This window comes from Mojavia sp. (assembly GCF_059505145.1).
The window spans coordinates 173,015-230,685 of the sequence record NZ_JCACKA010000124.1 but is presented as its reverse complement, the minus strand read 5'-3'; the positions used below and the strand labels follow the sequence as shown (position 1 = coordinate 230,685).

The window sequence follows — 57,671 nt, the reverse complement described above, 5'->3', positions numbered from 1 at the left end:
ATCGCCCAGCCGATATCTAGGCATTTTTTGCGTAGTTTGCGATAGGCAAGTGACAAGGCATCAGAGGGAGTATGAATTTCATCTGTTAAATTGTAAGGAAGTATTTTGGGGCGTTGAGACTCGACTACTAACTTATCTTCCTGGTTGATCTTTAAACTATACTTTCGGAAAATGGCATCTGCCCAAGGTTGAGTTAAGAAACTACGAAATTGGATGAATTTAGAAATGGTAGTGTAATCGTCAACGGGCACATGGGCAACAAAGCTGATAAATCTCTCAAAATCACTATAAACAATATTAGGCATGTAAAAAGAACGTATTGTTTTGATTTGTGAGTGGTTTTTGCGGTGAGTGTATCTCCAGAAAATGCCTTTCGGTGTGTGCTGCTTCAGATTGATCAAGCTACTCCCGCCCCAATCTTCTAGATGAGTTTCATACTCTGGAAGCTGCGGTTGTTGGGCCATGCCACTACCAAAAGAATTAGCATGGACAAAAGCTGAGTGAGCTGGATCAATAGAATTTTCTACTAAGCGGGTATAGTGAGCATTCCATTTAAACTCAAATTGCAGAGGTCGCAAAGTCGGGTCTTTTACTTCGGGAAATGATGGCAAAGGGGGACATTCTTGAGCGGGATGGTCTCCCCAGAACAGCCAGACAAAACCGTATTTTTCCTGGACTGAGTAGGTCTTTAGACGCGCTTTCTTAGATATAGGCACACCAGGTTGATTAGCGGGAGTTTCAATACAAGTACCGTCATTTTGGAATTTCCACCCATGATAGGGGCAACGAATACAATCATTTTCTACCCAGCCACTGGATAAAGCAGCACCGCGATGGGGACACTGATCTAAAAAAGCCACTACCTCTTTTTGTGAGTTACGGTATAGGACAAATTGCTGGTTTAAAAGGGGAACTCGCTTGGGCTTGTTGGTAATAGCTGAACTGAACTCACACGCGTACCAGAAGTTTTTTAGCATACTTGCCTCCTGCTTTTGCACTAAAAAACGCAATCAAATCACGATAAAAATTGTTTATCGTTCAGTTTTTATCTGACATGTCGCCACTAACCACACAGCAACTACCAACCAGATGGCTCCCGTCCAGTAGGGCGCACCGATACCAACGTAGTCAAACACTGCACCTGCCCACACTGGGGCAACTACTTGTGTCAAACTAGCGATCGCTTGACTTGCTCCCAGAATCGTACCCTGTTCCTGAATAGCAACTTGTTTGGAAATCAACCCCATTAGCGTTGGTGTTACCAAACCACTACCCACTGGAATAAAGGTCAGTGCTGGATAAAGCATCCATATTGTTGGTACAAAGCTAATCAAACTAAATCCCACAGCCATCATCCCAAAGCCAACAACTGCTAGCTGCTCCTCTCTAAAGTGTTTTACCAAACGCCGAACAATCAGACCCTGCATTAGAGCTGCTAGCACTCCGATATAGCTAAAAATCGCGCCATTTGCTCCAGATCCCAAACCAAAGCGCACAAAGGTGAACAGCGCAAAGTTAGTTTGTAGTCCGCTGAAAGCGAAGTTTTTAGCAAAGTTTGCTAGCAGCAGTCCCCGTAGTACCGGACGTTGTAAGACATCACCTACCTGGGCAATGGGGTTAAGTTCTTTTAGCCGAATCGGTCTTTGCAGTCGCTTTTGCGGTGGTAACGATTCTGGCAATGCAAAAAATCCAAATATAGTAGTCGCCAATGATAGGATTCCCGCAGCAAAAGCAGGGGCTTGCAGACTAATTTGACCGAGTAAACCACCTAATGCAGGGCCAAAGATGAATCCTAAGCCAAATGCAGCCCCAATTAACCCAAAATTCTTAGCACGGTCTTGAGGAGGAGAGATATCGGCAATGTATGCCTGAGCAGTGGAAATGTTGCCGCCAGTAAAGCCATCTAGCAGTCGAGCGGCGAAAAGCAACCACAGGGCATTAGCGAATCCAAATATAAAGTATCCCAAGGTAGTTCCGAGCAGACTGATCAGTAAGACCGGACGACGACCGTAGCGATCGGACAGAACACCCAGGACTGGACTGGCAATAAACTGTGCAGCAGAGAATGAAACTGCCAGCAATCCAATCGTCAGTGCATCTTTGCTATACTCTCTGACCAAAAAGGGAATTACCGGAACCAGCAGTCCACTGCCCAACAGGTCTAGAAATAGGGTGATGAAGATAAAAATCAATGGATACAATCCAATGGTTGGTAAAGGTGAAATCAGTACACTATTAACTCTGTTGCTAGCAGAGCCAAGATAAATACAAAGTCAACTGCTGAACTAACTAAAGTACCAAAAATGCGTGTCGGCAAAGCATTGCCAGAGAACATCACCAATGTTCCCACCAACATCCATGGCCAATTGATTTCGCGCCAGATAAAGAATCCCATCACAGCTACCAGTGAGGCAGTCAAGATTGGCAGCATCGGCAACCCACAACTTTTAGGCTTGTAACGCAAGCTACCAGCAAAAGTTATCGGTATTAGTTCTAGACCAACAAAGTCGCTCACCAATCCAAACGTAATCAGTCCCAGAGCGATCACCCAGCATCCATAGTACACAGTTGGGTTGCTTGCCCATACTACACCAGCGTTGCTGGCTAGTTTGACAGCGACCACCACCAACAACGGTACAAATAAATTGTGGAAAAGAAAACGCAAGCGATTAAGTAATTCCAGCAAAGCACCTTGATCAATCAAACGACCGATGGAAATTATAAAATTGTCATAGGTCATTCCAGCTAACACCAACAGTAGCAATGTTGTATTAATGTTGTGTGGGTGTTTAAATAGGCTAAGGCTCCAAAGTGCTAACCCCACATTGGCCAATGTATAAGTTGGATACAAAAAAGCCGCCATATCTGCATTCTTCATATTTTCACAGAATGTCAATCGACCTATCTTGCTTCGTTGTAAATTTAGTTCATAGCGTCTCTTGCTAAAAGACATTAGCTGTTCCCTAACCTAGCAATCTCCTGAATCTGCTGATATAGGAAATCTGTCGATATCTGATCATCTGTATAATCTACTACGTTGACATCAGATTCCTCGCCCCAGCCCATATCTAGACATTTTTTGCGGAACTTACGATAGACTATTGACAAGTTGTCGGAGGGAACGTGAAGTTCGCCAGTCAAATGATTAGGCACAACTTTGGGAATTTGAGACTCGATAATTGGCTTATCTTCTAGCATGGTTTTTAAAGCCCGCTTTCGCGCATCCCTATCAGCAAAAGGTAAGGTGATAAAGTTGCGTAGAACAATCCACTTGCTCAATGTTGTATTAGCGTCAATCGGAATGTGAGCAATAAACAGGATTATTTTGAAATGACCAATAGGAAAGTCAAATTCCAACCGACTAATGCTGGGCATGTAAAAGGAGAGTGTTACTCTCAGAGGGCGTGACTCTTGCCTATTGAGTATAGTTTTCCAGAAGCCTCTAGTTTTATTGGACTGATTTGCTGTGACAGTAGCACTCGCACTCCACTCTCCTACACGCACATCGTACTCTTCAATACTTGGCTGATCTGCGATGCCGCTGCCAATAGAATTGCGATGAATAAAGGGCACATGAGAGATATCAATCGCGTTTTCTAATACGCGAGTATAGTGAGTGTTCCATTGCAATTCACCGTAAACAGCACGCCATCCAGGGGTATCAAATTCTGGAAGTAATGGAATTGGGGGACGTTCTTTTTCAGGGAGATCTCCCCAGAACAGCCAGATAAAACCATATTTTTCTTGAACTGGGTAAGTATTTAAACGTGCCTTCTTAGGAATAGGCACACCTGGCTGATTGGCAGGAATTTCAATACAACTACCGTCTGCTTGATATTTCCAACCATGATAGGGGCAGCGGATACAGCCGTCCTCGACCCAGCCATTAGATAGAGATGCGCCACGATGAGGACATCTATCGGACAAAGCAAACACCTGCCCTTGAGAGTTGCGGTACAGGACAAACTCTTGGTTGAGCATAGTTAAATGCTTGGGCTTGCTTGTAATAGCTGAACTGAGTTCACAAGCATACCAGAAGTTTTTTAACATGCCTTCGTTCTACTTTTAAATCAATAAATGCAATATCAACTAGAGAATTGAAAGCAACTCATATCACATCCGGTTAAAGACTTATCATTAAGGCAGCAGAGGAGCAACTGCCGTCGACGAGCAGAGGAGAAGGGTTTTGTTGCTCTTCTGCATAGATTCGGGAATTATAACTAATTAGCCGGACTTGATATCAGTTGTTGATTAATCAAAGGCATTTTTGACTAACTCGCTTTTTAAGTTTGTCAAAAACGCCTTTGCATACTGAAGCACCCGCGATACAGAAACAATAGCGGCATCAGTTATTTGCAGAATCAGTTTTAGGGATGCATTGTGAGTCTGAGTTTTCTGTAATTCCCGATTCCCGATTCTCTAGAACTTGATTGTGAGCTGGTTAGGCAAAAATAAAACCAGTACTAAAATCTGAAATCGAAACTCCTTGAACAATTGCAATCAAGTCCTTTTCAAAAGATATTGCTGTTCCTGACGGGAGATTAGTTGGAGAAGCACCTAAGCTAAAGGCAGAACGAGGCTGCGACGCTGTTAGTTCGATAAAGTCCTGATTAATATTGAAATCAGTAATTAAAGCAAAGTCACTATTGCCGTTACCGACATAGAAAACTTCAGAGCCTGCTGCGAGGACAAAGGTATCCTTTTGCGAACCGCCAGTTAAGGTATCACGTTCGCCGCGGCCAAATCCAAATCCTGGGGCAAAAGGTTCAACACCAATCAACCGATCATTTCCGTTACCACCTGATAGGGAGTCGTTGCCAGCTCCACCAATTAATAAATCTGCGCCATCTCCACCAGTGAGGGTATCATTCCCAACCCCAGTGCCACCAAAAACGCTGTCGTTACCAGCCCCACCTTCTACAAGATCATCTCCGGCATCACCGTTGAGTGCATCGTTACCGATACCGCCAAATATGTCATCATTCCTAGAACCCCCAAAGACGCGATCGTTCCCGGCATCGCCATAAATTATGTCTGCGCCATCCCCACCATTGATATTGTCAAGTCCTCCATTCCCATTAATCAAGTCATTTCCAGCATCACCAAAAATTCGGTCTCCACCATTACCTCCGGTGATGCGGTCATTGTTATCGCCCCCATTGATAACGTCAACGCCATCGCCGCCATTAATCACGTCATTCCCAGCATCACCAAAGATTTGATCGTTACCGCTCCCGCCTTCAATAACATCGTTGCCACTGCCGGCAACAATCAAATCCGCTCCGTTGTCACCAAAAATTTGGTCTTCACCGGATAAGGCTACGATAATATCATTGCCAGCTAGCCCAAAAATTTGATCGTTCCCAGGTGTACCTGCAAGGAAATCGTCCTCAGATGTACCAACAATTCGGCCAGCCCCAGGACGAGGCTCTGAATCTAAGATAGCTGTTTCCAATTGCCGCACTGTGCTAGTTGCAACGTTGCCAGATGTCAGCAGATCACTTTGCAAATTTTTAACTAACTTGACAGGGATGTTATTGGCCACGACATTAGCATTTAGACCGGGAAGTACATTTTTCTGAACTGATGGGGTTACAGCCATGTGTTTTTCCTGTTTACTCACAGAAATAATGTGAAAGGGTAAGAGTCAATCGAGACAATCTGGGAAGCCTCTCAGACTCAATTTTAGAACTGAACATAAGGGTGTCAGATTGTCTAGCTTGTTGAGAAGAGAGCCAATAAAATTAAGCTATAAGCTAACTTTATTGAAGCAAAAACATATATCTCAAACTTTCATTAACAGCATAGTTAAACTGATGCTTTAGCGAATGCTTGATAAATTTTTACTGTTTGCTTTACTTGCTGCTTCTATTCTGATCTCGTTTCAAAATTCAAAAATTATGCAGGAATCTTCAAATTATTACAAAACTTTATAATCGAGTTAGAAGAAGGCTAAGGATAATTATGGTTATTGCTGATGAGTGAGGAGAACTTGCGCGATCGCTTGCGAAATTTGTAAGCCAGGACAACGCTCTAGCCAAAAGAACTCCCCAACCGGGTTAACTTCTAAAAAAACATAGCGATTATCAGGAGTCAGAATAATATCAATCGCCCCATAGTTTAAACTGAAATGAGCCATCAGTTTTAACAACTTTTCTTCAACATCCTGAGGTAAATTATAGGCTTGCCAAGCGTCGATTAAAGCAATTCCCTGCTTGCGCCAATCGTAACGCGCCTGATCTAAAGCTTGAGAATCAACCGCAGCAGTAAATACACGCTTACCGACAATAGTTGTCCGCAATTCTAAAGCCTTTGGTACTTGCTCTTGAAATGTCATTGGACAAAAACGCAAGCCATCAAGGTTGTCTAAATCTTCAGATGAAACTGGATTACTAAACACAACCTTCTCGCGTCCTTGCTGATCATAAATAGCGAAGGAAGAAAGCATTTTTGTAATCATCCCCTGCTCACATTCTTGGGCAAATTGCTTGACTGCTTGGGGATTATTTGTCGTCAAAGTGCGTGGAGTATCCAAACCTAATTTTCTTGCTACTTGCAGTTGGAGTTGTTTATTTTCAGCGCGACGAATATTTGGTTGGGGGTCAAGGTGAAAACCTCTGATACTGGAAATCATCCCCTGAACAGTAACACGAGATTCTTGAATGGAAGCTTGTCGTAGTTGCTTGTCCATAGTATTAGGAATTTTTGACCCTATGGAAATCCGCCGATACCAAACTGCCCCTACTTCGCTTAAATCTAGCTTTTGGTCATCGGTGGTGAGAATGACTTGCTCACTATCGCCGTAGTAAACATCTAGCTGTACTTCAGTGGGAAATCGGTCTGTATCAAACCGAAATACTTTTTCTCCATAAGCTTCAATTGCTTGAGTAACCAGAGGAATACTTTCGTTATCTTGGCTGTGAGTGATAATTAAAACAGTCATATTAATAGTTATAATTTAATATTCCTTGCCAGTAGAGCATCGGCGATCGCATCGGAAATCGGATAATTTAAGTCTCGCTCCAGCATTCCCCACTCGCCTGTAGGGTTAACTTCTAAAAAAACATATTCTCCTGCTGGAGTCACGATAAAATCAAACGCTCCAAACTTTAGTCCGAACCGTTTCATAAAGTCATCAATACGACGAATAATTTCATCAGGTAATTGATAAGTTTGCCACGTACAAGCATCTTGTTTGGCACGTCGCCAATCTTGGGTGGATGCTGCATAACCAGACGCATCTAACGCCCCAACAAATAAATTGCCATCCACGTATACTGCCCGTAATTCTTGCTGCTTGGAGATTTGTTCTTGAAAAACCATCGGGCAATAACGCAGTGTTTCTGCATCAATTAAATCTTCTTCTTTGACTGCGCTAGTGTACATAAAAAAAGAGGAGCCTTCCATGCTGTATGAAAGCGGTCTGAGCAGTTTGGCAATCATTTTGCCCTCGACTTGCTGATAAAATTCTCTAGCTTGTTTGGGGTTGTTAGTGATCAGAGTCTGAGGGATAACAAGACCAACTTCCGCCGCCACTCTCAATTGGCATAACTTGTTTTCTGCCGCGTCAATTCTTTGTAAATCATCTACCCAACGAGCTGTTCTGAGACTATCCCAAAAGCCGTCTAAAACAGCCAGTGATTCTCTAGCACAGGCAGATCGAAATTTTGGAGCTAATTCTTGACTCAGATGAGGTTCCCAAATGCGCCGCATCCATACCGCTTGCACCTGCTGCGTGTCAAATGAGCGATCGCCATACTCCACTCTATGATGGCTTTCTGAATTGCTCAAATAAGCCTGGAGTTTAACTGTCATCGGAAATTTATCAGTATCAAGGCGAAATGGCTGTGCCCCTCGTTTTAATAGAGCTTCTGCTACTCTATCTATCGTGAAGTAATCACCGCTATGAGTAATTAATAAAACTACATTATGCTCATGTTGCATAAAACATAGTAATTAGTAAAAATACTAATCAATCAAGTACAAAATAGTAAACCAACCCTTTACAAGGTTGGCAAAGTAAATAAAATTCATCTGCTGAAAATATTTGTCAAAGTCAGAGATTGGGTGTACTCAAAAGCTAGGACTCATTTGAGGGAAAAAGCATCATCATCCCCATCAGAGGGGTACTTCTGAGTTACAGCGTAATCATCCCCATCAGACGGGTACTTCTTCGTTACAACAACAACATCTTCATTATCAGAAGGGTACTTTAGTGTTGTTACTACACCACCACCGCCCTCTTCATTATTAGAAGGGCAGTTTCTACTTTGAATTGTGAGTCCACCACTGACTGCTTCTGATTCTTCATCAGAAATTTCTTCAAAGTTTTGCCCTTCTAAGAACCGGGCGAAGAATGGAACTGTTTGTGAATTTGAATCTTCGGGTCTAGTTTCAGGCATAATTCCTCCTATAAAATAGGATGTAAAATTATACAGTCAACGATATTATTACATATTTTTTCTGTATACAAAATGTTTATTTTTTCTTAAAGTAAATTTAACTTTTAAGGGAAAATACGAATATAAAAATATTAGTCAGCTTATTTACAGTAGTGCTATTTCGCTAAAAAATTTACCAATGCAAGAATTATGAATCAAGTCTGTCCTTGAAATATCTTTTAAGAGTAATTCTCAGATATCTCATCAATTCCTGTCTAGTATTGATATTCTTAGCACAAAAGTAACTTTGTTTCTCAATAAAATCATCAGTGGTGTGTGTTTCCCCATTAGTCCCTCTGCGCGATGCGCTGCTGGAAGAGCACGACTAGAAGTAGGAAAGCACCGCGAAGCACGAGCTGCCACCAAGGAGTAATGGTTCCCTCAAGATTTAAAAGGTTGTACATCATTCCTAGCAAAAGTACACCAATAAGCGTCGGGAACACGCTTCCCTGACCGCCTGCGAGAAATGTTCCTCCCATGACGGTCGCGGCGATCGCATCCGTCTCCCAGCCAAAGGCAGCCACAGGCTGACCTGCCCCTAGACGACCCGCGAGAATAACACCAGCAAGTCCTGAAAGCAGACCGCTGAATGTGTAGACTACAAGCTTCACTTGGTTTGGGTTCACGCCCATGAGCCGGGAGGCCTCCTCGTTGTTGCCGATAGCGAATATGTGCAAACCTAATCGGCTCCTGCGCAGCATAAACCAAGCTGCAAAATATAAGAGCGCAACTATAAGCACGGGGACAGGAACCCAACCAATGAACCCCCTACCCAGCCAAACAAGTCCCGATGCTGCCGATGATACGGCAATTGACCTTTCCTGGGTGATGCTCAACGCCAGTCCCCGTGCAGCGCTGGCAGTGAATAACGTCACAACGAACGGCTGGAGCCGTGCACGCGACACGAGAAGACCATTGACCACACCGAGTAACGTGGTGCTGGCAATGCCGCCGGCGATCGCCACAAAGCTTCCTTGAGGAGCGAGCATTGCCGCGACGACACCGCCTAGAGCAACGAGGGAACCCACAGACAGATCGATTCCCCCACTTAGGATCACGACAGTCATGCCCAGCGCCACGATCGCGAGCATACTGTTCTGTCGCATGATATTCATGAGATTAACAGGTGTCAGGAAGGTTTCATAACGAAACGATGCGAAAACAGCCAAACTAAGGAGCATGAGCAAGACACCTTGGGAGGTGAGGAGCTTGGCTAGACGCTTGGAGAACCGCAAACCTGCAAGTGCCAGAGACCTTGTGGCAGCCATGATGCGTTAGACCTCCTTAGGACGCTGTAAAAAAATGGCGAAAAGAATGATTACGGACTTTAAAACCAGTGACCAGGTAAACGGAATCAGGAGCATATTGAAACTTGTAGAAATCACCTGCATGAGCAAAGCTCCTACAACAGTGCCGAGGACATTTGCACGACCACCGGAGAAGGGTGTACCGCCAACAACAACGGCCGCGATCGCATCAAATTCTGCGTTGACACCGACCTTACTGGGATCGCCCATGCCAAGCCTCGCTGTCTCGACGAGTCCGGCAAACCCGGCAAGCAGGGCGCTAATCAGATAGACTATATATTTCACGCGCTCCGCACGGATACCCGCAAGCCGTGCGGCCTCCTCGTTGCCGCCAACTGCAACGATATGACGCCCAAAAAGCGTAGATCGGATACAGAAAAAAGCTCCTGCAATCACGACTGCCGCAATCACAACCTGAATTGGTATAGAACCGAGATAGCCCTTTCCGAGCGCTTCAAATGTGGGATGAGTGAAGGGAACAAGCTTACCGTCCCCGACAACCTGAGCAATCCCACGCCATAAGATGAGAGCTGCCAAGGTAGTGATTAAGGCATCAAGTTTCAGACGTGAGATGAGAAAGCCATTGAGAAGACCAACCAACAAAGCAGCGCTCAAAGCGAACGGAATGGCAACAGTGATTCCATACTTAATCAGTAATGCCACAATGACTGAAACCAATGCCATAGTAGAGCCGACCGTGAGGTCGATGCCACGGGAGGCAATGACAAAGGTCATCCCAACGGCAACCAACATTGTTGTGGATACTTGGAGCAACATATTCAATGTGTTGCTGATTGTAGCGAAACGCGGAGTGAAGACGGCGTTTGCAACATAGAGAATTAGGAGTGCTGCAGGTGCGCCAAAGTTTGGGTTCCACAGGGTTCGCCAACCCAGATCAGGCTTCTTGCTCTTCATTATTTGTTCTGCTCTTCAAATTATCTATCGACGGCTTCCTGAAGATTTGCACCTTCCGCCATTACGTGCAGAATTGTCTTGATGTTTTTCTGCTCGCCACTGAGTTCCGCAATTGACCGCCCATCACGCAGGACGACGACACGTTGCGAGCCTTCAACTAGCTCTTCGACTTCCGATGAAATCATCAGAACTCCCAGCCCTTGCTTTGCTAGTTCGGCGATTAGCCTCTGGATCTCGCGCTTTGCACCAACGTCGATACCGCGAGTCGGCTCGTCGAGGAGAAGAAGTTTTGTATTCTTGCACAGCCATCGCGCCAGAAGCACCTTCTGCTGATTGCCGCCTGAGAGTTCGTGGATCTTCTGCTCGGCGCTGGCTGCCTTGATGTTAAGACGCTGCATGAAACGGTTGACAAGCTCGCCCTGTCGTTTCCTAGAAACGATACCCCATTGCGTAAGGTTCGGTAGTGCAGCGAGCGTGAGGTTTTCGCGCACCGAAAGCTCAGGGATGATGCCGTCCGCCTTGCGATCCTCTGAAAGGAAAGCCATCCCAGCGGCGATCGCATCATGAGGATCGTGCAGGGACAAAAGACTACCTTCGAGTTTTACGGTTCCACCGTCAAGTGGTTCGACCCCGAACAGAGCGCGTGCCGTTTCACTACGACCAGAGCCGAGCAAACCTGCAAGCCCGACGATTTCGCCATGCCGCACTTCAATTGAAACATCATTGAGCTGTTTCTTATATTTGAGAGCTTCCGCCTGGAGCAGCACTGGCCGACCTAGCGTGTTTTGCGATTGTCCTGCGAACGCCGTGACTCCTTTGCTTACCTCATCGGGCTGGCGGCCTAGCATATGGCAAACGAGTTCCAGACGATTGAGCGTGGCTAGCGATTGCGTCACGATGTTGCGCCCATCACGTAGTACCGTCACGCGATCGCACACGGCGTAAAGTTCTTCAAAACGGTGGCTGACGTAGACGATGGATGTCCCTTGCGACTTTAGCCGACGCATGACATCAAAAAGAACAGAGACTTCGGTTTCCGTAAGCGAGCTAGTGGGTTCATCAAGGATAAGCACACGCGCACCAAAAGATATAGCACGCGCGATCGCCACCATCTGACGATGGGCAATATTGAGCGAACCAACCATTGAACGTGGGTCGATATGCAACCCCAGGCGCTCCAGAATATCGGCTGCCCCAGTGTTCATCGCCCGTCTATCGATGATGCCGAAGCGATGCGGCTCCCTGCCAAGAAAAATATTCTCGGCAACGGTTCGCAAACCCACCAATTGGATCTCCTGGTAGACAGCTATGATGCCTGCCGCCTGCGCTTCGGTCGGGTTCTGAAATGCAACGCTTTTGTGGTCGTACTCTATAACACCTGAGTCTCGTCGATAAGCCCCTGTCATAATCTTGATGAGCGTCGATTTGCCAGCACCGTTCTCTCCGACCAGCGCATGAATCTCGCCTGCCTTCAGTTCAAAATCCACCCCCCACAGCGCTGGCACACCAGAAAAGCTTTTTTTTATGCCCGTCATGCACAGGACAGTTCGAGTCGCCTGATTCATCGGCTTTACCTAGTTTTTGTCTTCATTGCCGATAGTGGAGATCCTTCACTTCGCACGATAGTAATCTTTTTGTCTATCGTGGAGGCTCAGGATAGTTCCAGGTTATCGTTTTTCTATTTTAGGGTGAGAATTACTTAGTGGTCTGCCAACCCAAAATTGTCGGGTGAAGGCAGGCAGGGGAGCAAGGGAGAGATTTTCTTTATTTGGTAGGCGATCGCCTGTTGTGGAAGAGTAGTGTGATCGCCTTGCAGAAAACCTCAGAAATAAAGCGTAGACGCGTAGTGGCTTGTCGTTAGACATCGCCTGAAGCAACGTTAAACGGCCGCAATTACCCACAGATTTAACTTGATCAGGTATGCGTGGTCTAGTTATTTTTTATATATTATTCTAGGGAAAGAGCGATGCCTATCACAGCACAAGTGCTGAAATGTTTTCAGCTTTGCTGCGACCTTACCAGCAAGTACTGCTCTATCGACCTAGTGACTCTGGATAAGCGTACTGGGAACGTGATTATTCTGGCAAAAGAGGAAATTAATCTTGAGATTAAGCCTACTGGAGAATGGGAGTTTGTATGAGTGTCAAACCAGACTTTGCTACCATGACCACGATAGAACTTCGAGCCTATGTCCTAGAACACAGGGATGATGAGGAAGCCTTACATGCTTACCTCGACAAGCTTCATGCCGAAAAACCAAGTTCACGGGTATATAGACCTGAAGAAGACGTAGCTGAAGCGATCGCAGAATACCTGAAAGATAAAAGACGCAAGGAAATATAAGTTTCCGCAGAAGCGATCACTTTTGTGTAAGAGTAAGTGCGTAGGCGTAGCCCGTCGTAGACATCGCCTTGCAGAAAACCTCAAAAACAAAGCGTAGACGCGTAGCGGCTTGTCGTTAGACATTGCTTGTTGTGGAAGAGTAAGTGCGATCGCTTTATATACACATTCAATTCTCAATTTTACGAATCCGAATATTTGTTGGTGTAATGACAGTAAAAGCTCCCAGCAACTCGTTAGTATGTTGATTTATTGCACGAGTAACAATGTCTGCTTTGCTGATTATAGATAATCCTGATAGTCGAATTAGCACAACACCTGAAGCTATACGCCTAGACGGAAAACTAATTCACCAAAATCTTTATCCGATGTTAATAATAACGCTCCCTCTTGATTAGCTAAATCCAGCACTTCATCATCAGAAATTCCTGGTTCCATTTCAGGAATGTACCAAACGGTGTAACCATCTTGGCGCAAACGTTCAACTATTTGCCGATCTAGATTCTCGTCTGCTAGAAAGTTCAAGAAGCATTCTCAACAATTGGATAAATCACATCATATCGTAAAGCCTCAGCTGCAAATGCTAAAGCTGCTTGAATTGACTCGCGTGTGAGTCGTGGGTGAGATTCTAAAATTTGTTCTGGAGTTTCACCAGCAGCTAACTTTTCTAAAATTAACTCAACCGTGATGCGTGTCCCAACAACCACGGGTTTCCCCATCATTACCTTTGGATCGGATACCACCAGTTGTTTAAGCTGCTTTTGCATGGTTTTTGCTCTTTGCTTGCTTCTTCTATGATGACACTAGCAGAAAGCGTAGACGCGTAGTGGCTTGTCGTGAGACATCGCCTGTTGTGGAATAGTGAGCGATACCTGTCATAAACTCTGCTAACGCACTCCACAAAGCCAAAATTATAATTTCAAAGAGCGATCACACTTCCTATTCTCATCAATTTACCAGATGTCTTCAAGATTAAGCACAAATCCAGGCAGTACATCTTCTCCTGATAAAGTAGCAGGAGATTGCAGTATTTCAACATCTTGATCGTAACGATAAATTTCTACTTTTTGAGTTTCCAAATCAATTAACCAGCCCAATCTTGAACCGTTATATAGATCTCTCGCATTTTGTTCTGTAGCCTTTACTTGCGGTAAACTCTGCTAACCACTCCAGAAATCCAAAATTACACTATCAAAGAGCGATCGCACTGTGGAAAAAGTCAAATTTATTCTGTGTATATTAGACTTAGAACCAAAAAATTAGACGGGTAAATTTGATGCCTAACTATCAAGAAGTATTACAGCAAGCTCAAAGCCTCACTCCTGAAGAGCAAATACGCTTAATTGAAGACTTGTCAAGTTTAATTGGTCAACGGGTGACGATGACTCCTAAGCCAAAGCGGAGCATTCTAGAATTACGTGGATTGGGTAAAGAAATTTGGAATGGTGTTGATGCTCAAGAATACGTTAATCAGGAACGTGATTCATGGAATGGTTAGCCCAGCTACAGGGACAAATTGTGGGCTTGGATACTGCACCACTGATTTACTTGATTGAAGAAAATCCTAATTATTTAGAAGTAACAAATGCTTTTTTTGAAGCGATGTTTCGTGGTGAGTTTACTGTTGTCACATCAGTTATAACTATATCAGAAGTATTAGTCTATCCCTTACGGCAACGAAATATAGAATTAGCTCAACAATATCGTGATATTTTGTTCAATTCTCAAGGTTTGACGACTATCGAAGTTGTTCCAGATATCGCTGAAACCGCTGCACAATTAAGAGCAGATTACAACTTGAGAACCCCAGATGCTATTCAGATTGCTACTGCTATTCGTGGAGGTGCATCATTTTTCTTGACTAATGATGCACGTTTGCCATCGCTACCGGGGTTATCAGTTTTAGTATTAGCTCAATTGATAGCTTGAGTATTTATAATGCGATCACACTCCGCAAACTTCCCAAAGCGATCGCCGTTGTGGAAGAGTAAGCGATCGCCTGTTGTGGAAAAGCGATCGCCTTACAGAATACCTCAAAAATAAAGCGTAGACGCGTAGCGGCTTGTCGTTAGACATCGCCTGTATTAGAAGAATGAGCGATCGCCTTGCAGAAAACCTCAAAAACAAAGCGTAGACGCGTAGCGGCTTGTCGTTAGACATCGCATGTTGTGGAAGAGTTGAGCGATCGCACTTTATGATTATTACCAAATCGCTTCTAAATTCAAAACAAATCCTTGCAAAACATTCTCCCCTGACAGGGTAGCAGGAGAATCTAACACTTCAACTTCTTGACCTTGGCGATAAATCTCGACTTGCCGAGATTTGCGATTGATTAACCATCCCAAACGCACACCGTTATGTTGATATTCTCTCATCTTTGCCTGAGTTTCTTTCAAACTATCACTCGGCGAAAGTAACTCAATTACAAAATCGGGACAAAGTGGTAAAAATCTTGTTTGTTGTTCTTGAGTCAGTGCATTCCACCGTTCTAGTTTTACCCAAGAAGCATCGGGAGAACGATCCGCACCGTTGGGAAGCTTAAAACCAGCAGAGGAATCAAAGGCGATACCAGTTCCATCTGCGTCCGCCCAATTAAATAATTGCTGATTTAGCCTACCATTGCGGTTGCTTGTTTCTCCCCCCACGGGTGGCATAATAATTAATTCTCCGGTTGCAGTACGTTCAAACCTCAAGCCCCGATTTGCCTGACATAGCTGGAAAAACTGCTCATCTGTCAGTTCCAGCGCTGGTTTAAGGTTGACTGTTAGGGCGTTCATAAGCAGGATAGAGGATGAAGCCTAGAGGTTTCTTAATTTTATAATGCGATCGCCTGTTGTCAAAGAGTGAGCGATCGCACCCAAAACTCCCAAAATCTCCCAAAGAGCGATCGCTTATTGTGAAGGAGTAGCGCGATCGCCTTGCAGAAAACCTCAAAAACTAAGCGATCGCCTGTTGTGTAAGAGTGCGTGATCGCCTTGCAGTAAACCTCAAAAATAAAGCAATCACCTGTTGTGGAAGAAAGCGCGATCGCCTTGCAGAAAACCTCAAAAATAAAGCATAGATGCGTAGCGGCTTGTCGTTAGACATCGCCTGTTGTCAAAGAGTGAGCGATCGCCTTGTAGAAAACCTCAAAAACAAAGCGATCGCCTGTTGTCGAAGAGTGATCGCTTTATTTAGGCATTCAATTCTTAATTTGCTAAATACAAATATTTCTCTTTGCTCGTCGCTGGCTTTTTTTACAATGGCGCTAACAGAGAGCTTGCTCTCTGAAAAATAAAATATTGTAAGTATATTTACATTTGTCGAATATAAATTAATAGCTATAATTGCTTTGATTATGTAAAAGATATGAATTCAAATAACTTAGATAAGCGAGATCAAGAGCAATCTATTTGGAGCGAGGACGATTATATTTTTATCCAAAACCTCAGACACCCAAGACATGTGAGCGAATTCCTCAGAGCTTTACAGAATGTCTGTAGAAGTGGTTATAAAGATATTGCTATTGTTCTTAAAGAAGTCAAAGCTGTTTTTCCCAATGCTTGTGTTCCTATAGCCGCTATCATTCAGTATTACAGAAAGTCTGGTCTTAATATAGAAGTGTATGATCAACCTCGTATACTTGAAATTGCTCATTTTAACCAACCATTACTTGCAACTATTGATGCATTAACAAACGAGGTAGATCCTTTATCAAAAGTATGGCACTTTCAAGACGAGGTGATGGTATTTCAACTAGTATCGGCACTAGTTAAAGCTATCACCCAAAAGATAGAATGTAGCTCTGGAGTTGTGGAAGCCTTTGAGTGGTGTTTGACTGAAGTAATAGACAATGTTTTGCAGCATTCTAAAGCCTCCGAAGGATTCGCTATGGTTCAAGTCCATGCTGATTCTAAGCGATTAGCTGTCTGTATTGCTGATACTGGTATTGGAATCTATGGCTCTCTTGCTCAATCTGTTCATAAACCACGATCAGCTGTTGATGCTATAACTTTAGCTGTAAAAGAAGGTGTAACTAGAGACCCTCAAATAGGTCAGGGTAATGGACTGTGGGGTTTATTAGAAATTGTTAAAAATAATAGTGGTCTTCTTACTATTACTTCGGGTTCTGGTTCTTTATTAATACGTAAGAATGAATCCAAAGCATTTCCTAAGCTTCCATATTTAGACAAATATCATCAAGGGACAATTGTAGATTTTCAAATTGATACTAGTCAAGGTATTGATATAGCCAGCGCTCTCAGCGGTCATAAACCTGTAAATTTGATGCTTGAAAATTTAGAAACTGATACAGGCGAACATCGCATAATAATTAAAGAGCATACTAATGGTACTGGTACTAGGCGTGCTCTACACAGATCCGGAACGTTGTGCTTAATGTCATCAATGCAGGTGGATCAAAAGTTATACTTGATTTTTCAGGAGTTGCAGTTATTTCTTCTAGCTTTGCTGACGAATTTATCGGAAAACTTGTTGTCAAGTATGGTTTTTTTAATTTTCAAAGTATAATTACTCTACAAGGCATGAACCCAGTAATTCAAGGAATTTTGCACAGATCTGTTGCTCAGAGAATGATGAATAGTCTTCAAGAGAATTCCTAAAATAACTATTTTCAATTATTGAAAAATAATACTTCATAATTTCTTCTAAACCAATGTCATGACTTGCTCATATTCTTCTTTATGGCTTTGCAAAGCATCCCAAATATCAATTTTTTGCTGAAGATTGAGCCAAAGTCTAGGGCCATTTCCTAAAGCTTTACCAAGACGTATTGCTATATCTACTGTAATTGATCTTTGACCATTGATAATTTCCTGAATTGTTTGATGAGATACTCCTAAAATTTCTGCAAAATTTGCGGTATTAATATCTAAATCATCTAAAATATCTGCAATTACTTCGCCGGGATGTATTGGTCTTACTAATCTATCATCAGTAATATCTTGCCAATTATCCATAATTAATACTTTTTTCTTAATAATTTGGTTAACCTTATTTAGCATGGTCTAGCCAATTAACATCATGTTAACACAGGAGTTAATGATAATCTTCAAGATTGACATCATAAGCATTACCATCTTCAAAGTTAAAAGTTATACGCCAGTTTCCTGACACCTTAATTGACCAAGTTCCTTTTCTGTCTCCTTTTAATTCATGCAAATCATAACCTGGTAATTTAATATCTTCTACAATTAAGGCTGAGTCTATAACTTCAAGTCTGATTCTAATTTTCTTTTCTAAGTTTGCAGTAATTCCTTTATTAAAATTTTCTCTAAATAGATTTTCTAATGCTTTATTTTTAAATGTTTGAATCATCTATTTTTCAATTTTATCTCAGGCGGTTAAATCATTTATAGTGAGATCCTAGATTGAAAAATTAAGGCAGGCATAACGCCTGCCTATGTAATCTTACTCTATCCCTTCAATTCGGTCTTCAACTTCTTGGTACAACTCGCGCAGACGATTTAAATTCTCCTCGCTAGTCTCCCAATAACCGCGTCCATTCACTTCCAACAAAGTTGATACAACCTTGCGGAAAGAATGGGGATTAAGGTTCATTAACCGTTTCTGCATTTCTTCATCTTTGATGAAGGTTTCATTCGTATCTTCGTAAATCCAGTTATCCACAGCGCCGGCTGTTGCACTCCAACCCATTGTATTTACCAATCGCTTGGAGAGTTCGCGGACACCTTCGTAGCCGTGAGATAGCATTCCTTCGTACCATTTGGGATTTAATAACTTAGTACGGGCATCTAAGCGCACGGTTTCTGATAATGTCCGCACTTGGGCATTAGCCGTGGTGGTATCTGCAATGTAAGATGCTGGTGTTTTGCCATCACCCCGCAGACTTGCCACAAGTTTGGTGGGATCAGAGTCGAAGTAGTGGGAAACGTCCGTCAAGCTAATTTCGGAAGAATCGAGATTTTGGAAAGTTGCATCAGCAGTTTTCAAGGTGCTTTCAAATATCTGCCGGGATTCGTCCATCATACCGGGGTTATCGGAATTGAAGGCGAAGGATTTCCGCTTCAGGTACATTTCCTGTAACTCGGCTTCACTATCCCAAGTGCTGTTTTCTACCGCCAAGTTGATATTTGACGAGTAGGAACCGGAAGCATTGGAGAAAACGCGAGTTGCAGCTTGACGCAGATTAATTCCCATATCTTCGGCTTGTTGCAAAGCGTGTTTGCGGACAAAGTTCATTTCTAAAGGTTCGTCCGCCTCAGCCGCCATCTTCACGCCTTGATCTAACAGGTTCATTTGGTTGATGAACAAGTCGCGGAATACACCAGAACAGTTTATTACAACGTCAATTCTGGGGCGTCCCAACTCTTCTAAAGATATTAACTCCAACTTGTTGACTCTTCCCAAGGCATCGGGAACTGGGCGTACACCGACCATCCACATGATTTGTGCTAGGGATTCGCCGTAAGTTTTGATGTTATCGGTTCCCCAAAGCACACAGGCGATGGTTTCGGGCCATTGACCGCCGTTTTCGGCTTTGTTACGTGCCAATAACCGATCAACAACGATTTTGGCTGATTGCACAGCAGCAGCTGTGGGGATGGATTGGGGATCGAGGGCGTGGATATTCTTACCTGTGGGCAATACATCCGGGTTGCGGATGGGGTCGCCACCGGGGCCAGGTAGGATGTACTCGCCTTCTAAGCCTTGGAGTAATCCACCGAGTTCGTTATCTGCACAGACTTGCTGTAAGCAGAATTCCAAATACTCAAATAGTGGTTTTAGGGCGGTGGTATCAACTTTGGTATAGCCTGCTTTGTGCAAGGCTTCTACCCAAGGTTCTTTTTTGCCCATGTTGAAGAAGTTGAGCTTGGAAACGAGAGAAACTCGTCCTTCAGCGTCAGTTTGTTCTTTTACCAAGGCGCTAACTGCTGCACGGGTGGCTAAGGTGATGTCTTGCAGTAGCTGGACATCTTCTAAAATGCCTTTATCGTTATTGTGGTAAATATCGTCAATGTTACGCCCAATGCTGTTGGCGATAATTCGGGGTAAGCTGAGAATTTCTTCTTCTTGACGATCTAAACTGGCAATATTAACAAGAGTTGCGATCGCTTCTTCTGCTGTCGGTGGTTTACCAATAATGTGCAATCCACAAGGCAACAACCGTGACTCAATTTCCATCAACTTGCGGTAGACGTTGCCAACGATATTATCTCGCTCTTCAGCGTCCATATCCTTGGCGTCAGTTTCTGGCAAGTTGATATCTTTGTCCAGGTTCACCATCCGGCATTTGTCCATGATGGAGTTGACAATGGGGATACCTCTTCCTGTATCTTTCAGGGTTTGGTAAGAAGCAATCAATTCGCTGAGTTCTTTCAAACCCTTGTATAAACCAGCATTCTCAGCCGGAGGTGTCAGGTAGGAAATTGTCTCAGCATAACTGCGGCGCTTGGCAATTGTCGCCTCGCTGGGATTATTGGCTGCGTAGTAATACAGATTTGGAATTGTGCCAATTAGTTGGTCTGGATAACAATCACCAGACATCCCCATTTGCTTACCTGGCATGAATTCTAAGGAACCGTGAGTACCAAAGTGCAGTACAGCGTCAGCTTCCCAAACTTGCTCTAGGTAAGTGTAGTAAGCAGCAAAACCGTGGTGAGGGCTAGCAGAACGGGAGAACAGCAGCCGCATCGGGTCGCCTTCGTAACCAAAGGTAGGCTGAACACCGATAAACACATTGCCGAAATGTTTGCCGTAAATCAGCAGGTTTTGCCCATCGCTGTTGAGATGTCCGGGAGGTGGGCCCCAGTTTTCTTCTAGGCGTTGGGAGTAAGGTGTCAGTGCTTCATATTCTGGCACTGACATTTTATAGGCAATGTTAAGTTCTGGGCTAGCGTACTGTGCTTGAGCATCGTGGATGACTTCTTGCATCAACGCTTCGGCTGATTCCGGCAATTCTGGTAAGTCGTAGCCGTTATTTTTGAGTGCTCTCATCACCTCGTAAATGGAACCGAAGACATCTAAGTAAGCTGCTGTGCCTACGTTTCCTTTATCTGGTGGAAAGCTGAAAACGGTAATTGCAACTTTTTTATTAAGCTTGGGTTTGCGGCGGAGATTCGCCCACTTTAAGGCACGTTTTGCTACTGCTTCCACACGGTCTTGGAGAGCGATCGCTTTGCCTGTAGTACCATCTCTGCCTGATAAAATTATCGGCTCAATTGCCCCATCCAATTCCGGTATGGCAATTTGCAAAGCTACTTGAATTGGATGTAACCCCAAATCGCTATCCATCCACTCTTCTGTGGTTTGGAATACTAAGGGCAATGCCACCATATAAGGGCGATTTAACCGCTTGAGTGCGTCAATCGCCTTGGGATGATCTTGTCTTGCTGGGCCACCTACCAAGGCAAAGCCAGTCAGCGAGATCACCGCATCCACTAGCGGCATCTTATTAGTTGGTTCGTAGAAGTAAGCATCTACAGGTTTGGAAAAATCCAAACCACCAGCGAATACTGGTAGTACTCTAGCGCCTAGTGATTCCAACTCCTGCACTATGGCCACGTAGTGGGCGTCATCGCCTGTAACTAAGTGAGTGCGTTGCAATACTAACCCAATACAGGGAGCCAAGGGATCTTTAAGGTCGTTGGGGATATCTTTACGGGCTGTGTACCAATTGAGATATTCTCTGACATCCTCAAACATACTGGGAGCCAAGGGATGCCAAATCCCTAAATCGGGATACACCACTGGCGCTTGATATGTAGTAGATGCAAGATTTTGTTTTTCTACACCTTTTAATACATATTTATCAGTCAGCATCAGCAAGAAGTTTTCCAGGTTTTCTGGTGAACCCCCCAGCCAATACTGAAAACTAAGCATGAAATTTCGGGCATCCTGTGCTTTGTCCATTGGCAGAAACTTCAGCACTTGTGGCAGAGTCCGCAATAGTTTCAGCATTCCATCTTGGAAGCCTGCACCGGATTTTTCTTTGCGTTTCCGCATGAATTGAGCGATCGCACTCTTCGATTGACCCAACTGTGCCAGAGAAAAGCTGCCCATTTTGTTGAGGCGCATAACTTCTGGCATTGAGGGAAAGACTACCGCAACGTCTAAGCGATCGCGGTACGGTTCTACAGCCGTTACTACTTTCTGTGCTAAGTCTTCAATGAAAATCAGTGAGGCGATAAATATATTGGCACTCTCGATATCCCGTTTGAACTCCGCGTAGTTCTCTGGATCTCGGAGTTCCTCAATTAAGTACCCGCTGATTTCAATCGCAAGGTTGGGATGATTAGAGTTAATGGTGCGAACAGCTTGCGATAATGCACTCTGGTACTGAGACTCAAGCACGACATAGACCACCTTGATTAAATTACGTCCGCGTAAGTTATCAGGCGCAATATGTCTAATGGTGGACTTGACGTGGGTGAACATGCAGATAGGCTCCTTTGATGCGCGTTCTCTACTCGAAGTTCATCACGGCTGATGCGGCCGCTCGTAACTTCATGACTTTTATTTAGCTATATGAGTTTTTTATCAGAAAACGCTTACCCAATGGGCATTTTGTCGTTTATCTGACACAAATCGATAAATATAATGACATATTTCTTTGCGAATGTTGATTTTTAGTGTGAGTATTTGCTACACTAAATGTTAAAAAATATTAATAGTATTAATTATTACTTTTAATATCGTCGCTAATATGCTTTATCTCTAAGCATCAGGACATATTCTTATTATTCTAAGCAAGTTATTTTTAATACAAAGTATTTTTTTAGGGTGGTGCTGCTTAAAGTTAGCTCAAATCCTTATTTTTACGTTGTGGGCATTGCCTACCCTATGGTTGAATGTCAGTTATATTTAAATAGATATTTAAAAAATATTATCGCGCTTACAAAACAAAACCAACGAGGTTGTAAAGTTAGTATGCTTGGCAAAATGCGATCGCGGAATTCCTCGAATTTCTCAACTAACAATCATAATTTCCTGAGCTTTTTGTTCTAAACCCTGTTTAAGCCCTTCTTGCAAAATATCTTGATAAATCACAGATTCGCGCATAATATCACTCAGCTTGAGTCTCGTCGGTTTTAGCTTGCAACTGCTGAACTTGCTCGACAGTTAAACCAGTAACGCGGACAATTAATGCGATCGCAATTCCTTCATTAAGCATATTTCTGGCAATCTCCTGAGCTTTTTGTTCTAGACCCTGTTCTAGACCCTGTTCAAATCCTTCTTTCAGCCCTTCTTGCAAAATATCTTGATAAATGGCAGATTCGCGCATAATATCACTCCGCAAAATTCTGTTAATCACGTCTTTATTTAATACTAGCCCAGCTAACACTGCTGTTGACGCAGCAATATTACTTCGGATGCGGGTGTCATTGATGGCTTCAATAACTTCCGCAACTTCTTCCAAGGTTCGGCTTTGATCATCGGTTTGGCTTAAAGTTGCAAACGGTAGCAACCCTGGAGAATTTAAAAATAGTTCCGTTGGCTGTTCCCAAAGTCGAATTACGTCAAATCTGTGCCAGGTATTCTCTAAGACAAATTCCGTTTGGTAAACTAGTTCAGAATCGCTAGGTTGTAAATAAATTACCACCTGACGCATTCGCTTATTAGGAAATCTTCGGTACACCCGTAAGCGATAATCACACATCCGAAAGGGAATATTAGCATCTGGTCGAGTTTGGAATTCCAGATGAAGGACGATTTCGTCGGACTGCAACAAAATAAGTGCATCTGCGCGGATGGGTTCGAGGGATAATTCCGATGGACTCAGTTCTGTGAGTGTAATTGGCTCATTAAGTAGCCAAGTTGCAAAGTCCCTGGAAAATGATTCAGCAATAAATTTACAGACGTTATCAAACATAGCCTGCAATTATATCAGTAGTATCGTGCCTCTGTAACTTAGGAACGAATTAGGTAATATTTGCCTCTTGACTAATAGCTTTTAACTCTTCACCATTAACTCATGACTCCAGTAGATATTCTGATTCTCTCCAATGGCCCAGGGGAAGTTACAACCTGGGTACGTCCAGTTGTAAGAGCATTGCGGCAACAACTTGGGGATGAGCGTTCGGTTGTCAGAATTTCCGTAGTTTTATCACCTTGTCCAAATGCTAGCGGCAAAGAGGCTGCGATCGCTCTATCTTACGCAGAAGTAGACCGAGTTCAGGGAGCCGAGCATTTTTGGCAGTTTTTGCTGTGGGGAAAGACATTTGAGAATTGGGATTGGAGAAGTCGCGGAGTAGTTGTTTTCTTAGGTGGGGATCAATTTTTTCCCGTTGTCATCGGCAAAAAACTCGGTTATCGCACAGTAGTTTACGCTGAATGGGATGCTCGGTGGTATAGCTTGATAGACCGCTTTGGCGTGATGGCACCGAAAGTTGCTGAACGTGTTCCCCAGAAATATGCTCACAAATTTACTGTTGTGGGGGATTTGATGCTAGCGGCCAGTAGTCATTCGTCCCCGACACTGGACAAAACACAAACAACTGAACTAATTGGTATGCTACCTGGGTCAAAAGCAGCAAAACTAGCCCAAGGAGTACCATTAACATTAGCGATCGCTGAATACATCAACGCAAAAAGACACCAAACGAAGTTTGTGATTCCCGTAGCGCCGACTTTGGATTTACAAACCTTAGCTAGTTTTGCCGATCCTCAGAGAAATCCTTTTGCTCACACCTTTGGCTTCAGCGGTGCTGAATTAATTTTCCCAGAATACAACCAACAGAAGCCAGCGCTCAAAACTACTAACGGCGTCACTGTGGAACTTTGGCAAGAAACGCCAGCCTATGAATTGTTATCTCAATGTAGTATCTGTTTAACTACAGTCGGAGCAAACACGGCCGAACTCTGTGCTTTAGCCGTGCCGATGCTTGTTTTGCTACCAACGCAACAACTTGATGCCATGCGCTCTTGGGATGGTTTGCCAGGTTTGTTAGCTAATTTACCAGGGTTAGGTTCAGCCTTTGCCAAGCTGATTAACTGGCTGTTCATCAGACGGAAAGGTTTATTAGCCTGGCCGAATATCTGGGCACAAGAAGAAATAGTACCTGAATTGATGGGAAAACTCCAACCACAAGAAATTGGCGAAATGGTATTAGACCTTTTAGCTAATCCAGAAAAATTAGAGCAAATGCAACTCAAGCTACGTAGTGTTCGAGGCGAAGCAGGAGCAGCGCAGAAATTAGCAACTTTAGTAACAGAAGAGATTAGACTTCTTGCAAAAGTCGGGAAAAGGTGAAAAGGATAGAATTTTCCTTTACCTCTTGCAAAATATCTATTGATATCCCCTGTGAGAATGTCCTTAGAGGGGCTTTGTTTTTGGCTGCGCTAGATGCCCGTATTTTTACTATTACCCTATATAGTGATTTATTACCAAAATATAAATTATACAAATCATAAAAATACCCAAATTTTTGATAAGACTCAAATATATATGGAAACGCTAACAAAGCAAGTAAGTCAAACTCAAGAGATTTTATTACATCGCATTGCAAACCGTATCCGGCAATCTTTAGAACTGCAAGAAATTTTATCGGCGACGGTTGCAGAAGTCCGCTCGTTTCTAGACACCGATCGCATCAAAATTTATCAGTTTCAACCTGATGGTCATGGGTTAGTAATTGCCGAATCAATTCAGGAAGGTCGGTTACCACCGCTTTTGGGGTTAAATTTCCCCGCAGATGACATCCCACCCTATGCCCGTGAACTGTTTGTCCGAGCACGCCAGCGAAGTATTGTCGATTTGACAACACACGAAATTGGTATTAGTCCTCTCGATTGCTCAGAAACAGGCGAACCATTAGACCAGCCAGATATTCGCTATCGTCCCGTCGATCCTTGTCATGTAGAATATTTGACGGCAATGGGCGTAAAATCTTCAGTTGTAGTGCCGATTGTTTTAAAGAGCAAGGAAACAGGGAAAGATTCATTACCTTCTCTTTTGCAATCATCTCAATTGTGGGGACTATTGGTATCTCACCATTCAGAAACGCGAGTGGTGACAGAACAGGAATTACTATTAATTCAGTCGGTGGTCGATCAAGTGGCGATCGCCATATCGCAATCGATTTTGCTCAGTCAAGTGCGAGAGCAAGCCCGTCAAGAAGCAATTATTAATCAAGTTACCGAGCAACTGCATACTACGCCCATTGCCCAGCTGCAAGCTGCCCTTGAAGAAACAGTAGCTGCCTTTGCTGGCTCTGGAGGACGGCTCTACTTACTGCCAGACGGCGAACAAACAGCAAAAATCTATACCTGTGGGGTGCAGCCTAGTCAACTCGACCTCGGACAAGGTGAGACAACGAGCAATTCAAAGGAGGGCTTTTCTTGGCAGGTGAGCGTGAACGCGAAGGGTAGACCAATTGAGGAACATCGATTGTGGCAGAAATATCTCTTTGCCACTGTCTCACCCCCTGAGCATCCAGAAAAGCCTAGCACCAAATCATGGTCAGTAAATTGGATGAGAGCCGTTTACGCTTTGACTCCTCCACCTAACGAACTCAGTTGTGACTCGAATTTGTGGGCGGTCGCCGATCTTTATAAAGAACCCTTATTGCGATCGCTCGGCCCCAGCTTCCAAGCAACCCAAATCCGGGGCTTGTTGATTGTACCGCTACAGCATGGTGCCACCGTCGTTGGCTGTTTAACCATCTTCCGAGATGAGGTGGATATTGAAACTATTTGGGCAGGTTGTGTTGATACCGATTCTCGCCAACTGATGCCGCGTCAGTCCTTTGCAGCATGGCGCGAACTGAAAACCGGGCAAGCACAGCAGTGGTCAGAATCGGAAGTTAAACTAGCGCAAGCATTAGGTGAACGCTTTGCAACAGCAGTAAAGCAGTATCGACTTTACGAACAAGTGCAGGCCCTGAATACAAACCTAGAGCAACAAGTGCGCGATCGCACTGCCGAACTGCAACAGACAAACACCAATTTGCAACGCTCGACTATTGAGCTAGAGCGCTCGGTGGAACGGCAGCAAGCCTTGGCTCGGATCATTGCTAATATGCGACAGTCGCTGGACGTTATCACTATTTTCCGAACCACAACTGAGGAGGTTTGTCAATTACTTAAGAGCGATCGCTTAACAGTCTATCGTTTTAATGCCGACTGGGGAGGTGAATTTGTCAGTGATTATGAATCTGCAAATCCCGAATGGCAGAGAAATGTCAAGCTTGGAGTCGGTATGGTGTGGGATGACACCTACTTACAGGAAACGAAAGGTGGACGCTACCGCAATAATGAAACTTTTGTAGTTGATGATATCTATAGCGTCGGATTTGCTCAGTGCCACCTTGATATACTTGAACAATTTCATGTCAAAGCCTTCATGATTGCGCCGATTTTTATCGGGCAAGAACTCTGGGGCTTATTGGGAGCCTATCAACACTCAAGCAGTCGGCATTGGGAAGCTTTAGAAGTTGAGTTTTTCACGCAAATAGCAACTCAGTTGGGAGTGGCATTGCAACAAGCTGAGTACCTAGAACAAGTGCGATCGCAAACCAGACAATTGGCGCTTGTAGCAGAGCAACAGCAAACTTTAGCAAGTGTGATCACCAAAGTTCGGGAATCACTGAACTTGAATGCAATTTTTGAAACAACCACCCAGGAACTCCGCCGAGTACTCAATGCGGATCGTGTTGTGGTCTTTCGCTTCTATTCCGAATCTAACTATGACGGCGGCGAAGTCATTGCAGAAGATGTTGCGTCGCATTTCCCATCGACCTTAAGGGCGAAGGTGTACGATCGCTGCTTGGGCGAGCAGAATATTGAGAAATTCTGCCAAGGCTACATTCATGCAGTCACTGATATTTATAACAGCGAGTTAGACGATTGTTATGTTTCGATGCTGTCTCGCTTCCAAGTGAGGGCGAACTTAGTAATTCCCATGATCAAGCAAGGGCAGCTATGGGGTTTACTGTGTATTCATCAATGCCAAAAATCTCGTGAGTGGCAAGAGTCGGAAATTGAATTTGTTAACCAAATCGCCTCTCAGTTAGGAGTTGCCTTACAACACGCCGTACTGCTCAACCAAACACAGCAGCAAGCCGCACAACTTTCGCAAGCGCTTGAGCATTTGCAGCAAACTCAAGCTCATCTGATTCAGTCTGAAAAGATGTCGAGTCTGGGGTTACTAGTAGCAGGGGTTGCCCATGAAATTAACAATCCAGTCAACTTTATCTACGGCAATCTCACTCATATTCATGAATATACGCAAAACTTGATTGGGATGCTTAATCTCTATCAACAGGTCTATCCTGAACCTAATGTGCAAATTCAACAACAAGCAAAATTAGCAGATTTAGAATTCATCGCTGAAGATTTGCCTAAACTGTTTTCTTCACTGAAACTAGGTGCTGAACGAATTTATGAAATAGTTCTTTCCTTACGAAATTTCTCTCGTCTCGACCAAGCCGAGGTAAAACCTGTTGATATTCATGAGGGACTCGATAGCACTCTATTAATATTGCAATATCGTCTTAAGCCTAATTCATTGCATTCAGGCATTGAGATTGTCAAACAGTACGGCGAGTTACCGTTTGTAGAGTGTTTTGCTGGGCAACTTAACCAAGTGTTTATGAACCTATTAGTAAATGCGATCGATGCGCTGGAGGATTTATGCCGACAGTCTGCTAAATCAGGTGCAAAGAAACACCACCCTATCATCACTATAAAAACACAGCTTATAGGAGATGATCGGGTGCAAATCTCCATTAAAGATAATGGAGCCGGGATGACAAAAGAGATACAGGCTAAACTATTCGATCCATTTTTCACAACAAAGGCTGTGGGCCAAGGTACAGGTTTGGGACTCTCAATTAGTTACCAAATTGTAGAAAAGCACGCAGGTAAATTAGAATGTCTGTCCCAACCTGGTGAGGGGGCTGAGTTTGTGATTGACATTCCAGTTAAACAATCTGGGGTCAAAGTAGCAAAGACACTGTTGGCGAATTCCCAAAATAGCTAAACTGAATCGATTAGTTCAGAGATGAAACGATTAAGAGCTTTCTGAGCAGTTTTATAACCAGGTGCTTGCTTACGCAACTTTAGTTCGGACAAAACATGGTCACGTAAAATTTTAAGTTCTGCAACAGGCAATTTAACAGACTGTTTTGCGATGGGCTGTGCCCCGCCGTAGGCGATCGCGCTATCAGATGTTTGATGAAACTCGCTCTGCCGTGTAATACTCGGTTGAAGTTCGTTTTCTGGTCGAATCGGAGCGAAAACTTCTGAGTTTCTCCGTGTAATACTTGGTTGAGGTTCTAATTCTGCCGATGTTAAGAATTGAATATCATCTTGGTCTCTTCGTGTATTACATGGATAAGACTGCTCTTTAATTATTTCCTCCAAATAATCTGCTCTGGTTAATCCCAAACATTCAGAAACAATACCTAACCTCTTCCAAGTATCATCTGTTAGTCGCAAAGAACGTACTTCACGATACTCATCATTTTTAAGTGTAAACTTACCTTGAATATCCCTCTTGAGCTTTTTCATAAAACCTTTCCCATGTATTACACGGAAAGCCTACAAACTTTTACCGAAAAAAGCAACCGCGTATTACACCGAAGAGTAGATTTCTCAGGTGATATTTCTCCATGTAATACACGGCAAAATATAGTTTGATTTTTAATTAAGAAGGTATATTTTGTAGCTGTTTGAAGCGAGACGAGCGAGTTTTGGCAAAAGGTATGCCACTAAGCCAAGCATCCAACCTGACTAAATTCAATGCTGTAGCAGTGAGAATATGCGCCTATATGGGTTTTAACCAATCCGATGTAGCGAGAGCGACGTAGTGCGGAACGCCGTATACCTTGTGAGTGTGTTGCTTCGATGCCTGCACGCTGGTTATAATTCTTTTTCCATAGCAAGCGATTTGATTCCCTCCCTCATTCGAGCGATCGCTTCCAACCCAATCACCGAAATAGCCTTTCGCTACAGCTCTGGCGTGACCTCCAGATAACGCTGAAGACCTGCTTGTATTTGACTACTGGATACTGGAGAACGGAAGCGACGACTTTTCCAATGTCGCCTAACCCACTTTTACCGACTTTTGACCATTAAAAAGCCCCACTTCCAAGGGCAAGGGAATATTTTGAAGTTTTAAGCCGTTTTCCTGTGAGCGAAACTTCTATAGTAAGGCTCCTATTTGATTCTTGCGAAGCTAGGTACACATCTATCCCTTCTTTCCTATTCCCTGCCCACCCAAGTAAATTCTCCGAATCAAATCGGATTGCTATAATATCACTGCTATTGAATAGCAGCTTATATATTTGCTAAATTAATAGCCAATGATTGTAGAGATTGTGGAACAATCTCATCACTTACTGAAAAATCGTATACATTATTGACTACACCTAAGCTCAAGGCAGCCTTTTGGTAGTCGTTAACAATATCCTGATTTAATCCGCGTGAGTATAATTGATTAGCCAAACTAATGACATCCTCAATCAAGGCATTGTTATTGATGCTGAGGGGTGCGCTATTAGCTTTAGGCGCGTAAGTATAAAAAATTATAGAATCAAGCTTGCCATCAGCATTAGAGTCAGTAACTTTGGATATGCGGTTGCCTTTGACATCGTAAGTATAAAAAATTAGGGAGTCGGGCTTGCCGTCAGCATTGGAGTCAGTAATTTCTGATGTGAGGTTTCCTTTAGCGTTGTAAGTATAAATACTTAGCAATTCCGGCTTGCCATCAGCATTGTTGTCATAAATTTCGGATGTGAGGTTGCCTTTGGCATTGTAGGTATTGGTAGTTTTGAAGTCCGGCTTGCCATCAGCATTATTGTCATAAATTATGGATGTGAGGTTGCCTTTGGCATTGTAAGTAAAACTACTTACAGAATCAGTCTTGCCATCAGCATTGAAGTCATTACTTTCTGATGTGAGGTTGCCTTTGGCATCGTAAGTGTAGGTATTTATATAGTTAGCTTGTCCATCAGCATCAGAGTCAGTAGTGTCTGAGATACGCTTACCGTAAACGTTATAAGTATAAATACTTATAAAATCCTGCATTCCATCAGCATTGTAGTCATAACTTTCGGATATACGGTTACCTTTATTGTCGTAAGTAAAAGTAACTTTAGAATCGGGCTTACCATCAGCATTGGAGTCAGTAATTTCTGATGTGAGGTTTCCTTTAGCATTGTAAGTATAAATATACTTATAGTCAGCCTTTCCATCAACATCGTAGTCATAGCTTTCTGATGTAAGTTTACCTTGGGCATTGTAAGTAAAACTACTTTTAGAATCGCTCTTCCCATCAGCATTGAAGTCATCCATTACGGATATGCGTTTTCCCTTAGTATTGTAAACAAAATTACTAATAGAATCAGCTTTTCCATCAGCATTTTCGTCCGAGCTTTGGGATACGAGGTTACCTTTGGTATCGTATTTATAGGTAACTCTTTTGTCCAATGATCCGTTGCCGTCGAAGTCATAGCCTTCAGTTATCAATTTATATTTTTGAGGCATTTTCTTTAACAGTAATAATACTGACGTGAAATTACTGAATCAATTATATGAATATGTGCTCTATTTCTGGGTAAATTTTAGAAAATTGATACGTGTTGTAACATGATTTTGACTGTTTAAAATCATTACAGTAAAGTCATAAATTTGAAAAAATCCACATCCACCGTTAGAAAGATTTTATGTATAAATTTTCAGGTTTTGTCTTCAATTTCAGTAAGTGCTTATACTACTTATCGATGGAATAAACAGTATCGCTAGTTACCTGTTAACAGATAAATCAATAGTGAATTCTTGAGTACAAGAAGAATTTACGATTGACTTTTAAGTAGCTCCAGGCGATCGCGCTTCCAAGGACAAAGGGATATTTTAGAATTTTGCCAGCACACACAGCAAAGCCGAAGCTTTAACTCAGCCCAACGTGAGTTCGATGAACCTCTCCCCAACCCCTCTCCGACGCGGAGAGAAGCTTAAATATCTTGGTTTTCAACGAAAAAATCCAGATTTTAAAGCCTCTTCTCTTTTAGGGGAGAGGTTTAGAGAAAGGTTTTTTAAATCTGTCGAACTTACGTTAAATTATTGACTGCGCCTAAGCTCAACGCACTCTTTTGGTAGTCGCTCAAAATATCGTTATTTAATTCGCGTGAGTATAATCCATCAGCCAAACTGATGACATTATTAATAGAGCCATTGTTCTTGATGCTGAGGGATGCGCTAATATCTATGGGTACGTAAGTATAAGTAGCTATATAGTCAGAATTGCCATCCGCGTTGTAGTCATAAACTTCGGATGTGCGGTTACCGTTAGCATCGTAAGTATAAGTAGCTATGTAGTCAGTCTTGCCATCCGCATTAGAGTCAGTACTTTCGGATATGCGGTTACCTTTAGCATTGTATGCATAAGTATTTATGGAGTCAGGCTTGCCATCAGCATTGTAATCAGAAATTTCAGATCTAAGGTTGCCTTTGGCATCGTATCTATAAGAAATTATAGAGTCAGGCTTGCCATCAGCATTGTAGTCAGAAATCCCGAATATGCGGTTACCTTTAGCATTGTATGCATAAGTATTTATGGAGTCAGGCTTGCCATCAGCATTGTAATCAGAAATTTCGGATCTAAGGTTGCCTTTGGCATCGTATGTATAAGTATATTTGTAGTCAGCCCGTCCATCACCATTGGTGTCATAACTTTCGGATGTGCGGTTACCTTTGGCATTGTATGTATAAGAAATTATATATTCAGGCTTGCCATCAGCATTGGTGTCAGTAATTTCTGATGTGCGGTTGCCTTTGGCATCGTATCTATAAGAAATTATAGAGTCAGGCTTTCCATCAGCATTGGCGTCATAACGTTCGGATGTGCGGTTGCCTTTGGCATCGTATGTATAAGTATATTTGTAGTCAGTCTGTCCATCACCATTAGTGTCATAACTTTCAGATATGCGGTTACCTTTGGCATCGTATGTATAAGAAATTCTGGAATCAGGCTTTCCATCAGCGTTGGTGTCAGAAATTTCGGATATGCGGTTACCTTTGGCATCGTATGTATAAGAAATTCTGGAGTCAGGCTTTCCATCAGCATTAGTGTCAAGAATGTATGATGTAAGGTTACCTTTGTTATCATATGTATAACTATTTATATAGTCAGCCTTTCCATCAGCATTGGTGTCATAACTTTCGGAAATCTTATTGCCTTTAGCATCGTACTTATAGTTAACTATAAGTTCAAATATTCCGTCACCATTGTTATCTATTCGTTGAGTTATCAACTTGTATTGTTGAGGCATTTTTCTAGCTAGTAATAATAGCGTGAAATTACTCGATCATTATATCAGCCGATTTCTTCAAGGATAATTTCTAGAAAATTCAAACTTGTCGTAGCATGAATATGATGAGTTAAAATCGTTGCAACGGTATATACATTTTAGAATGCTTTACATCCATCTTTAGAAAGAATTAATCTAGAAATTTTAGTATGTCTTTGTGCTGCTTAATGATGGAAGAAACTGTATCGGTAGTGACTCATTAACAGTTAAATTGTTATTTGCGATCGCCCTTAGACACTGTGCTAGGCGCGATCGCACTTCCAGAAGGGGAAATATTGGAGTTTTGTAAGCACTGCAAAGCAAAAGTAGCGATCGCAAAACTCCAAAATTACGTTATTTTAGACTCGTGCTATTTCGATCACAGTCTAACTATATGCTAAATCACTAGTTAACAGTGTATTCATTGCCAGGTTCGATCCCAATACTTGTGCAGAGTTGGGGGTTATCTCATCAGGAGCGGAGAAATTTGGTGAATTGACTGCACCTAAACTCAACACGGGCTTGCCATTACCTTTGGTATTGTAAGTCAAGTAAGCTTGATAGTCAGGCTGTCCATCAGCATTGTAGTCATAACTTATTGATGTGCGATTGCCTTTGGCATCGTAGGTATAAATGTTTATATATTGGTGCTTCCTCTAGGGTGAGGAAGCACAGCCTCTGGTGCAACTTCCTCAAAAGGAAACCAGAGAAGATGAAGATGGAGGGACAAAGAGATTAAGCGAGTATAAATGCACATTCCCCTTATCCCCTGTATTCAGGTTGTTGGGCTATTCGCTGGTGGTTCTTCCGCAGGGGGTGCAAGTACCGCATCCGGAGCAATTTCTTCAACGGGAATCGGTTCTTTGTCCTCAGTTTCGTTATGTGGTTGTGCTGCTTCTACTAATTCAGGTGATGGGGGATTTGGTGGAATCACTTCCGGCAAATTCTCAGTTTTTGCTTCGGTGTCGGTAGTGCTGACTACTCCATCGGCTGGTTGTTGTGGTGTGGGAGTTGGAGATTCGATGTCAGCGGTGACTAATTCCCCTACAGGTTGTTCTGGTATGGGAGTAGTTCTGTCGATAATCTCAACAGTGGGTGGAACTTTGGGAGTAGAGGAAGTTGCCCCAGTTTTATTGGTTGCGGGCGCTTTTTTGCTCACCGTCTGTTGTACTCGGTTTTTCACACCACCAAAAGTGCTACCAAGTCCCTGCTGTAACTGTGCTAGCCGTTCCTGAAGCGACAATTTATTAACTTGCTGCTGAATCGAAGTTTTAACAGTTTCAGAACTGGGCACTGGAGTTTGTTGCGCCTGTGGTGTCACTTGCCGACGTAATGAAAGAGTTTGCCAACCAAACCAACCCAAAAGAGCGACACTAGCTACATGACCTAGCAAAAGGCCTCCGGTAATGCGTTGTGCAAATACCCACAAAACCAAGGCGTAGAATAACCCTACACCGCTCCAGATAAAATCATTCTTACGATGGATTTCTGGGAAGAAGAAAGCTGCTAAATAAATGGCTAAACTACCAAGGCCCACCGCCAAAGCTAGGACATATGCCAGCATTATTTGGTTACTCCTTACTATGACCTTTAACTAGAGATTAGGGATTAGAAATTAGGAATTAGAAATAAATTAGATTTCCTGCTTCCCAGTAACCATTCCCGATCCTTTAACTAGATATTTTAATTTTGCAAATTTTGCAAGGCAATTGTTGATTTAGATACAAATTAGAACTATTTATCTGTGTTAGTTGTGTATCTTTGCAGTCTAGATCAACACTTTCTTAATGTCTTCTTTAGGAGAGAAGCGAAAATATCGGACTACCCTTAAAGATAAAAGGATCTGCAAGAGTTAGCCAAACATAGTTTATGACCCTACAAAGCTTTGGTGTGATTGGTTTAGCCGTTATGGGCGAGAATATCGCTCTAAACGTCGAGCGTAATGGCTTCCCAATTGCAGTTTACAACCGATCCAGAGAAAAAACCGATGCCTTTATGGCCCAGCGTGCGCCAGGAAGGAACGTCAAAGCCGCCTTTACCCTGGAAGAATTCGTAGCTTCACTAGAACGTCCCCGCAAAATCTTAGTGATGGTACAAGCTGGTAAGCCAGTCGATGCGGTGATTGCTCAACTCAAACCCTTACTAGATGAAGGCGATATCATTATCGACGGTGGCAACTCTTGGTTTGAAGATACAGAACGACGCACTCAGGAATTAGAACCCGCTGGGCTGCGGTTTCTTGGTATGGGTGTCAGTGGTGGCGAAGAAGGAGCGCTGAATGGCCCCTCACTGATGCCTGGAGGTACACAAAGCTCCTACGAGTATCTCTCACCAATTTTCAACAAAATTGCTGCCCAAGTCGATGATGGCCCTTGCGTAACTTATATTGGCCCTGGTGGTTCTGGTCACTATGTCAAAATGGTACACAACGGCATTGAGTATGGCGATATGCAGCTAATTGCTGAAGCCTACGATTTGCTGAAAAATGCCGCCGGACTTGACCATAATCAGCTACATGAGGTGTTTGCTGAATGGAACACCACCGATGAACTCGATTCATTTTTGATTGAGATTACGAAGAATATCTTCCCTTACATTGACCCAGAAACAAATCTACCCCTGGTGGATTTGATTGTTGACGCGGCTGGTCAAAAGGGAACTGGACGCTGGACTGTGCAGACTGCATTGGAATTGGGAGTCTCTATTCCCACAATTACAGCAGCAGTTAATGCCCGGATTATATCTTCTATTAAAGAGGAACGGGTTGCAGCATCTAAAGTCCTCACAGGCCCCAGCGGCAAGCATGAAGGGCAAACTAAGGACTTTATCAACAAAGTACGCGATGCCCTATATTGCTCAAAAATCTGTTCTTATGCTCAAGGGATGGCGCTGCTATCCACAGCTTCAAAAACATATAACTGGAATTTGAATCTGGGCGAAATGGCGCGGATTTGGAAAGGTGGTTGTATTATTCGCGCTCGCTTTTTGAATAAGATTAAGAAGGCTTTTAGCGAAAATCCAGCTTTGCCTAACTTGCTGTTAGCTCCCGAATTTAAGCAGACAATTCTCGACAGACAGACTGCTTGGCGGGAAGTGATTGCGACAGCTGCAACACTGGGAATTCCCGTACCAGCGTTTAGTGCATCTTTAGATTATTTTGACAGCTATCGCCGCGATCGCTTGCCCCAAAACTTGACTCAAGCACAACGCGACTACTTCGGCGCACATACTTACCTGCGTACTGATAAACCCGGAAGTTTCCACACCGAATGGGTTCCCATTGCTGAGAAACAATAAACTACATCTTTTGAAGGTGTAAAAAAGTTCAGTCTCTAGATAGTGGTTCTGATTTTCAGAGCCACTTTTTTGTTACTAAACTTTTGTTAATAGCGTTCAGTTACGACACAATTTTTGCCACTTTTCCTTCCCGCAAGGGAAACAAGAGTTAAGTCTATTTGATGTTTTTTCAAGATTATTAATCCATGTAGAGGTACTTATTACCTTACTAATGTATCTTGGGCAACTAAGGTTGCTCTGTGAAGTTCTTCATCAGTAGCAGTGCCTGCATTGTTTTTGAATGTTCGAGGGTGCGTAGCGTAGCCCGTCATAGACATCGCCTGCTTTAAACCTATCACTAGAAGTGCGTAGACGCTGCATCAGTAAGTCAAAAGACATCGCGTATACTAAGACATTAATATTAAGGGTGTAACAAATTTATTCCAAGCGCAGAAAGTAACACTCTTGGCATCGAGAGCAGCAGTAGAGGTTTGCTTTTAACTTATAATCAAAACAACTTGCCTTCAGGAGATTGACAAAATGACATATATCTCCACAAAAACCCTCACATTTGAAGATTTTCTCTCCGAATACCGAGACAATCCCCGCTATGAATTGGCAGACGGAGAACTAATCGACATGGAACCAACTGGCCCGCACGAAACTGTGAGTGGTAAACTTGCAACGCAAATAGGAATCTACCTTGTTGCAGAAAAACTTCCCTGGTTTATTCCTCGCACTTGTTTAATTTATCCCTTTGCAGATATAGCTACAGTTCGTCGTCCTGATATTGCGGTTCTTGATGAAACCGTTCTCGACCGTGAACCCCTTTGGGAACGAGAACCCGTAATTACTCTTGGACGCTCAATTAAACTGGTGGTTGAAGTCGTTAGTACCAACTGGGAAACTGATTATGCGCGGAAAGTTGAAGAATATGCACTCTTAGGCATTCCTGAATATTGGATTGTGGATTATCGCGGATTGGGCGGTGTGGCATTTATAGGTAAACCCAAACAACCTACTTTCACTGTCTGTCAATTGGTTGAAGACACCTATACTCAACAACAATACCGACTAAACCAACCAATTAATTCACCGCTTTTGCCTGGTCTTCAGCTTCGTTTAGATGAAATCCTTCCTCGTTAAGTATAAGCGCAGAAGAAGAGTGAGAAGCGATCGCTTTATGGCGACCTAATTTAAAAGGCGAAGCTGACAATCACTTAATTGAATTAGTAGTTGCTGGGAATGCTCAAATTATTGCCACTCACAATGTCAAAGATTTCCAAAATGCTGAATTGTTATTTCCTAACTTATCAATATTAAAACCCGAAGAAATTATTAGGAGTTAAACAAAAATGGCAACTTTAACTATTCGTCTACCAGACGATAAGCATAATAGATTGAAAGAACTTGCTCAAGCCAAAGGCATAAATGTCAATAAGTTGATTGAAGAACTCTCCACTATAGCTCTAGCAGAATTTGATGCCAATACAAGATTTAAAGCAATGGCTGCAACTGGCAACCTAGAAGAAGGCTTAAGAATACTGGCTAAACTTGATGCTCTGACAGAATAGAGCTTGTAGCGTGATGATGCAAGCACTCACAGGAGACGATCACCTGTAGTAAAGTATTAGACGCGTAGACGCTGCATCGGCTTGTCGCTAGACATCGCCTGCTTTAAACCTATCACCAGAAGTGCGATCGCCACCTCATCTAAGTATTTTGATCGCACCCTTCGCAGGTATACAAATCAAAACTAAGTGGATATTTTGAGAATAAAAAATTAGATCAACTTTGTCCCTAGCTGAATATTGGGTTTTCAACCTATCAAAATGTAAGTTCGACAAAATACGATTACAGCCTAAAATACCCCGATTCAGCAAGGATTTTGATGGTTATTATTACCAAGATATTTAGCTTTTAATTCTTCTAATTCTTGATCTAATTTGTCTGTAGTAGCAGGCTGATGCTTAGAATTTGGTGATTGTGCAGGTATATTTTTAGGTTGTGGTTTACTGACTGTAAATTGAGTTTTGAGTTCTTGTAATTCTTTTTCAATTGAACTAGGGGAGATAACTGGGGGTGTAGAGGTTGGCGGTGTTGCAGGTGTGAGAACTGGCGGAGCTTGGGAATTTAAGTCTTTGAGAACTTCGTCTACTGTTTGATAACGGCGGACGGGGATACTTTGTAGCATCTTGTCAAGAATGCGACTCAACTCGTTACTAATAGGAGTTGTGATGTACTGCTGCCAAATCCAAGCGTCATTATTAATATCATAAGAATCAAAAGGCGATCGCTCGGTTAATAATCGAATACAAGTAGCGCCCAAGCTGTAGATATCGCTGGCAAAAATAGCGTGTCCTCTCATTTGTTCTGGGGCGACATATTCAGGACTACCAATACTTGTACCAGTTCTGTTGAGGGCGGTGCTGGTGGCAGATTTAGAAGCACCAAAATCTACTAAAACTAATTTGCGATCGCTACTACGTAAAATAATATTTTCGGGTTTAATATCGCGGTGAATTACTTGTCTTGCATGACAAAATTGTAGTACTGGCAATAAATCATTAAGCAATTGCCGGATCTGCACTTCGTTGAAAGCGCCTTGGTGTACTAATTCCTGCGCTAAGTTTTGTCCATCGATAAATTCTTGTACAAGATACTGCCGATCATCTTGAGTAAAATATGCTAGCAGTTCTGGAATTTGGGGATGTTTGCCCAACTCATCCAACTGCACTGCTTCTTGAGTAAATAACTCCACAGCTTTTTGCACTGTATTAGTGCCTTGGGCTTGGGGGTAAAATTGCTTAATCACACAGCGTGGTTTCGAGGGTTTATCCTCATCCACAGCTAAAAAAGTTCTACCAAAACCACCTTGTCCTATCGGTTTAATAGCACGGTAGCGTTCTTTAAGGAGTAACTTAAAACCACAAGTCAGGCAAAACTTGACATTATCAGAATTTTCCGGTTTCGGGCAAAGGGGATTAAGACAGTAGCTCATGGAAGGTGGCGCTTAGAATCGCTCTTACTTGTCTTTATTGTGCCCTGCGATCGCCATAAGAGTAATTATTTCACCGTCGTTCTAAAATATAAGCACTGTTCCAGGGTTCCACCCGTTTGATTTTCCGCATGTTTTGGCAGATAAGGCAATTGTGCTTATTGCGAAAATACTTCCCATCGATTGTGCAACACCTGATCACGCTACCTGTAAGTTTGCTAACTCATTAGCATCCGCAGGTGTTTCCTTCAAAAATTTGTAGACAATATCCCGAAAACTCTGACACGCCATAATACTTGGCGACTTGGGAGTAACCCCCGCAACAATCTCAGAGTCGCCACTGGCCCGTGCAACGCGCAAAGTATGACAGCAAAAGACCTTAACAAGATACTTTTAGCAGCTTGAAGATATTCCTTAAGTCTGAAATAAAACCAACTATAAGAGTGAAGCTTTTAATTACCAAGCTATAGAAAATGTATGAAATAACATTTATACTATGTTATAAAACGAGATATTACAAAAAATTATTTATAAACACACTTTATCTTTTTCACATTTAACTGAACTATTTTCAAAAATTATAACTAACAAATAAATTAGTGAACCTTTCTAACCAAAATAATTTTTGCGCTGTGTGCAGTTATGAACAATCAAATGACGTGGAAATATATATTTCAACTCAAGGCTGTCATTAATTGGGTTGAATCTGTGTTTTTGTTATTATCCGACCAATGGATTCGTGAGTTACTTGGTCAGCAACCCCTCACCAATCCTGAATATTCACACCTATTTCTTGTGTTGGTATTCGTTATCGGGATTGGTTATTGGTGGGTTGGTAACGACATCTCTCGCAATCATGGCATCATAAAACTTGGAATTATCGCGCAATCTTCGGTTTTCGTTGTGCTGGCTTATCATACTTTGGTAAGCAAACTTCACCCATTTTATTTAATTCCAGGTGTAATTGACCTGACTTTTGCAATTCTCTTTGGTATATTTTTAAACTCTTACGCTCGAACTCAACCGACTATGGAGTAGCAAGATAAATTATTTATTATGGCACAAAAAAATGGCCCTTGGACAATACAAGAAACCCACGAAAAGTACCAAAATTCCTTTATCAATGTTCGTGAAGACCAAGTTGTCCAACCTGACGGGCAACCTGGGATGTATACTACCGTCAAAATGAAACCAGGCGTTGCGATTTTGCCAATAGATAATAATAGCAACGTGTATCTGATTCGGCAATTTCGCTATGCTCTTGGTAAAGAAAGCATCGAAGTAGTATGCGGTGCAGTTGAGGAAGATGAACCTTGGCAAGAAGCAGCACAACGTGAAATTGCAGAAGAAGTTGGCATCAAAGCATCGGAATTAATTGATTTAGGTGTGGTTGATTTAGATACATCAATTGTTCGTTGTCCAGTGCAGATGTTTTTGGCAAAGCAGTTAACTTTAACAGAAGCAAACCCAGAAGGCACAGAGACGATAAAAACAGTTAAAGTTTCTCTCGATACAGCTGTGCAAATGGTGATGGATAGTGTGATTACACACGCACCAAGCTGCGTGCTAATTCTGAAAGCGCGTAACTATATATATCAGCTCTGACTAATGGAAAGCTCCAATTTAAATCGAGGTATTGCATACACTTGGGGGTCTACACCTGAAGAAAGGTTGATGCCGTTTCCATGCGACAAATATATAGAAAATAGTGATGAGGCATATTTCCGAGCCATAGATGTGAAAGCCCCAACTCAAATTTTATTTCGATGGCTATGTCAACTTAAAATTGGCTCATATAGTTATGACTGGATTGACCGCCTCGAAAGGATATTTTTTCCAGTTCAAGATTCAATATCAGACCCTCCAAGCCCAAAACAACTACTTCCAGGGGTAGAAAATTTAGCGCCTGGTCAAAGAGTTATGGGCGTTTTTAAACTCGTTGAGTTTGAACAAAATCGACATTTAACGATAGTAATGGATGATGAAAGAGCCATTACTATGTTTGGTAATATTGCAGCGAGTTATGTAGTTTTTCCGATATCAGAAAATGCTTGTCGCTTGATTCTTAAAGGGCATATCCGCTATCCCAGGAATAGATTTTGGTCATGGATACGCTATGTTTTGCCTTGGGGAGATTTATTGATGATGCGTCAGCAGTTTTTGAGGTTAAAAAATTTAGCTGAATCTAGCTATGAGGTGAAGATTTAGGACATGAAAAGGTACAAAATAGTCTTCCAAATCATACTTGCGATCGCAATGGTAGTAGTTGGTGTTTTACACTTTACTCACACAGGGGGATTTGAGAAGATTGTGCCAGACTATCTTTCCTACCATTTACCATTGGTCTACACTAGCGGGTTTTTGGAAGTTTTGGGTGGGATAGGATTATTAATTCCTAGTGTCAGCCGTTTTGCTGCATGGCTTCTTGTTGTCCTTTATATTGTTGTTTTTCCAGCTAATCTTTATCAGGCAGTTAATAACATCAAGGTTGCAGCATTGCCACACGACCCGCCACTAATTTGGTTGCGACTTCCTTTTCAGGCTCTCTTAGTCGCTTGGGCTTGGTGGTTTACAAGAAAGAATATAACTGAGACAACCGAATGAGTAAGCTGCAAATCGGTACTAGTGGTTGGGTTTATAAGCATTGGATGGACATTTTCTATCCCCCACATTTGCCTAGCGACCAGCAACTATCATTTTACGCCCAACACTTTTCTAGTGTAGAAATTAACTTTTCCTTTTATCGTTTGCCAGAGCGGTCTGTGTTTGAAAATTGGCAGGAGCAAACACCTTCTGAGTTTCTTTTTGCTGTCAAAGGTAGCCGCTATCTCACCCACATGAAAAAGTTAAAAGACCCGATAGAGCCGCTATCTCGCCTAATGGAACGTGCATCTGGATTGCAAGAAAAGCTCGGCCCTATTTTGTTTCAATTTCCTCATACTTGGCACATTAATATTGAGCGTCTTCAGCCCTTTTTGGAATTACTACAAACCTATCCAAAACAACAATTTACAGTTGAATTCCGTCACTCAAGTTGGCTAATTCCCCAAGTTTACAAACTACTGGAAAGTGCAGGTGTAGCCCTTTGTCTACCTGTAAGCCCAACAGTTCCCCTTGATGTCTGTTTGACTACCCGTTGGACTTATATTCGTATGCACAGCGGGCAATGGAACGTAGGATATAGCGATGAGGAATTATCTACATGGGCTGAACGTATCCGTTCATTTCTTAAGCAGGGGATTGACGTTTACGTGTACTTCAACAACGACCCCGATGGACATGCTATTCGTGATGCTCAACGACTGCATATTTTGCTGGGATCTTGGTAAAAGGTACTGGGGATTAGGGATTAGGTTTCCACTCGTAAAAATTATGGAATTCTGCTTTGAACCGTCCCAAATTTTAGAACAATTCCCTAATACCCAGTACCCACGACCAGTTGAAAACCTATTATTCTACTTTAATCAAATCTGTTGACTGCTTGATTGGCAACAGTATTTGCATTAGCTGACCCAATGGCATAGAGCGTTGCTCATGAACAAAGACTAAGGGTACAAGTGCAACCATTCGTAGTAAGCCTGAGAGAACAAATAGCCCTAACAAACCCGCAGCATTAGGCAGAGTTGCGAGAAAACTTCCGGCAGTGATACCGATTGCTCCAGTGATACCAGCAATTGCTCCTGCGATCGCAAAATAACTAGACTGATAACGCAACGGTGCTATTCCCATCATCATATTATTAGTACACAAATCAATTGCCGCCCAAGTCCCGCCGGCTAGTATATGCAACACAGGTAACCAGACCCAATAGGAAATTTGATCACTTCCAACCACCAGCCACAGCAGAGGTGTCACCGCCACTAACACTCCCACTAATAGCAGTAGCGGGCGATTGCCAATTCGGTCAGCCAGTTTGCCCCACAAAAGCAGCATTAACATATTCGCACCAGTCCCTAAGCCGTGATAAATCGTTACCACACTGATATCTATATCCAGGTTATCCAGCATATAGAGATTAAAGAAAGGAGCGCTGATGTTAACAGCAAAGCACCAAATACTCAGATAAAGCACAAACTTTACAAAATTAGCATCTTTGAAGAGGGTAAAATCTATTGCCTGGGGTTTTGACTCGGATGTATCAGAATCTGCGACCTTTAAAAGCTGCGGATTCACATCAGTCATCCAGATCTGACAGCCCACACTGATTAGTCCCAGGATGATCCCTAAAACCAAGACTACACTGTAACCTTGAAGTGTTCCACCAGGCCAAGCCGATACTGCCAAACCCAGCAGTGGTACAGCAACAAAGTTCGTCAAACCGAGAATACTATTACGAAAGCCGAAATACCGCCCCCGCAATTGCTGAGGTACTAACACAGCTGTCCAACCAAGCCAAGGCGCACGACCGAAAGCTTCGATGATATTAGCCCCTAAGAGTATTCCCAATGTCAACTGCACTACTTGCTGCCCAGCCATGTGAGATGATGTAACCAACCAAATCGCTGGCACAAGAATCAACCACAGCAGCCGCGACGGAAGGAAAATACCTAAAAAATACCAGCGAAAGCTAGTACTTCGGTCTACCAAATACGCTCCCAGCGGTTGGAGCAGATTCACCATTTGAGGAATAGCAGCGAGCAGACCAATTTCTACTGGCCCAGCACCTAACTCTAGCAAGAAATTACTGAGCAACGCGCCGCCGATGATACTATAAAAAATCGCAGCAAAGACGCTCTCAAAAGTTAACGCCCTGAGACTAGTCCGAATTTCTGGCTTAGAAATTAATTTCAAAAACCGTTTCGGAGTTGCAGAAATTACTGTTTCTGTTAATGACCTATCCTCTGAAATCTCTTGAATAGGGATAGGAGGAAGAGTACTTGCTTCTAGTGGAATGGCATCTTCTTGGTGCTGAACCATATTATTTGATTAACATTTAAAAAGTTTAATTTTCATAGCAAATCTTTCCTCTATTAATAGTAATTAGTAAATTGTTATAGAGGAGTTCACAAATAAGTTCTGACGCACTACCTTTGCTCACTCATCCAGAGGAACAATCCACAGCAAGTGTTAACTATACACTAGGTTTCATAAAAAAAGTGGCAGATAATTGCGTCTGTTATTTAATAAGCTAAAATTATATTTTGATTGACATTATGGTTATGTATAAAACTTACTTAGTAACTTTATTATCATAAATATTTTTATCAAATATTTTCTCGCTTTTCTTAAAAACCTAACGAAAATTGCGAAATTCAGTCTTGAGGATTATTACTTTTATAGATTAATCTGCTAATTTGGCTATTTCTAGTACACATAGGAGGAAATTAACCTGCGTTTATACAGCTAAGAGTTGAGGATTGAGGCGTGAGTTGAACTTCTTGGAGTAGCCTTGACATCTGAAGCGGGGAAATAGTTTTCAATGTACTCTGGTGGATTATCTCATCCGCTAATTCTAGCGCCGTTCGATAACTAATATGTCACCAATTGCATAAGCCTTGAGAAGATAATTTCACCAGGAATATCTATCGTGAGGTCATCATTGTTCACCCTAGTAATTGTGCCACGATCGCAGTACCAGTAAGAAAAGCTTTTATGCAACAGACGGAAATTAACGATATATCGGCAGATAGTTCCTTAGTTGATCCTGAAAAAGACCTCCTGGGACACGCCAACTTCGCCAAGTATCTAGCAGATAGCATTTGCAAAATGACCTTTCCTGAAGGTTTCGTTATTGCAGTTTACGGTTCTTGGAACTCTGGTAAATCCACACTATTGAACTTTGTAGTTCATTATCTGCAGCAAAAACCAGAGGAAGAACAACCAATCATCGTTCCTTTTAATCCCTGGTTATTCTCTGGGTATCAAGACATTACAAGACGCTTTTTTGAACAATTGCAAGACGTGTTAAGCCAAGTAACACCTGTGTCCAAAAGTTTGAAAGATAGAATAGCTGATTTTGCCAACCTTATTTCGGAAATCCCTATACCTTATGCTCAAACTGGCAAGGCAGTAGCAACATTATTGGATGAGGATGACAAGGAAGCTTCGGAATTAAAAGAAGAAGTAGAAGACAAGCTAGTACAGCAGCAACAGCGAATAGTCGTAACGATTGACGATATTGATCGGCTTCCTGCTGATGATATCATGCAGCTATTTCGTATTTTCAAAGCAATACCAAATTTTAACAACGTTGTCTATCTTTTGGTATTTGATAAAGAAGTTGTACTGAAAACAATTACAGATAACAAAGAAAAATCAAGAGAAGCCTACTTAGAAAAAATTATTAATGTTGCTTTTGAGTTACCTAGCCCAGATAAAACCTCACTTCGCAGGCTACTTTTTGAAAAGCTTGACAGCATATTTTCTGACATCAAAAAACAAGAAGTTAACCAAAATCGCTGGGGTAATATTTACTTCCAAGGAATAGACCACTTTATTACTAATATCCACGACATTGTTCGTTTTACTAACATTTTAATAGTGACATATCCAGCAGTAAAAGGTGAAGTCAACCCCGTTGATTTCATTGCTATTGAGTCGCTGCGAGTTTTTTGCCCAATGATATATGGCATAATCTTTCAAAATCCTCATATTTTCGCAGGAGACTTACACTCGTCAATAAATGAACTCAAAAGCTTGCTTGATACCTGGATTGCTCAACTGCGAGATGAAGACAAGCAGCCTATCAAAAATCTGCTTATGTACCTTTTTCCTAAGTTAAAATCCGTTTGGGGTAATAGTTATATAGATGAGCAAGAAGAGTTTGAATGGCGTCAGCAACTACGTGTATGTAGTTTAGAAATATTTCCTATTTACTTTCGTCTAACTTTATCAGCAGGTGAATTATCTAATATTCAGATAAAAGCTATTCTTGCTTTGGCTGGAGATGCAGAAAAATTTAGAGACTATCTCATAGAACTTACTAAGCAAAAACGTCCAGACGGCACGTCGCAAATTAGGGTATTTTTGGAACAACTTGAAAATTTTGCTGAACAAGAAATTCCTGTAAATTTTATTCCCTCAATTGCGCAAGCTTTGTTTGATGTAAGCGAGCATATTCTTTTGTGTCATCAAGAAGAGCGTAATGGAATTCTTAATTTCGGAGATGAAGTTATAATAACTCGTTTAATTTCACAAATATTGCATAGGCTTGACGAACCAGAACGGCTTGAGGTGTTAAAAAAAGCAATTAATCAAGGTAAAGGATTAACAATAATTAATCATGAGCTAGCAACACTAAAACAGCAGCAAAGTAAATATGCTTTAGATAAGTATAACTTAGAAGAAGAATGGCTAGTGAATCCAAAACACCTCAAAGAACTAGAAGAAATTGCCGCACATAAGCAGCAAACAATTGACATCAAATGATTGTGATATTTATTACAATCAATCTTTAACGTAGAGTCTATCTAGTGAAAGAGTTGAAGTAAAGTCGACTCTCGCTAGCATTGTCAGCATTAGGTTTGATATTATCTTCTAAACTTATTAGCCCCTGGTAATTCGGGGGCTTTTTGTTTGCAGCTAATTATGGAACTGGGAAAATTGGCAGCGTTTGCGCTTGCTGTTGCTCTGTAATTCAGCCACGCCGAAAAGCATAAAGGCTAAGATAGCCATATTGCTGCATCTACATTCTGCTAATCCAAAATTGCCATCATGAGCATAATTTCAACTTTACCTAACTACATCAACGGGCAATGGTGTGCGTCTAGCGCTACAAACTACTCAAATGCAATCAACCCAGCGACCGCAGAGATACTGGCTCAAGTACCTCTATCAACAGCGGCTGAGGTAAATCAAGCAGTTGTAGCAGCATCAGCAGCTTTTGTTACATGGCGGCGCACACCTTCAACAGAAAGAGTGCAGTATTTGTTTAAACTTAAAAATTTACTAGAAGAACATTATGAAGATTTGGCACGCACGATAACTTTAGAATGCGGTAAGACTTGGGCTGAGTCTAAAGGTGAAATGCGTCGTGCTATAGAAAATGTGGAAGTTGCTTGTGGTATTCCGATGATGATGCAAGGGACGAATCTGGAAGATATTGCCACAGGTATTGATGAGATGATGATTCGCCAACCTTTGGGAGTCGCGGCGGTGATTTGTCCTTTCAACTTTCCTGGGATGATTCCGTTTTGGTTTTTGCCCTATGCGATCGCAACTGGTAATACATACATTGTTAAGCCTTCGGAAAAAGTACCGCTGACAATGCAAAAAATCTTCCAACTATTAGAAAAAACGAGTTTGCCCAAAGGAGTAATCAATCTGATAAACGGTGCGAAGGAAGCTGTCGATGCGATTCTCGATCATCCTCAGATTCGGGCAATTAGTTTTGTTGGTTCGACGCCAGTAGCTAAATATATATATAGTCGAGCAGCAGCAAATGGGAAACGGGTGCAATGCCAAGGTGGTGCAAAAAATCCGCTGATTGTTTTACCAGACGCAGACATAGAAATGACTACACGCATTGCTGCTGATAGCGCTTTTGGGTGTGCCGGACAGCGTTGTTTAGCGGCATCTGTGGCAATTACTGTAGGGAATGCACGTCAGTCTTTTACAGAAGCCATGGCCGAAACAGCTAAAAAGCGTGTCGTAGGTAACGGTTTAGACAAAGGTGTAGAAATGGGGCCTGTGATTGATGTTCGCAGTAAAACACGAATTGAGGCATTAATTCAACAAGGAATAGAGGAAGGTGCAAACCTTCTGGTGGATGGACGAAAAGCGAATATTTCTGGTTATGAGCAAGGTAATTTTATTCGTCCAACAATTCTACAAGACGTCAATCCGGTAGGTGAAATCGCCCGCACAGAAATTTTTGGCCCGGTGTTGAGTTTAATACATTTGGATAGTATTGATGATGCGATCGCCTTAGTCAATAGCGGTCAATATGGCAATATGGCTTGTTTATTCACCAGCAGCGGTGCAGCAGCTCGTAAATTCCGCTACGAAGCAGAAGCTGGCAATATTGGGATCAATATTGGTGTTGCTGCACCAATGGCGTTTTTTCCCTTTAGTGGCTGGAAAGAAAGCTTCTTTGGCGATTTACACGGACAAAGCAATCATGCCGTTGAATTTTTTACCCAAACTAAAGTAGTAGTTGAACGCTGGCCCAGCAACTGGTCACGTCAATTTTAACTTGAACTGAGAGCAGCTAAATTTGTCCGCCGTTTTTGAATGCGCCTGTGGCGATTATCCCGAAAACTACGGCTCCCAAAGCTACTATTGCTGCGCTCCACTTTGCCATTGGGTGAGTATCCCACCAAGTAGACAAGCTTGGCACTGTTTTATTATTAAAATCTCCCTCAACCTTGTCAAAACCTGAAATAGGCTCCACAAGATTGTCTGGGGCGTCTTCGGACTTTGGTTGATTTGTCTTTTGTGCCTTAAAGCCTACTTGTAGCATGAAAGCATCCATTAACTGGGGTGAAAGCCTTTCGGTAAGAGCCATCATCTGTCCAACATCTCCAACCACGATATCCCTAGTAGGATGTTCAGCCACATAAAGAATTGCGTCCGCTACTGCCTGGGGAGAATAAAATGGGGGTGCTCCTTGCGGCTTTACGCCCAATTTAGTACGCGCTTTGTCGAACAAAGGTGTGTTAATTGAAGCGGGCATAACATTAGTGACGTTAATAGGTAATTTGTCATGCATCAATTCCACCCGCAAAGCTTCTAGAAAGCCATCAATTCCATGTTTAGATGCACCATAAGCACTATGGAATGGGAATGAACGCTTGGCTTCCACCGAGGAAATATGAATTAGCGATCCTCGTCCTTCGCGCTTGAGATGGGGCAAGGCAGCCATCGCTCCATATACCTGTCCCATCAAATTCACATCAATCACCCGTTTAAATTCTTCTGGTGTTGTTTGATCAAAAGTAGCGTAGAGAGCCACAGCAGCACAGTGAACCCAAGTGTCTAGCCTTCCGTATTGCTCAATAGCTTTGTCTGCGATCGCTTGAACTTGTTCAAACACTGACACGTCAGCAGGTATAGCTACTGCTTTACCGCCCATTTGTGATATTTCATTTACTAATGACTCTAATCCCGCTTCATTACGAGCAGAAACAACCAGGGATGCTCCTTTTTTGGCAAACTCAAGCGCTGTTTTTCGCCCAACTCCACTGGATGCACCTACGACTGCAACAACCTGTTGATTAATCGGCTTCAGCTGCATTTTGACTACTCCTTGAAAGTAAAAATTATAAATTCTCTACCTTATACTGGGGTGGCAAAGGTAGAGCTTTGAAAACACGTATTTGCACGACGAAATTACTTATTTGGAAAAATTCCTTAATAACTTTGCTGTACTCTCATGTTATTGACGATTCACGTTTTCTTTTGTCTATCTATCGGGGAGTTTGAAATTCTTTCTTTAGATTGAACATTTATATATTTTTATTTTGGTGACTACTGTAAAATTAATTCGTGTATAAGATAACAATTATTTTTTACAATAATTTGTATCTTCAGATATAAGTTTAATTAGATGTTTTTTCGCAGCTGATAGATTGACAGTTTGTTTATAAGCTTGTACTTCCACCTAATGCTAATCGAGTAGGTCTATTGCCATCTGAAATTTTGGAGCAAGCTGTAGAAGATGTTAATAATCCTAATAGTTAATTGTTGATTAAAGTTAAGTATTCTGCATATAAGTTTTGAACTTTTCCTATTGTGTATAAACGGGTTTCAAAAGTTGGCATTTTATATAAATTTATGTCCAACTACTTATCATGATTATTCCAGTACAAGGGATGATTTCTAAAATTATTCCAGTTGATGCCTGCAAGTTCATTTGTTTTTACTGCATCGGACTTTAGCGAAAAACTTACTTTTTTCATGGCAATTGTTGGGGTAAACATAGCGATCGCTTGTTTACGCAAATTACTCAGTAATAAAAAATATTTATTTTATGCCTAGAATTGAAACCAGAACCGAACCCATGACGATAAAAATGGGCCCCCATCATCCATCAATGCACGGTGTTTTGCGGTTGATTGTGACATTGGATGGGGAAAATGTGATCGACTGTGAACCAGTACTTGGCTACCTGCACCGGGGGATGGAAAAAATCGCGGAAAACCGCACCATCCAAATGTTCAATGAAGCTGTCACAGTCAACGCTGTGGAACAGTTGGCTGGTATCACCATTCCGAAACGCGCCAGCTACATCCGTGTCATCATGCTAGAGCTAAATCGAATTGCCAACCACCTGCTTTGGCTTGGGCCGTTTGCCGCAGATTTAGGCGCTCAAACTCCCTTTTTCTACATTTTCCGTTCGGAGTATATTTTATATAATTTATAGTTAACTCTATCTGAAGGTATGAGTATTTATGAAATCTATCTGTTGTGCAGATCACAAAAATTAGAACTACTACAAATTTATCCAATTCTCTATCGATAAGTCGCTTGTAGTTGCTTATGAAGCAGCAGACTAAGACATTGCAAAACTGTAAGATGTGTTAAAAGCAATTCCAAACGTAATGCTTAATGAGTAGCTCAGTTTGCTTAGATGCGTTATTGAGCGCCAATTATTAAAAATTATACTTAATACTAAATATTAAAACTTATCATGAAGATTAAGTAGTGCGATCGCCCATGAATGGCTGATTTGGAAATTAATTTTAAGTGATTCCCCAGTCTTCTTGTACTCTTAAATCTAAGCCTCAAGTAATTGAGTTGCAAATTGGATCGCCTCTGTTGGTGTCGAGACTTTTCCTTCGGCTTGTGCGATCGCAATTTCTGTTAATAACTTGCCAATCAATGGTGAAGGTGGGATTTTTAATGCTAGAATAATTTCCTTCCCACTTACTATTTGAGTGGGATGAGCGACCAGATCATCAGGGTTCAGGTAGCGGCTGATCAACGGTGCGTAGACGCATAGCGACTTTTGGCCAGATATCGGCTCTACCAGAATATCATCAGCTAATGCCAATACTGCTACAGCGCTAAATACTGTACCTGCTTCTTGGAAGAGGAAATACTGCTCCCTTAAAGGCATATTTGCTACTTTTAGCTGTGGGGACAGTTTTAAGGCTGTGGTAACAGATCGAATTTCGGCGCGACTGTAAGCGAGTCGCATTAATTCTACTTCGGCAGCTTCTGGATCAGAGTGGACAAGGCAAGCAAGTTTGGCGATACCTAACCATGTGGTTTTGATGGTATCACGTACATACTCTTGCAGTTGTGACCCTAGAGGCTGCCAATTTTTTGCTATTAAGGCAGCTGCTGTATCAACTGCTGCAAGTTTGTTGAAGCTTTCACGAGTAGCATTTTTAAACAAAGGCGCAAGTAAACCATCTTCCCAAGCACTTGTGAGCCAAGGAGTACCTAAAGGAGTTGCTAAGAGATAGCCAATTTCTACCCGTACTCGTTCTGCTGCTACTTTCGTAATGTGTGATGCCAAAGAACGAATTGTTGCTTGGGTAGTTGGCTCAATTGTAAAATCAAGTTGGGCGGCTTGGCGATAGGCTCGCATTAATCGTAAAGGATCATCCTCTAAGTTCTTAGGTGAAATCATTCGCAAAAGACGCTGTTGTAAATCAACAACACCTTGCAGGGAATCAATGATTTCTTGAGTATGAGGATTGTAGGCGATCGCATTGACTGTAAAATCCCGCCGATGCAAATCTGTTTCTAAACTAGCTCCTTCTTGCTGGGCAATGTCAACTGTGGCGTGGGGAAACACTACACGAGCAATTTGTCGTTCTGCATCTAGTAAAACAAAACCAGCCTGATAATGTTTGGCGATCGCTCTTGCAACCTTGACTGCATCAGCGGGGATCACAAAATCTAGATCTAAATATTCACGACTTCTGCCTAAAAGCGCATCCCGTACCGCGCCACCGACCATATACGCTGGTTGTGGCAACAATTCTAGGCTAAACGGCCAGGTTTCGGGAGCTAGGATAAAAGGAACTGAAGGATGCATTGTAATAAAAATCAACCCAGCAACTAATGAATATAAGTTTGGCTTAAGCTAGATTAACAATAAAGGTTCCTGGAGTTGGTTCTATTATGTGTATTTGCGTGAATTGCCACTATGTAGACCGCTGTGTAACCTATCACGCCGTAGAAACGCAGCATCAACAGCCCCACTTGACCGAAACACCCAATTTTGATCCCAATGAACCTTCGATCAATGTCAACATCCGCACTAAAGAGGACATCATTGAAATGGAATGGGATGTTGTCGGTTGTCTCAGCTTTAAGCGAGAAACTGGTAAATGGTCGAAGTTGCGTCCGGGTGAATTAGTACCAACGTAACGTTATGAGTTATGAGTGTTGCGGAGCGAGTAATTCTGAAATATTTGTTTGGTTACAGGTATATCTGATAAACTCGCTCATGTAGGTACTCTTGTTTCTACAGTTATAGAACACAGATATTTAAATTAATTTTGACCACTGAGCTAGAAAATCTCCAAGTAACAAAATACAGTTTGGCACTGCACACCACAACGCCCGAATTAGGTTTGGCAATTAGTAATTTTGCAGATGACACGCGCTCTCAGGTATGGAATTTAGGGCGTGATTTATCTAGCCTTGTACATCAATATTTAATTGAATTTATCCAACCACAAACTTGGTCAGATTTAGATTTTCTGGCAGTAGCAAAAGGGCCTGGCGGTTTTACAGGAACTCGAATTGGGGTTGTTCTCGCTCGTACTTTGGGGCAACAGTTAGATATTCCTGTATTTGCAATTTCTACGTTAGCCGCAGTAGCTTGGGCTGAAAAAGAAAGCCAACAAGCGGATGCTATTGCTGTGGAAATGCCAGCACAAAGGGGTCAAGTTTTTGGTGCTATTTATCAATCTAGCCCTGATGTTTGTGGTTTAACAACTTTATTGCCAGATACTGTGTTTACACCAGAAGTATGGCAGGAGACTTTAGCTAACTGGAATACAACTTATAAGCTGATTGCAGCAAAATCTGAGTTAGCTGCAACGGTGACAAGTATTTTGGAACTAGCTTATCTGGACTGGCAACAAGGTAAGCGTCCTAATTGGTCAGAGGCTTTGCCCTATTATGGGCAACATCCAGTAGATGTTTGATTAAACAAAGAAAAATGCCTCTATCGATGTTTGAGATATAGTCAGTCCGCCGCAATTTGCAGGCGCTTTGGCGATTACTGTTTCCCCATGATGAAAATAAAATTGCTCAATTAAAAGCGATATTATATAAAAATGATTATCATTATCTTATGCCTGTACCAAACATTATTGTCGTTACTGGTTCATCTGGGGCTGGAAAAACCACCTGGATTTGCCAACAGATGCGAGATACTGCTGCTGTTGACAAAGTAATTTATTTCAGCCCTAGTACTGGGACTGTTCCCATTGACCAAACCCGCATAGCTACTGAATTTCCTGGTATACAAGTCTTTGGTGATGGTCAGGAAGTTGAATTCTTCCATCAAATACCCAAAGCAGATGCAGTTTATATCGAATGGGGATTTTACTTAGAGTTGGGAGCGATGGGCTACGCCCCGCCTTTGGCGATCGCACAAATATTAGACAATCTGACTTACCGTGCCATAGCAGTCCTACCACCCGACCTCAAAAACTCTGAATATCATGCTTGGACAAACGAGATTGTACGCGGCGCACCAACCCAAACCAGCACCGCTGAAACTTTATGGCGGGCGGCAAGCAACGGTCAAGTAATTGATGAAAATAGTTTAGAAGAATTTTGGTACGAAATCACCCACGGCGCTTACGGTCTCGTCAGCCGCGCCAAAGGAATTTTTGACGTTAACGATGGCAGGTCACTTTATTGTGATTTTGTTGCTGGCGTTCCCCCGACGGATTTTTTGGAATTAGACTTACCACGTTATTTAGAGGGTAGACCTCAGCGTTTCGGTGGTATAGAAGTGGTGGGCAAAAACTTGGATGAAGCAGCTTTAAGGCAAACATTATCAGATTGTTGTTTATCTGACGCTGCGATTTTGCAATACCAACAACAAGTGAAAGAGATTTTATTAGAAGGTGAATTAGTGTGAAAATAGCCGTCATGTCATGTATTCATGGCAATTACGAAGCCTTGGATGCTGTATTACTAGATATCGATCAGCAAAAAGCTGAAAAAATCTTTTGTGTCGGCGATTTGGTAGGATATGGCCCACATCCGAATGCAGTCATAGCTCAAATTCGTTCTTTAGATATTCCCACCTGCGCGGGCTGTTGGGATGAAGATATTGTGGAAGGATTGAATGCTTGCGATTGCAGTTATCCCTCTTTATTGGCAGAAAAAAGAGGACAGCAGGCTCACGAATGGACTAATAAAGAAATTCACCCGGAAAACCGCGAATTCTTAGCTAAGTTGCCACACAGTCTTAAAGAGGAAAATTTAGCTTTTGTTCATGGCAGTCCTTATAGCAACCATGAGTATTTGTTGCCTGAACTAGACGCTTTTGTAGCACTAGAGCGAGTACTTTCCACAGATTCAGATGTGCTTTTTTGTGGTCATACTCATGTGCCTTATGCCCGGACTCTTGATGCTGGACAGTTACAAGTCCGGGTTGGTAGAGGAGAAAAAACACAGGAAATCAGTTTTACATCTCCTCTCAAACAGATTGTAAATGTGGGTTCAGTGGGAGAACCCCGACATGGACGACCGAATGCTACCTATGCGATTTATGACACAGATACCCAACAAGTGAAGCTGCGAGAAGTAGCTTACGACTATCAAAAAACCTGTACAGCCATTATTGAGAAAGGTTTACCTGCAATTTTTGCTTGGCGGTTGGTACATGGGTTGGAATATGCAGAACGGGCAGATGACCCGACTCATGTGTGTACAAGGTGATGAGGCATAGGGATAGGAAGTGCACAGATGAATAAATGGGCGATTTTGAGTGGAATCGAAGGTAATTTAGCGGCTTATGAGGCTGTAATTGCGGATATTAAGCGTCAGGGTGATACGGTAGAAGCTTTGTATATTTTGGGCGACTTGGTGGGGCCAAGATCAGAAGCCGAGAAGTTAGTAGAACGGGTGCTTAACCCACGGCGTGGAGAATTAGAACCCTTGATTTGTAAGGGATGGTGGGAAGAACAGTGTTTGATTTTGCATGGTCTGGGAGCGACTGGGGATGCTCCTGAACTGATGGCAAAATATGGAAGTGATACTGTTGAGATGTTGGGCGAATGTGTTTCTCGCAAGACAGTACAATGGTTGCGATCGCTCGATTTTGGTTTTTTTGAATTGGATTGTTTGTTAATCCACGGTTCAACGCTAGGTGTGGACGAAGAATTAACCCCAGAAACTCCCCCAATCCAAATGCTTGATAGTCTGTCACGGATACAAGCAAATAACTTGTTCTGTGGGCGTTCTGGTTTAACTTTTCAGTATCAGCTGCAAACTGGTTCTATTACTACTAAACTTACCACTCTTGATAACCAAGCGCCTCCGCAAACTGTTACTGTTCCACCGCGTCAAGTCATTGGGGTGGGGAATGTGGGACGCACACTAGGTCAAGCAACCTATGCCCTCTACAACCCTAATATAAATCAAGTGGAATTCAAGACTGTGTATTACGGCAATAGTAAGGGATTTCAAAGCCAGCGCCAAGTTACAAAATCGAAATTCCGCGTCTAAATCAATTATCAAGTTAATGGTGCGTATGTGCCAAAAGCACAGTGCAACCATCCTAAAACGATGGTTAGGCAATAGCACCCGCAAGCGATCGCTCTGCACTGATGCTGAAATTTTGAAATTCCTAAATATCTATCTTAGGTATGAAATCAAATAATAACTCTAGGCAGTGGCTTCAGCCGTGCAGAATAACTAGGATATTATATTATTAGTCAGCCGCCACACCGAATTGTCTATTGATTGCGCGTACTTAAGATTTCTTAACTGTTTGGGTAGCCTGAAGTGCCTTAACTAAATTTTCCTTGGCAAAGCAACAGATACTAACAAAACAGATATGAAAGCAAATGAAATCCTGACAAAGTATGCAGAAGGAACTAGAGACTTTACTGGTATCAACCTGAGTGAGGCAGATTTAAGAGAAGTCAATCTTAGTGGAGCAATTTTAGATAAAGCTATCTTGGATGGTGCTAATCTTACTTCTGCTAATTTAGCGCAAACTAGCTTAATTGAAGCAGACTTGAACGGAGCTAATTTGAGTAATGCTGATCTGACTAGCAGTAACTTAACTGGGGCTATTTTAGATGGAGCCATTTTAGATGCAGCTATCTTAGATGGAGCTAATTTGAGTCAAGCTGATTTAACTGTTGCCAAGCTGATTGAAGCTAATCTGAGTGAAGCGGAATTGCATGAGACAAATTTGAAAGCTGCGAATTTAGATAAAGCCGATTTGAGTGGAGCCGACTTAACTGTAGCTGACCTGACTCAGGCAAATCTCACCCAAGCAGACTTGAACGAGGCTAATTTGAGCGGGGCTAATTTAGAGGGAGCGAATTTAGAAGGAACGATTCTAGATGAGAATGTTTAACCTTTGACCTCTAATCCCTGCGTAACCCTTGGCTTATTACGATCGCTTTTCTATATGACAGATCAAAGTGCGGAATGGGGTTACAATCAACAATCACAGTTAACGATGGCTTGATGTGCCTTTATGCATAGGCGATCGCTTGGCTCAGATAACTTTCTTAACCGAACCATAGTGTTATAAATTATCTTGCGATTTCGTAAAAGTAGGATTTGGTTGTGAGAAATGCTATTCAAGAGGAGGGATATCTATTAAAAACTGCAACTGAGCCTTTATCATCAAAGGAAAACACAGTAAACGGGTCTTTTTGATTCCCCATCTCCATACCAGGAGTTCCAACAGGCATTTGAGGAACAGATAAACCAGCTACATTTGGCTTTTCTTGAAGCAGACGTTTGATATCGTCCGCTGGTACATGTCCTTCGATGACATACCCATTAACAATTGCTGTGTGGCAAGATGACAAGTTATCCGGCAGGTTGTACCTTTGTTTAACTGCCTGGATATCAGGAATAGGAAAGTCTTTGATTTCAAAACCCTTTGCTTTTAAGTGGTCAATCCACCCACTACAACAGCTACAGTCTGGACTGCGATATACAGTGGCATCCGGCAGTGTTAGAGCATTACTCATAGGAGCAGTGCTTCCCAAGATGCACAACATCCCTGTTGTTAGACAAATCGTTAAAAATACTCTAA

General features: G+C 42.3%; 57 protein-coding genes and 1 pseudogene (2 of these 58 running past the window's edge). 24 read left to right on the top strand and 34 right to left on the bottom strand.

The window, feature by feature from the left end:
* The 12 genes from AC5JL8_RS34240 to AC5JL8_RS34185 form a co-directional block, all read right to left on the bottom strand.
* On the bottom strand, positions 1-977 hold the 5' portion of the coding sequence (locus AC5JL8_RS34240) for an aromatic ring-hydroxylating dioxygenase subunit alpha (RefSeq protein ID WP_495884142.1). It extends 19 nt beyond the left edge of the window; 977 of the gene's 996 nt are visible here — the first part of the coding sequence; it begins with the start codon at positions 975-977; the stop codon falls past the left edge of the window.
* A 54-nt stretch (positions 978-1,031) separates the two neighbouring features.
* On the bottom strand, positions 1,032-2,192 hold the full coding sequence (locus AC5JL8_RS34235; RefSeq protein WP_495884141.1) for an MFS transporter: 1,161 nt from the start codon (positions 2,190-2,192) through the stop codon (positions 1,032-1,034).
* A 32-nt stretch (positions 2,193-2,224) separates the two neighbouring features.
* Entirely contained in the window at positions 2,225-2,953 is a 729-nt protein-coding gene (locus AC5JL8_RS34230) for a hypothetical protein (protein WP_495884140.1), read from the bottom strand.
* A complete protein-coding gene (locus tag AC5JL8_RS34225; protein ID WP_495884139.1) occupies positions 2,953-4,050 on the bottom strand; it encodes an aromatic ring-hydroxylating dioxygenase subunit alpha in 1,098 nt (365 codons plus the stop codon). The genes AC5JL8_RS34230 and AC5JL8_RS34225 overlap by 1 nt, the downstream gene beginning before the upstream one ends.
* 391 nt (positions 4,051-4,441) lie before the next feature.
* Entirely contained in the window at positions 4,442-5,602 is a 1,161-nt protein-coding gene (locus tag AC5JL8_RS34220) for a calcium-binding protein (RefSeq protein WP_495884138.1), read from the bottom strand.
* Positions 5,603-5,968: 366 nt separating this feature from the next.
* The gene (locus tag AC5JL8_RS34215; RefSeq protein ID WP_495884137.1) at positions 5,969-6,943 is read right to left on the bottom strand and encodes an MvdD family ATP-grasp ribosomal peptide maturase; all 975 of its coding nucleotides are present in this window, start codon (positions 6,941-6,943) and stop codon (positions 5,969-5,971) included.
* Between the two features lie 8 nt (positions 6,944-6,951).
* Positions 6,952-7,944: an MvdC family ATP-grasp ribosomal peptide maturase gene (locus tag AC5JL8_RS34210; protein WP_495884136.1), complete on the bottom strand. Its 993-nt coding sequence runs from the start codon at positions 7,942-7,944 to the stop codon at positions 6,952-6,954.
* Between the two features lie 143 nt (positions 7,945-8,087).
* Positions 8,088-8,402, bottom strand: coding sequence for a microviridin/marinostatin family tricyclic proteinase inhibitor (locus AC5JL8_RS34205; RefSeq protein WP_495884135.1), 315 nt, complete (start codon positions 8,400-8,402; stop codon positions 8,088-8,090).
* 326 nt (positions 8,403-8,728) lie between these two features.
* Entirely contained in the window at positions 8,729-9,709 is a 981-nt protein-coding gene (locus tag AC5JL8_RS34200; RefSeq protein ID WP_495884134.1) for an ABC transporter permease, read from the bottom strand.
* A 6-nt stretch (positions 9,710-9,715) separates the two neighbouring features.
* The gene (locus tag AC5JL8_RS34195) at positions 9,716-10,663 is read right to left on the bottom strand and encodes an ABC transporter permease (RefSeq protein WP_495884133.1); all 948 of its coding nucleotides are present in this window, start codon (positions 10,661-10,663) and stop codon (positions 9,716-9,718) included.
* Between the two features lie 20 nt (positions 10,664-10,683).
* A complete protein-coding gene (locus tag AC5JL8_RS34190) occupies positions 10,684-12,228 on the bottom strand; it encodes a sugar ABC transporter ATP-binding protein (RefSeq protein ID WP_495884132.1) in 1,545 nt (514 codons plus the stop codon).
* Positions 12,229-12,330: 102 nt separating this feature from the next.
* Positions 12,331-12,528, bottom strand: coding sequence for a hypothetical protein (locus AC5JL8_RS34185; RefSeq protein WP_495884131.1), 198 nt, complete (start codon positions 12,526-12,528; stop codon positions 12,331-12,333).
* 101 nt (positions 12,529-12,629) lie between these two features.
* Here AC5JL8_RS34185 and AC5JL8_RS34180 point away from each other — a divergent pair, with 101 nt between their 5' ends.
* A complete protein-coding gene (locus AC5JL8_RS34180) occupies positions 12,630-12,803 on the top strand; it encodes a DUF6888 family protein (protein WP_495884130.1) in 174 nt (57 codons plus the stop codon).
* The gene (locus AC5JL8_RS34175) at positions 12,800-13,006 is read left to right on the top strand and encodes a DUF6887 family protein (RefSeq protein ID WP_495884129.1); all 207 of its coding nucleotides are present in this window, start codon (positions 12,800-12,802) and stop codon (positions 13,004-13,006) included. The genes AC5JL8_RS34180 and AC5JL8_RS34175 overlap by 4 nt, the downstream gene beginning before the upstream one ends.
* A 321-nt stretch (positions 13,007-13,327) precedes the next feature.
* Here the strand turns inward: AC5JL8_RS34175 and AC5JL8_RS34170 are convergent, their stop codons facing one another.
* The 3 genes from AC5JL8_RS34170 to AC5JL8_RS34160 all read right to left on the bottom strand — a co-directional run bounded on the left by AC5JL8_RS34170 (position 13,328) and on the right by AC5JL8_RS34160 (position 14,100).
* Positions 13,328-13,528: a DUF5615 family PIN-like protein gene (locus AC5JL8_RS34170; RefSeq protein WP_495884128.1), complete on the bottom strand. Its 201-nt coding sequence runs from the start codon at positions 13,526-13,528 to the stop codon at positions 13,328-13,330.
* Positions 13,525-13,770 (bottom strand): DUF433 domain-containing protein, encoded by a 246-nt coding sequence (locus AC5JL8_RS34165; protein WP_495884127.1) that lies wholly within the window; start codon positions 13,768-13,770, stop codon positions 13,525-13,527. Before AC5JL8_RS34165 ends, AC5JL8_RS34170 begins: the two co-directional genes overlap by 4 nt.
* Positions 13,771-13,956: 186 nt before the next feature.
* Positions 13,957-14,100 (bottom strand): Uma2 family endonuclease, encoded by a 144-nt coding sequence (locus AC5JL8_RS34160; protein WP_495884126.1) that lies wholly within the window; start codon positions 14,098-14,100, stop codon positions 13,957-13,959.
* A gap of 179 nt (positions 14,101-14,279) precedes the next feature.
* Here AC5JL8_RS34160 and AC5JL8_RS34155 point away from each other — a divergent pair, with 179 nt between their 5' ends.
* Complete coding sequence (locus AC5JL8_RS34155; protein WP_495884125.1) at positions 14,280-14,501, top strand: hypothetical protein; 222 nt, start codon at positions 14,280-14,282, stop codon at positions 14,499-14,501.
* Positions 14,489-14,932 carry a type II toxin-antitoxin system VapC family toxin gene (locus AC5JL8_RS34150; protein WP_495884124.1) on the top strand — a complete coding sequence of 148 codons (444 nt, stop codon included), beginning with the start codon at positions 14,489-14,491 and terminating at the stop codon, positions 14,930-14,932. Before AC5JL8_RS34155 ends, AC5JL8_RS34150 begins: the two co-directional genes overlap by 13 nt.
* Positions 14,933-14,947: 15 nt before the next feature.
* Here the strand turns inward: AC5JL8_RS34150 and AC5JL8_RS34145 are convergent, their stop codons facing one another.
* Genes AC5JL8_RS34145 through AC5JL8_RS34130 form a run of 4 tightly spaced genes read right to left on the bottom strand, consistent with a single transcriptional unit; the run spans position 14,948 to position 16,090 of the window.
* Positions 14,948-15,163: a hypothetical protein gene (locus AC5JL8_RS34145; protein WP_495884123.1), complete on the bottom strand. Its 216-nt coding sequence runs from the start codon at positions 15,161-15,163 to the stop codon at positions 14,948-14,950.
* Positions 15,164-15,204: 41 nt separating this feature from the next.
* Positions 15,205-15,780 (bottom strand): Uma2 family endonuclease, encoded by a 576-nt coding sequence (locus AC5JL8_RS34140; protein WP_495884122.1) that lies wholly within the window; start codon positions 15,778-15,780, stop codon positions 15,205-15,207.
* Positions 15,755-15,937, bottom strand: coding sequence for a hypothetical protein (locus tag AC5JL8_RS34135; protein ID WP_495884121.1), 183 nt, complete (start codon positions 15,935-15,937; stop codon positions 15,755-15,757). Before AC5JL8_RS34135 ends, AC5JL8_RS34140 begins: the two co-directional genes overlap by 26 nt.
* 3 nt (positions 15,938-15,940) lie before the next feature.
* Positions 15,941-16,090 (bottom strand): hypothetical protein, encoded by a 150-nt coding sequence (locus tag AC5JL8_RS34130; protein WP_495884120.1) that lies wholly within the window; start codon positions 16,088-16,090, stop codon positions 15,941-15,943.
* A 1,283-nt stretch (positions 16,091-17,373) separates the two neighbouring features.
* Between AC5JL8_RS34130 and AC5JL8_RS34125 the strand changes: the two genes are divergently transcribed.
* On the top strand, positions 17,374-17,604 hold the full coding sequence (locus AC5JL8_RS34125; RefSeq protein WP_495884119.1) for an STAS-like domain-containing protein: 231 nt from the start codon (positions 17,374-17,376) through the stop codon (positions 17,602-17,604).
* Positions 17,605-17,649: 45 nt separating this feature from the next.
* Here the strand turns inward: AC5JL8_RS34125 and AC5JL8_RS34120 are convergent, their stop codons facing one another.
* From AC5JL8_RS34120 to AC5JL8_RS34105, 4 genes are all read right to left on the bottom strand, one after another.
* Positions 17,650-17,961: a HigA family addiction module antitoxin gene (locus AC5JL8_RS34120; protein ID WP_495884118.1), complete on the bottom strand. Its 312-nt coding sequence runs from the start codon at positions 17,959-17,961 to the stop codon at positions 17,650-17,652.
* 79 nt (positions 17,962-18,040) lie between these two features.
* A complete protein-coding gene (locus AC5JL8_RS34115) occupies positions 18,041-18,319 on the bottom strand; it encodes a type II toxin-antitoxin system RelE/ParE family toxin (RefSeq protein ID WP_495884117.1) in 279 nt (92 codons plus the stop codon).
* Positions 18,320-18,412: 93 nt separating this feature from the next.
* Positions 18,413-22,399 carry a magnesium chelatase subunit H gene (locus AC5JL8_RS34110; protein WP_495884116.1) on the bottom strand — a complete coding sequence of 1,329 codons (3,987 nt, stop codon included), beginning with the start codon at positions 22,397-22,399 and terminating at the stop codon, positions 18,413-18,415.
* Between the two features lie 628 nt (positions 22,400-23,027).
* Complete coding sequence (locus AC5JL8_RS34105) at positions 23,028-23,834, bottom strand: Rpn family recombination-promoting nuclease/putative transposase (RefSeq protein ID WP_495884115.1); 807 nt, start codon at positions 23,832-23,834, stop codon at positions 23,028-23,030.
* A gap of 102 nt (positions 23,835-23,936) precedes the next feature.
* On the opposite strand from AC5JL8_RS34105, the gene AC5JL8_RS34100 reads away from it, so the two are divergent.
* Both AC5JL8_RS34100 and AC5JL8_RS34095 read left to right on the top strand, forming a co-directional pair.
* A complete protein-coding gene (locus AC5JL8_RS34100) occupies positions 23,937-25,214 on the top strand; it encodes a glycosyltransferase family protein (RefSeq protein WP_495884114.1) in 1,278 nt (425 codons plus the stop codon).
* Positions 25,215-25,409: 195 nt separating this feature from the next.
* On the top strand, positions 25,410-28,943 hold the full coding sequence (locus AC5JL8_RS34095) for a GAF domain-containing protein (RefSeq protein ID WP_495884113.1): 3,534 nt from the start codon (positions 25,410-25,412) through the stop codon (positions 28,941-28,943).
* Here AC5JL8_RS34095 and AC5JL8_RS34090 read toward each other — a convergent pair.
* The 5 genes from AC5JL8_RS34090 to AC5JL8_RS34070 all read right to left on the bottom strand — a co-directional run bounded on the left by AC5JL8_RS34090 (position 28,940) and on the right by AC5JL8_RS34070 (position 34,816).
* Positions 28,940-29,473 (bottom strand): hypothetical protein, encoded by a 534-nt coding sequence (locus AC5JL8_RS34090; RefSeq protein ID WP_495884112.1) that lies wholly within the window; start codon positions 29,471-29,473, stop codon positions 28,940-28,942. The two genes, AC5JL8_RS34095 and AC5JL8_RS34090, sit on opposite strands and share 4 nt — an antisense overlap.
* A 200-nt stretch (positions 29,474-29,673) precedes the next feature.
* Positions 29,674-29,847, bottom strand: coding sequence for a transposase (locus AC5JL8_RS34085; RefSeq protein ID WP_495884111.1), 174 nt, complete (start codon positions 29,845-29,847; stop codon positions 29,674-29,676).
* Positions 29,848-30,241: 394 nt separating this feature from the next.
* Entirely contained in the window at positions 30,242-31,450 is a 1,209-nt protein-coding gene (locus AC5JL8_RS34080) for an RHS repeat domain-containing protein (RefSeq protein WP_495884110.1), read from the bottom strand.
* A 563-nt stretch (positions 31,451-32,013) separates the two neighbouring features.
* Positions 32,014-33,234 (bottom strand): hypothetical protein, encoded by a 1,221-nt coding sequence (locus AC5JL8_RS34075; RefSeq protein WP_495884109.1) that lies wholly within the window; start codon positions 33,232-33,234, stop codon positions 32,014-32,016.
* Between the two features lie 793 nt (positions 33,235-34,027).
* Complete coding sequence (locus tag AC5JL8_RS34070; RefSeq protein ID WP_495884108.1) at positions 34,028-34,816, bottom strand: Ycf66 family protein; 789 nt, start codon at positions 34,814-34,816, stop codon at positions 34,028-34,030.
* A gap of 305 nt (positions 34,817-35,121) precedes the next feature.
* On the opposite strand from AC5JL8_RS34070, the gene gnd reads away from it, so the two are divergent.
* The 3 genes from gnd (at position 35,122) to AC5JL8_RS34055 (ending at position 38,102) form a co-directional block, all read left to right on the top strand.
* Positions 35,122-36,549 carry an NADP-dependent phosphogluconate dehydrogenase gene (gene gnd, locus AC5JL8_RS34065; protein ID WP_495884107.1) on the top strand — a complete coding sequence of 476 codons (1,428 nt, stop codon included), beginning with the start codon at positions 35,122-35,124 and terminating at the stop codon, positions 36,547-36,549.
* A 519-nt stretch (positions 36,550-37,068) separates the two neighbouring features.
* A complete protein-coding gene (locus AC5JL8_RS34060; RefSeq protein WP_495884106.1) occupies positions 37,069-37,674 on the top strand; it encodes a Uma2 family endonuclease in 606 nt (201 codons plus the stop codon).
* A 209-nt stretch (positions 37,675-37,883) separates the two neighbouring features.
* The gene (locus tag AC5JL8_RS34055) at positions 37,884-38,102 is read left to right on the top strand and encodes a toxin-antitoxin system HicB family antitoxin (protein WP_495884105.1); all 219 of its coding nucleotides are present in this window, start codon (positions 37,884-37,886) and stop codon (positions 38,100-38,102) included.
* Between the two features lie 302 nt (positions 38,103-38,404).
* Here AC5JL8_RS34055 and AC5JL8_RS34050 read toward each other — a convergent pair whose 3' ends face one another.
* Both AC5JL8_RS34050 and AC5JL8_RS34045 read right to left on the bottom strand, forming a co-directional pair.
* Positions 38,405-39,529, bottom strand: a complete 1,125-nt coding sequence (locus AC5JL8_RS34050; protein ID WP_495884104.1) for a protein kinase domain-containing protein — start codon at positions 39,527-39,529, stop codon at positions 38,405-38,407.
* A 195-nt stretch (positions 39,530-39,724) separates the two neighbouring features.
* Positions 39,725-39,886: a hypothetical protein gene (locus AC5JL8_RS34045; protein ID WP_495884103.1), complete on the bottom strand. Its 162-nt coding sequence runs from the start codon at positions 39,884-39,886 to the stop codon at positions 39,725-39,727.
* Between the two features lie 282 nt (positions 39,887-40,168).
* On the opposite strand from AC5JL8_RS34045, the gene AC5JL8_RS34040 reads away from it, so the two are divergent.
* The 5 genes from AC5JL8_RS34040 to AC5JL8_RS34020 are packed head-to-tail and all read left to right on the top strand — an operon-like array spanning position 40,169 to position 42,855.
* Complete coding sequence (locus AC5JL8_RS34040) at positions 40,169-40,564, top strand: hypothetical protein (protein WP_495884102.1); 396 nt, start codon at positions 40,169-40,171, stop codon at positions 40,562-40,564.
* Positions 40,565-40,582: 18 nt separating this feature from the next.
* Positions 40,583-41,131, top strand: coding sequence for an NUDIX domain-containing protein (locus AC5JL8_RS34035; protein WP_495884101.1), 549 nt, complete (start codon positions 40,583-40,585; stop codon positions 41,129-41,131).
* A 3-nt stretch (positions 41,132-41,134) separates the two neighbouring features.
* On the top strand, positions 41,135-41,734 hold the full coding sequence (locus tag AC5JL8_RS34030) for a hypothetical protein (RefSeq protein ID WP_495884100.1): 600 nt from the start codon (positions 41,135-41,137) through the stop codon (positions 41,732-41,734).
* 3 nt (positions 41,735-41,737) lie between these two features.
* Positions 41,738-42,130, top strand: coding sequence for a DoxX family protein (locus AC5JL8_RS34025; protein WP_495884099.1), 393 nt, complete (start codon positions 41,738-41,740; stop codon positions 42,128-42,130).
* Positions 42,127-42,855 (top strand): DUF72 domain-containing protein, encoded by a 729-nt coding sequence (locus AC5JL8_RS34020; protein WP_495884098.1) that lies wholly within the window; start codon positions 42,127-42,129, stop codon positions 42,853-42,855. The genes AC5JL8_RS34025 and AC5JL8_RS34020 overlap by 4 nt, the downstream gene beginning before the upstream one ends.
* 121 nt (positions 42,856-42,976) lie before the next feature.
* On the opposite strand, the gene AC5JL8_RS34015 is transcribed toward AC5JL8_RS34020, so the two are convergent.
* Positions 42,977-44,443 (bottom strand): MFS transporter, encoded by a 1,467-nt coding sequence (locus AC5JL8_RS34015; RefSeq protein WP_495884097.1) that lies wholly within the window; start codon positions 44,441-44,443, stop codon positions 42,977-42,979.
* Positions 44,444-45,118: 675 nt separating this feature from the next.
* On the opposite strand from AC5JL8_RS34015, the gene AC5JL8_RS34010 reads away from it, so the two are divergent.
* Positions 45,119-46,894, top strand: coding sequence for a KAP family NTPase (locus AC5JL8_RS34010; RefSeq protein ID WP_495884096.1), 1,776 nt, complete (start codon positions 45,119-45,121; stop codon positions 46,892-46,894).
* Between the two features lie 285 nt (positions 46,895-47,179).
* On the top strand, positions 47,180-48,658 hold the full coding sequence (locus tag AC5JL8_RS34005; protein WP_495884095.1) for a CoA-acylating methylmalonate-semialdehyde dehydrogenase: 1,479 nt from the start codon (positions 47,180-47,182) through the stop codon (positions 48,656-48,658).
* 16 nt (positions 48,659-48,674) lie between these two features.
* On the opposite strand, the gene AC5JL8_RS34000 is transcribed toward AC5JL8_RS34005, so the two are convergent.
* The gene (locus tag AC5JL8_RS34000; protein WP_495884094.1) at positions 48,675-49,700 is read right to left on the bottom strand and encodes an SDR family oxidoreductase; all 1,026 of its coding nucleotides are present in this window, start codon (positions 49,698-49,700) and stop codon (positions 48,675-48,677) included.
* 735 nt (positions 49,701-50,435) lie between these two features.
* On the opposite strand from AC5JL8_RS34000, the pseudogene AC5JL8_RS33995 reads away from it, so the two are divergent.
* Positions 50,436-50,825 (top strand): annotated as a pseudogene (locus AC5JL8_RS33995) (NAD(P)H-quinone oxidoreductase subunit H); the annotation flags it as partial.
* A 357-nt stretch (positions 50,826-51,182) separates the two neighbouring features.
* On the opposite strand, the gene AC5JL8_RS33990 reads toward AC5JL8_RS33995, so the two are convergent.
* Positions 51,183-52,454 carry a tRNA nucleotidyltransferase/poly(A) polymerase-related protein gene (locus tag AC5JL8_RS33990; RefSeq protein WP_495884093.1) on the bottom strand — a complete coding sequence of 424 codons (1,272 nt, stop codon included), beginning with the start codon at positions 52,452-52,454 and terminating at the stop codon, positions 51,183-51,185.
* Positions 52,455-52,540: 86 nt separating this feature from the next.
* Here AC5JL8_RS33990 and AC5JL8_RS33985 point away from each other — a divergent pair, with 86 nt between their 5' ends.
* From AC5JL8_RS33985 to AC5JL8_RS33960, 6 genes are all read left to right on the top strand, one after another.
* The gene (locus tag AC5JL8_RS33985) at positions 52,541-52,789 is read left to right on the top strand and encodes a Ycf34 family protein (RefSeq protein WP_495884092.1); all 249 of its coding nucleotides are present in this window, start codon (positions 52,541-52,543) and stop codon (positions 52,787-52,789) included.
* Positions 52,790-52,920: 131 nt separating this feature from the next.
* Entirely contained in the window at positions 52,921-53,574 is a 654-nt protein-coding gene (tsaB, locus tag AC5JL8_RS33980) for a tRNA (adenosine(37)-N6)-threonylcarbamoyltransferase complex dimerization subunit type 1 TsaB (protein WP_495884091.1), read from the top strand.
* A gap of 149 nt (positions 53,575-53,723) precedes the next feature.
* Positions 53,724-54,521, top strand: coding sequence for a CobW C-terminal domain-containing protein (locus tag AC5JL8_RS33975; RefSeq protein WP_495884090.1), 798 nt, complete (start codon positions 53,724-53,726; stop codon positions 54,519-54,521).
* Positions 54,518-55,327 (top strand): metallophosphoesterase family protein, encoded by an 810-nt coding sequence (locus tag AC5JL8_RS33970; protein WP_495884089.1) that lies wholly within the window; start codon positions 54,518-54,520, stop codon positions 55,325-55,327. The genes AC5JL8_RS33975 and AC5JL8_RS33970 overlap by 4 nt, the downstream gene beginning before the upstream one ends.
* Before the next feature lie 27 nt (positions 55,328-55,354).
* Complete coding sequence (locus tag AC5JL8_RS33965; protein ID WP_495884088.1) at positions 55,355-56,116, top strand: metallophosphatase; 762 nt, start codon at positions 55,355-55,357, stop codon at positions 56,114-56,116.
* A 331-nt stretch (positions 56,117-56,447) separates the two neighbouring features.
* On the top strand, positions 56,448-56,978 hold the full coding sequence (locus tag AC5JL8_RS33960; protein WP_495884087.1) for a pentapeptide repeat-containing protein: 531 nt from the start codon (positions 56,448-56,450) through the stop codon (positions 56,976-56,978).
* A 229-nt stretch (positions 56,979-57,207) separates the two neighbouring features.
* On the opposite strand, the gene AC5JL8_RS33955 is transcribed toward AC5JL8_RS33960, so the two are convergent.
* Positions 57,208-57,671, bottom strand: the 3' portion of a protein-coding gene (locus tag AC5JL8_RS33955; RefSeq protein ID WP_495884086.1) for a DUF411 domain-containing protein. The gene runs 64 nt beyond the window's last position; the window shows 464 of its 528 coding nt (coding positions 65-528); its start codon lies beyond the right edge, outside the window; the stop codon is at positions 57,208-57,210.

Bases quoted from the DNA above. Each gene is read 5' to 3' on its own strand.
- AC5JL8_RS34230 (WP_495884140.1), bottom strand. From the start codon at position 2,953: ATGTCTTTTAGCAAGAGACGCTATGAACTAAATTTACAACGAAGCAAG.
- AC5JL8_RS34225 (WP_495884139.1), bottom strand. From the start codon at position 4,050: ATGTTAAAAAACTTCTGGTATGCTTGTGAACTCAGTTCAGCTATTACA.
- AC5JL8_RS34220 (WP_495884138.1), bottom strand. From the start codon at position 5,602: ATGGCTGTAACCCCATCAGTTCAGAAAAATGTACTTCCCGGTCTAAAT.
- AC5JL8_RS34215 (WP_495884137.1), bottom strand. From the start codon at position 6,943: ATGACTGTTTTAATTATCACTCACAGCCAAGATAACGAAAGTATTCCT.
- AC5JL8_RS34210 (WP_495884136.1), bottom strand. From the start codon at position 7,944: ATGCAACATGAGCATAATGTAGTTTTATTAATTACTCATAGCGGTGAT.
- AC5JL8_RS34205 (WP_495884135.1), bottom strand. From the start codon at position 8,402: ATGCCTGAAACTAGACCCGAAGATTCAAATTCACAAACAGTTCCATTC.
- AC5JL8_RS34200 (WP_495884134.1), bottom strand. From the start codon at position 9,709: ATGGCTGCCACAAGGTCTCTGGCACTTGCAGGTTTGCGGTTCTCCAAG.
- AC5JL8_RS34195 (WP_495884133.1), bottom strand. From the start codon at position 10,663: ATGAAGAGCAAGAAGCCTGATCTGGGTTGGCGAACCCTGTGGAACCCA.
- AC5JL8_RS34190 (WP_495884132.1), bottom strand. From the start codon at position 12,228: ATGAATCAGGCGACTCGAACTGTCCTGTGCATGACGGGCATAAAAAAA.
- AC5JL8_RS34185 (WP_495884131.1), bottom strand. From the start codon at position 12,528: ATGTCTAACGACAAGCCACTACGCGTCTACGCTTTATTTCTGAGGTTT.
- AC5JL8_RS34180 (WP_495884130.1), top strand. From the start codon at position 12,630: ATGCCTATCACAGCACAAGTGCTGAAATGTTTTCAGCTTTGCTGCGAC.
- AC5JL8_RS34175 (WP_495884129.1), top strand. From the start codon at position 12,800: ATGAGTGTCAAACCAGACTTTGCTACCATGACCACGATAGAACTTCGA.
- AC5JL8_RS34165 (WP_495884127.1), bottom strand. From the start codon at position 13,770: ATGCAAAAGCAGCTTAAACAACTGGTGGTATCCGATCCAAAGGTAATG.
- AC5JL8_RS34155 (WP_495884125.1), top strand. From the start codon at position 14,280: ATGCCTAACTATCAAGAAGTATTACAGCAAGCTCAAAGCCTCACTCCT.
- AC5JL8_RS34150 (WP_495884124.1), top strand. From the start codon at position 14,489: ATGGAATGGTTAGCCCAGCTACAGGGACAAATTGTGGGCTTGGATACT.
- AC5JL8_RS34145 (WP_495884123.1), bottom strand. From the start codon at position 15,163: ATGTCTAACGACAAGCCGCTACGCGTCTACGCTTTGTTTTTGAGGTTT.
- AC5JL8_RS34140 (WP_495884122.1), bottom strand. From the start codon at position 15,780: ATGAACGCCCTAACAGTCAACCTTAAACCAGCGCTGGAACTGACAGAT.
- AC5JL8_RS34130 (WP_495884120.1), bottom strand. From the start codon at position 16,090: ATGTCTAACGACAAGCCGCTACGCATCTATGCTTTATTTTTGAGGTTT.
- AC5JL8_RS34120 (WP_495884118.1), bottom strand. From the start codon at position 17,961: ATGGATAATTGGCAAGATATTACTGATGATAGATTAGTAAGACCAATA.
- AC5JL8_RS34115 (WP_495884117.1), bottom strand. From the start codon at position 18,319: ATGATTCAAACATTTAAAAATAAAGCATTAGAAAATCTATTTAGAGAA.
- AC5JL8_RS34110 (WP_495884116.1), bottom strand. From the start codon at position 22,399: ATGTTCACCCACGTCAAGTCCACCATTAGACATATTGCGCCTGATAAC.
- AC5JL8_RS34105 (WP_495884115.1), bottom strand. From the start codon at position 23,834: ATGTTTGATAACGTCTGTAAATTTATTGCTGAATCATTTTCCAGGGAC.
- AC5JL8_RS34100 (WP_495884114.1), top strand. From the start codon at position 23,937: ATGACTCCAGTAGATATTCTGATTCTCTCCAATGGCCCAGGGGAAGTT.
- AC5JL8_RS34095 (WP_495884113.1), top strand. From the start codon at position 25,410: ATGGAAACGCTAACAAAGCAAGTAAGTCAAACTCAAGAGATTTTATTA.
- AC5JL8_RS34090 (WP_495884112.1), bottom strand. From the start codon at position 29,473: ATGAAAAAGCTCAAGAGGGATATTCAAGGTAAGTTTACACTTAAAAAT.
- AC5JL8_RS34080 (WP_495884110.1), bottom strand. From the start codon at position 31,450: ATGCCTCAAAAATATAAATTGATAACTGAAGGCTATGACTTCGACGGC.
- AC5JL8_RS34075 (WP_495884109.1), bottom strand. From the start codon at position 33,234: ATGCCTCAACAATACAAGTTGATAACTCAACGAATAGATAACAATGGT.
- AC5JL8_RS34070 (WP_495884108.1), bottom strand. From the start codon at position 34,816: ATGCTGGCATATGTCCTAGCTTTGGCGGTGGGCCTTGGTAGTTTAGCC.
- gnd (WP_495884107.1), top strand. From the start codon at position 35,122: ATGACCCTACAAAGCTTTGGTGTGATTGGTTTAGCCGTTATGGGCGAG.
- AC5JL8_RS34060 (WP_495884106.1), top strand. From the start codon at position 37,069: ATGACATATATCTCCACAAAAACCCTCACATTTGAAGATTTTCTCTCC.
- AC5JL8_RS34055 (WP_495884105.1), top strand. From the start codon at position 37,884: ATGGCAACTTTAACTATTCGTCTACCAGACGATAAGCATAATAGATTG.
- AC5JL8_RS34050 (WP_495884104.1), bottom strand. From the start codon at position 39,529: ATGAGCTACTGTCTTAATCCCCTTTGCCCGAAACCGGAAAATTCTGAT.
- AC5JL8_RS34040 (WP_495884102.1), top strand. From the start codon at position 40,169: ATGAACAATCAAATGACGTGGAAATATATATTTCAACTCAAGGCTGTC.
- AC5JL8_RS34035 (WP_495884101.1), top strand. From the start codon at position 40,583: ATGGCACAAAAAAATGGCCCTTGGACAATACAAGAAACCCACGAAAAG.
- AC5JL8_RS34030 (WP_495884100.1), top strand. From the start codon at position 41,135: ATGGAAAGCTCCAATTTAAATCGAGGTATTGCATACACTTGGGGGTCT.
- AC5JL8_RS34025 (WP_495884099.1), top strand. From the start codon at position 41,738: ATGAAAAGGTACAAAATAGTCTTCCAAATCATACTTGCGATCGCAATG.
- AC5JL8_RS34020 (WP_495884098.1), top strand. From the start codon at position 42,127: ATGAGTAAGCTGCAAATCGGTACTAGTGGTTGGGTTTATAAGCATTGG.
- AC5JL8_RS34015 (WP_495884097.1), bottom strand. From the start codon at position 44,443: ATGGTTCAGCACCAAGAAGATGCCATTCCACTAGAAGCAAGTACTCTT.
- AC5JL8_RS34010 (WP_495884096.1), top strand. From the start codon at position 45,119: ATGCAACAGACGGAAATTAACGATATATCGGCAGATAGTTCCTTAGTT.
- AC5JL8_RS34005 (WP_495884095.1), top strand. From the start codon at position 47,180: ATGAGCATAATTTCAACTTTACCTAACTACATCAACGGGCAATGGTGT.
- AC5JL8_RS34000 (WP_495884094.1), bottom strand. From the start codon at position 49,700: ATGCAGCTGAAGCCGATTAATCAACAGGTTGTTGCAGTCGTAGGTGCA.
- AC5JL8_RS33990 (WP_495884093.1), bottom strand. From the start codon at position 52,454: ATGCATCCTTCAGTTCCTTTTATCCTAGCTCCCGAAACCTGGCCGTTT.
- AC5JL8_RS33985 (WP_495884092.1), top strand. From the start codon at position 52,541: ATGTGTATTTGCGTGAATTGCCACTATGTAGACCGCTGTGTAACCTAT.
- AC5JL8_RS33975 (WP_495884090.1), top strand. From the start codon at position 53,724: ATGCCTGTACCAAACATTATTGTCGTTACTGGTTCATCTGGGGCTGGA.
- AC5JL8_RS33965 (WP_495884088.1), top strand. From the start codon at position 55,355: ATGAATAAATGGGCGATTTTGAGTGGAATCGAAGGTAATTTAGCGGCT.
- AC5JL8_RS33960 (WP_495884087.1), top strand. From the start codon at position 56,448: ATGAAAGCAAATGAAATCCTGACAAAGTATGCAGAAGGAACTAGAGAC.